This is a genomic window from Pseudoalteromonas sp. MMG033 (assembly GCF_057197785.1).
Genome location: NZ_CM170070.1, coordinates 4,800,902 through 4,858,572, shown reverse-complemented (window position 1 = coordinate 4,858,572; position 57,671 = coordinate 4,800,902). Strand labels below are relative to the sequence as shown.

Here is a 57,671-nt window from a genome sequence, read left to right as displayed (position 1 = left end):
AAAGATTCAAGGCATGCAAAAAACGCTTGCTGAGAAAGGTCGTCCTCTTGAGCAGGAAATCAAGCAGCGCCAGAATCAAGAATTAGCAAAAGTACAAAAAATGATCCTAGATGCAATTGAAAATGTTGCCAAAAAAGGAAAGTTTGACGAAGTTAGATTAAAAGAAACGACAATCTACTTCAACCCTGATAAAGTTAGCGATCTGTCGGATGATATTGTTGAAGCAGTTAGCAAAAAGTAATGACTAAACACTATACGTTGTCGCAATTGGCTGATCACTTAGGTGCAACCCTTGAAGGGAACCCAGAACAGCCAATTGTTAAAATTGCCACTTTATTAAATGCGAATGAACAAGAAGTCGCGTTTTTGGCAAATAAAAAATACCGCAGCCAGCTTGAGTCTACTCATGCTGGCGCTGTTATCTTATCTGCAGACGATGCGGATTATTTTTCTGGTAACAAATTAATTTGTGATAATCCATATGTGGCATATGCAAAACTTGCACAATATATGGATACAACACCCGCTGCAGCAAACTCAGTGCATAGCACTGCCGTTGTCGATGAAAACGCATCTTTAGGTCAAAACGTCAAAGTTGGAGCCAATGCGGTTATCGAAGCCGGTGCAGTGATTGGTGACAATGTTGAAATTGGCGCTGGGTGCTTTATTGGTAAACACGCACGTATTGGTGCAGGCACTAAGCTCTGGGCTAATGTGACAATTTATCACGAAGTTGAAATTGGTGAACATTGCTTGTTTCAGTCAGGCAGTGTAATTGGCAGTGATGGCTTTGGTTATGCTAACGAGTCGGGCGAGTGGGTTAAAATTCCGCAGATCGGCACTGTGATTATTGGAAATCGAGTTGAAGTAGGTGCATGTACGTCTATCGACCGAGGTGCAATAGATAACACCATAATCCATGATAATGTCATTTTAGATAACCAAATTCAAATTGCGCATAACGTTGAAATTGGTTACGGCACCGCTATTGCAGGGTGCAGTGTACTTGCGGGCAGTGTAAAAATTGGAAAGTACTGCCAAATCGGTGGCATGGTGGCGGTAAATGGCCACAATGAAGTGTGTGATGGCGTTGTCATTACTGGTATGAGCATGGTTACTAAGGGCATCTCTAAGCCTGGTATCTATTCATCAGGGATGCCTCACACAACAAATAAAGAGTGGCGTAAGAATATCGCTCACTTGCGCAATCTTTCTGATTTTAAAGCGCGCATTAAAGCGCTTGAAAATCTTACCGAGCAGTTACAACATACGGATAAATAAAAGGTACTATTTTGGCCAACGAATTAAACAGCTTTGATATTCAAGAGATCTTGAAGTTACTTCCTCATCGTTACCCTATGTTGCTTGTCGATAAAGTAATCGATCACAAGCCTGGAGAGTATTTGCATGCAGTGAAGAATGTGACGGCAAATGAGCCTATCTTTACAGGTCATTTCCCAGACCAGCCTATTTTTCCTGGTGTAATGATTTTAGAAGCAATGGCACAGGCGACAGGTCTGCTCGGCTTTAAAACTGTCGAGAATCGCAGTGACAATGAGCTATACTTGTTTGCAGCCATTGACAATGCAAGATTTAAGCAGCCAGTTGTCCCTGGCGATACGATGCATTTACACGTGCAGTTTGTTAAAGAGCGTCGCAATATCTGGAAGTTTTCAGCTGAAGCGAAAGTAGACGGCAATGTTGTGTGTAGTGCAGAAATAATGTGTGCTAGAAGAGAGTTTTAAGCGTGATCCATCCTACCGCAATTATTGAGCCAGGCGCTAAATTAGGAAATAACGTCTCAGTCGGACCATACAGTTATATCGGTAACGATGTGGTTATTGGGGACGATTGTAAAATTGAATCTCATGTTGTTATCAAAGGGCCAAGTGAAATAGGCTCTGGTAATCACATTTTTCAGTTCGCGTCTGTGGGCGAGGCCTGCCAAGATAAAAAGTACAAGGATGAACCAACGAAACTGATTATTGGTGACAATAATGTGATCAGAGAGTGTGCGACGATCCACCGTGGTACAATTCAAGATCAAGGCGTTACCATAATTGGTAGTAATAACTTATTTATGGCTTACACACACGTAGCGCACGATGCTGTGATTGGCAGCAATGTTATTTTTGCTAACAATGCGAGTGTTGCTGGGCATGTTCATATCGGCGATTGGGTTATCTTAGCGGGTAACTCAGGCGTACATCAGTTTTGTAAAGTCGGTTCACATGCGTTTGTAGGTATGTACTCTGGTGTGAATCAAGATGTACCGCCGTTTGTAACTACGACAGGTACGCCTGCTCGACCTGTTGCAATTAACACCGAAGGTCTGAAACGTCGCGGTTTTGAATCTGATGAAATTATGGCAACACGCAGAGCTTACAAAACGCTCTTCCGTAAAGGCCTAAAATTAGATGAAGCGATTGCAGCTTTACAAGAGGAAGCGCAACAGTTCCCAGCTGTTCAGCAGATGCTTGATTTTATCGCAACGTCGGAGCGTGGACTGGTACGCTAACTTAATCTGGCTCTTTGTCGCCTTATCGTAATTTATCGAATAACAAAGAGCGGGTTCTGATATAATAACGCCATACTTAGTATGGCGTTTTTTTATTTTCTAGAAGAACAAAAATGGCAAACGAAAAATCAATTACTGTCGGGATTGTTGCAGGTGAGCTATCTGGTGACATTCTTGGCGCAGGTCTTATTAAAGCACTGAAAAAGCGCTTTCCAAATGCACAGTTTGTTGGCATTGCAGGCCCTAAAATGCAAGCCCAAGGGTGTAAAAGCCTTTTTGATATGGAAGAGCTTGCTGTGATGGGCCTTGTGGAAGTGCTAGGTCGACTTCCTCGCTTACTTAAAATCCGAAAAGAATTAGTCAATTATTTTATTCAAAATCCACCTGATGTGTTTATTGGTGTTGATGCACCAGACTTCAATTTACGTGTTGAAAAACCGTTGAAAGCGGCTGGTATTAAGACAATTCAATATGTAAGCCCATCTGTTTGGGCGTGGCGACCAAAGCGTATTCATACCATCGCAGAGGCGACAAATTTGGTGTTATCTTTGCTGCCTTTCGAAAAAGCTTTTTACGATAAGTATGATGTACCCTGTACTTTTGTAGGTCATACGCTTGCAGACGAAATACCGTTAGAGTCAGATACCTTGGCTGCGCGACAAGAGATTGGTTTAAAAGAGTCAGATACGGTTTTGGCCTTGTTGCCAGGCAGCAGAGGATCTGAAGTTGGGTTGCTAAGTGAAACTTACTTGCAAACTGCTAGGCAATTAGTAGATAAAATGCCAGATCTCAAAATTGTTGTACCTTTGGTCAATGAAAAGCGTAAAAAGCAGTTCTCACAAATTTTAAACAAAGTGGCGCCAGATCTTCGTCCGATTATATTAGATGGCCAGTCTTCATTGGCAATGACAGCGTCAGATGCTGTATTGCTAGCCTCAGGTACGGCGACGTTAGAAGCGATGTTATATAAAAAACCAATGGTTGTGGGATATCGCTTAAAAACCTTGAGCTATAAAATATTTAGCACGTTTTTTACTTTCAACATCAAACACTTTTCATTGCCAAATTTACTTGCTGATGCGCCGCTTGTAGCTGAGTTTTTGCAAGAAGATTGTAATCCAGATGCGTTGACGGATGCATTGCTCCCCTTGCTAAGAGGAGATAACTCCGCACTCATAGAACGTTTTTACGAAATTCATAAAGGTATTCGCTTAAATGCCAGTGAACAGGCAGCAATTGCTGTTGCGGAGGTGATAGATGCAAATTGAACGCCCTAAAGTTAACTACATTGCAGGTGTAGATGAGGTTGGTCGTGGACCCTTGGTGGGTGACGTCGTAACGGCTGCAGTGATTTTAGATCCCAGCAAGCCAATAGCAGGTTTAACAGACTCAAAAAAACTGTCAGAGAAAAAGCGCAATGCGCTGGCGGAAGAAATTAAAGAAAAAGCCCTGTGTTACTGCATTGCTCGTGCCACGGTAGATGAAATCGATGAGCTGAATATTTTGCATGCCACTATGCTGGCTATGAAGCGTGCCGTTGAAGGTCTCTCAATTCCTGCTGAATTTGTATTTATTGATGGTAATCGTGTACCGGATATTAGTATTCCGGCACAGGCGGTTGTGAAAGGGGATAGCTTAGTGGAAGAGATCAGTGCGGCGTCGATTTTAGCTAAAGTTACCCGTGACAATGAAATGATTGAGTTAGATGCGCAGTATCCTCAGTTTGGCTTTGCAGGTCATAAAGGTTACCCAACCAAAGCGCATTTTGAGGCACTTGCTCAGCATGGTATCACGCCACATCATCGCAAGAGCTTTAAGCCCGTACAAAGAATTATTGCGGAGCAGTCGTAACCATGCCAACGCCTAATTTTGTACATTTACGCGTTCATAGTGACTTTTCTATGGTTGATGGCTTGGCCAAGACCAAACCTATTGTCGCCAGAGCACAAGAGCTTGAGATGCCTGCGTTTGCCATTACAGATCAAATGAATTTATGTGGTTTAGTGCGATTTTATGGCGGTGCTCATGGTGCCGGTATAAAGCCCATGGTGGGCGCTGATCTATGGCTAAAAAGTGATGAGTTTCCTGATGAGCCTTGTCGAATTGTCGTACTCGCTAAAAATAATGAAGGATATAAAAATCTTACATTATTGATCTCAGAAGCCTTTTTAAGAGGCCATGTATTTCATCGACCTGTGGTTGATAAAGCATGGTTAGCGCAATACAAAGAGGGATTAATTTTACTCTCTGGGGCAAAAGATGGCGATGTAGGCAAAGCACTATTAAAGGGCAATCATCAGCTCGCTTTAGAGACAGTGGCTTTTTATGAAGAGCACTTTGCTGATCACTATTACCTTGAATTACATCGCACAGAGCGTGAACAAGAAGAAGAGTATCTGCATGCGGCAGTGGCACTAGCTGGCGAACGTAATTTACCCGTCGTTGCGACCAATGAAGTTGTTTTCTTACATGAAGAAGACTTTGAAGCCCATGAGATCCGCGTTGCTATTCATGATGGTTACACGCTAGAAGATAAAAATAGGCCGAAACGCTTTTCCAAAGAGCAATACCTCAAAACGCCTGAGCAGATGGCTGAGCTATTTAGTGATATTCCGGAAGCGCTGGAAAACACCGTTGAAATCGCTAAGCGTTGTAACGTTACCGTACAGCTTGGTACTTACTTCTTGCCAGATTACCCAACGGGCGATTTAAAAATTGATGACTTCTTAGTTAAGGTATCTGAAGATGGTCTTGAAGAGCGTCTACAGTTTTTATTCCCTGATGAAGAAGACAGAAAAGTTAAGCGAGTTGAGTACGATGATCGCTTAAGAATTGAATTAGACGTTATCAACCAAATGGGATTCCCAGGTTACTTCTTGATCGTAATGGAGTTCATTCAGTGGAGTAAAGATAACAATATTCCAGTTGGTCCGGGTCGAGGCTCTGGTGCAGGTTCATTGGTGGCATATGCCCTGAAGATCACAGATCTTGATCCACTTGAATTTGACTTACTATTCGAGCGATTCTTGAACCCAGAACGTGTCTCGATGCCAGATTTTGACGTCGACTTCTGTATGGATAGACGAGACGAGGTGATAGATCATGTTGCTAAACTTTACGGGCGGCAAGCGGTATCCCAGATCATCACCTTTGGTACCATGGCGGCCAAAGCGGTAATTCGTGACGTAGGGCGTGTACTTGGTCACCCTTATGGCTTTGTTGATAGAATTTCGAAGCTAGTACCGGGCGATCCGGGTATGACACTGGCCAAAGCTTTTGACGTGGAGCCAAGATTACCTGAAGCTTACGACGGTGATGACGAAGTAAAAGAGCTCATCGATAAATGCCGTATTCTAGAAGGCTGTACCCGTAATGCCGGTAAACACGCCGGTGGTGTTGTTATCTCGCCAACCAGCATTACAGACTTTGCAGCCCTGTACTGTGACGAAGAGGGTAAATTCCCAGTTACTCAATTCGATAAAAACGACGTAGAAACGGCCGGTCTGGTTAAGTTTGACTTCCTAGGTCTGAGAACACTGACAATCTTGCAGTGGGCTCTGGATATGGCCAATGAGCGTTTAGCGCGTGAGCAAAAGCCATTTGTGGATATCAACGCCATTCCACTTGATGATCATGCCAGCTTTGAAGTGCTACTAAAAGCCGAGACTACTGCGGTATTCCAGCTAGAATCGCGTGGTATGAAAGACCTTATCCGCCGTCTTAAACCGGACTGCTTCGAAGATATGATCGCACTGGTTGCACTGTTTAGACCGGGGCCACTGCAATCGGGCATGGTAGATAACTTTATCGACCGTAAGCATGGTCGAGAAGAGATCTCTTTCCCAGATGCTCAGTATCAGCATGAGAGCTTAGCACCTATCCTTGAGCCGACTTACGGGATCATCCTGTATCAGGAGCAGGTCATGCAGATCGCGCAGGTCCTAGCAGGTTATAGCCTAGGCGGCGCTGACTTACTTCGTCGTGCGATGGGTAAGAAAAAACCGGAAGAGATGGCAAAGCAGCGTTCAACCTTTGAAGAAGGGTCGATAAATAACGGTGTCGATGGTGAACTTGCCATGAAGATCTTCGATCTTGTAGAAAAGTTCGCAGGTTATGGTTTTAACAAATCTCACTCGGCAGCATACGCACTGGTTTCTTACCAAACGCTTTGGATGAAGACGCATTTCCCGGCAGAATTTATGGCTGCGGTAATGTCTGCGGATATGGATAACACCGATAAGATTGTCACCTTGGTTGATGAGTGTGAGAACATGAAGTTGACCTTGCTACCACCGGATGTGAACGCGGGCGTTTATAAGTTTGCGGTCAACTTACAAGGTGAGATTGTCTACGGTATTGGTGCCATCAAGGGGGTAGGTGAAGGCCCAGTTGAAGCCATCCTAGAAGCACGTGAGCAAGGTGGAGAGTTTAAAGACTTATTCGATTTCTGTGCACGTGTTGATTTGAAGCGTCTTAATCGTCGTGTTATTGAAAAGCTGATTTATGCTGGCGCCTTAGACAAATTGGGCCCAGAGAAGAAACAAGGCGGACGTGCGACATTACTTGCAAGCTTAAAAGATGCGATGAAGTCGGCTGAACAGCATCATAAAGCAGAACAGTTAGGACAATCAGATTTATTTGGTTTACTTGCCGTTGAACCTGAAGAAGTGGCGCAAGCCTTTATTCAGGCTCCACCATTGAGTGACAATGAGTGGCTCAACGGAGAAAAGGAAACGTTGGGTTTATACCTGACCGGACATCCAATTAACCAGTACCGTAAAGAGCTGAAGCATTATACCTCGGGTAAATTAGTGGACTTACAGCCAACTAACCGAGATATGCAGTCGACCGCAGCTGGCCTTGTGATTAATGCCCGTACCTTGATAAATAAAAAAGGTAACCGTTGGGGACTCATCACGCTAGACGATAAGAGTGCGCGGATCGATGTACGTTTCTTCCCTGAACAATTTGAAATGTATGAAGAGCTCCTTCAGGTTAACCAGATCCTAGTGATCTCTGGGCAGGTAAGCTTTGATAACTTCTCAGGCGGTATCACTATGACTGCCAGAGACGTCAATACGATAGCGCAAGCGCGAGAGAAGCGGGTTAGCGCTCTTAAGATGTCACTAAATATGGCGCAAATAGATGCGAACTTTGGTGAGAACTTAAAGCGTGTCTTAGAGCCTTATAAGTTTGGTACTTGTGAGGTGATCATTGAATATCAGCGTCCTGATGCCACCGCGGAGTTAACACTCGGTACACAGTGGTGTGTGACACCAAGCGATGAGCTGATCAGATCTTTGAAAAAGTTAACTGGCCAAGATGTAGAGTTAATCTTTGACTAAGTCTACAAAAACAGTAGATACAAAAAAGGCCACCCAATGGGTGGCCTTTCTTTATAACTTAAATTAGTTACAGTAACCAAAAGACATTAGACGCTGGTATCTTTGCTCAAGCATTTCTTCTTGGCTAAGCTTAGAGACACTATCTAGATCTTTGATGATCTGTGCTTTTAGGTTTCTTGCTGCGGTATCGTAATCACGGTGTGCGCCACCTAGAGGCTCAGCAACAATTTCGTTGATTAGGTTGTTGTCTTTGATACGCTGTGCAGATACACCCATAGCTTCAGCAGCCAGTGGTGCTTTTTCAGCACTTTTCCAAAGGATTGAAGCACACCCTTCAGGAGTGATAACTGAGTAAGTACTGTAACGTAACATGTTTACGCGATCGCCTACACCAATTGCAAGTGCACCACCTGAACCACCCTCACCGATAACGCTACAAATTGTAGGTACTTTTAGAGATGCCATGACTTTTAAGTTCATCGCGATCGCTTCACTTTGACCGCGCTCTTCTGCGCCGATCCCAGGGTATGCACCTTGCGTATCGATTAATGTGATCACTGGCATTTTAAAACGCTCAGCCATTTCCATAAGACGCTTAGCTTTACGGTAACCTTCTGGACGTGGCATACCGAAGTTACGCTTAATTTTTTCTGCAGTATCACGGCCTTTTTCTTGGCCAATAACCATTACAGGCTTACCGTCTAATCTTGCAGTACCGCCGATAATTGCAGGGTCGTTTGCAAATGCGCGATCGCCCGCAAACTCATCGAATTCTGTAAACATGCGCTTGATGTAGTCACTTGCATGAGGGCGCATTGGGTGACGAGCTAGTTGAAGTAGCTGCCAAGGGTTAAGTTCTGAGTAAATTTTTTCAGTAAGCTGTACACTTTTCTCTTTTAACTTACTGATCTCTTCTTCCAGACTTAGGTCCAAAGAACCTGAGCGACTAACAGCTTGTAGCTCTTTAATTTTTTGCTCTAATTCAGCTACTGGAAGTTCAAATTCTAGATAATTTAAGCTCATTTTCTAACCTATCTGATAATTTTTTAAAGTTTGTCTCGGTTTTATGTAGAGAGTACAGATTTAAAATGCCGTGACTCAGTTATTTTTAGCATATTATTTAGCGTAGTCTATTTTGCTAAATGGAGCTTAAACTAAGTGTTAATATTGCTTATTTAAGTCAGTTTTTGCAGAAGATGACGCATTTTAGCGACATTTCTCTTCTTCATTTTTTAACTGTTTTTCCTTCGTGAAGGCGCGTTCTCTGTCATCACATACAATTTTACGCACATTATACTGCCCCGAACTGGATCTGGAAAACAGACCAGCAAGATAATGTGACTTTTTAAACATAAGTAGGGATTTACCTAGATTTTAGCACTAATGTCAATTAATTTCGGGTTTGTTTTATCAATGTAAAACTTGCAAATGACTTTTGTGATAATTCAATGGCAAGTCACGGTAAGTGATTAAAATTGTTTTATTTATTGGTTTTTGCTTATTTAATGCAAAATATAGGCACTTTTTAATCATTTTGAGTGACTAATTTGCGGAATAAATAATGTGATGATGACTGGCTGAATTTTTCAACTTGAGGTGATCTCGCTCACGATTAGTGTGCAATTGACTCAGCGCACATTGCATTTTAAGTAGGATCGGGTATAACGCCAGATAATTGCATGAGGAAACAATATGGAATCGACAGGCGTATTTAAACAATTTGCCAGTGCGCTTGAGAAGCAGTGTGGTGATCGTATCGGGCAGGGGCTGACCGTTGCTTTATCTGGTGGCGTTGATTCGGTGGTATTACTGCATCTGTGCCAGCAATTCTCCCAATTACATACAGGAATAAAGCTTGAAGCCATTTATGTAAATCATGGCTTATCTGATAATGCAGATATGTGGCAGCAGTTTTGTGCCGAGCTGTGTACAAAGTTAGCTATCCCTTTTCAAGCGGTTGGTGTGAGTATAGAAGCGAAGACCAGGACAAGCCTAGAAGCACAAGCAAGAGACGCACGTTATGCGGCGCTAGATCGACACGCGATGACAAGCTCCACGCTCGTACTTGGTCAGCATGCTGATGATCAAGTAGAAACATTTTTTATTCGCTTAAAACGAGGATCAGGCTTACAGGGGTTAGGTGCAATGCACTCATCAATGCGATTGGGCAGCGGACGACATTGCGCAAGACCTTTAATTGACGTAGAGCGAAAAGACATCGAAGCATTCGCGCAGATCTTTGGTTTGTCGCATATTGAAGATGAGTCCAATAAGAGTGATGAATTTGATCGTAACTTTTTGCGTAATCAAGTGATCCCGCTTTTAAAGTCCCGCTTTAAAGGGTTTGTACCCAGTGTTTTAAGGTCAATCTCTTTACTGCAAGCTCAACAAGCCTTGATTGACGAAATTGCACAGAGTGATTTAGCTGTGTGCTGTCGTGATAAAAATATCAATGTAATGGACTTGGCGGCGTTATCTGGGCTTAGGCAAAGTAATGTGGTTAGGCTATGGCTTAGTAATAAAGGCATTAATATGCCTTCACAAAAGCAGTTAGTTCAAATTTTAAATCAAGCGCTGAATTCCAAAGAAGATGCACAAGTCAATGTACAGCTCCAAGCGGGCTCGATAAAGTGCTACAACGGGCTTATGTACTGGGTGGCAAACACAACAGTCACTTTGGCTGAGATGCCATATGCTGAGTTAACAACAGATGTCGAACTGGCTGATGGCAGAGTTTTAACCCTAGTTGAAGGGAAGGGAGTGCGCCGCCCTTTTGCTGATGAACGAGTGACTATCCGATTTGGACAGCTAAATGAGAAAATAAAACCGATAGGCAAGCCCGGTCGAAATACAGTAAAGCATTGGCTTAAAGAGGCCAAAGTGCCGAGTTGGGAAAGGTTGTCAATTCCAATGATTTATTACAATGATGCCTTGGTGGCGGTGGTTGGTTTTTTTGTTAACGCCGACTATATGGCACCCTCAGGCGTATTATGGCAGGTTAAAGATGCAGAATAACAAGCAAATAGGTATGTCTTTGGCGAGTAAAGCGCCGATGGCTGTTCTGATCTGTGCCGTCATATTTTTGTTGCTATTTTTAGTCTCTGTCATCAACTTAGCGAATCTGTTGCTCGCTCTGAGTGTTGGCGTATTGTCAGCGGTATTATTGCTGGCATATTGGCATGGTAGGGGCGGAAGTTATTTTATATTAGGATTGGCTGCGCCCATGTTGTCCATATTGTTTAGTGAGCTTCCTGATTTTTGGGCGTTAGGCTGGGTGATCAATGGCTTCTTTTGTGGTTTTGCCATTTTACTTTGGCTATTTAAGCTAAAAAATAGTCAGGATTGAAAAGGGGTACTTATCATTAGGGGATGATAAGTACCTGTAAAACTAGACTGCGCGTGCGCAATTTCTACCCGCTTCTTTAGCTTGATATAAGCCTCTATCGGCTCTGGCAAAAATTTCATTGGCGCAATCTTGGCTTGATGCCAACGTAAAGCCAATGCTGGTTGTGACGGCATGCTTAAGTAGCAAGCTATTGTTATTAACACGTTCCATAATGCGCTCTGCGATAACTTTATTGGTCGTAAACGCAGGATCGTCAATCAGGATCGCAAATTCATCACCACCAAACCTAAACACCGCATCTGTCGCTCGTATGCTGGAGGTTAGGATGTTGGCAAAACCGATAAGTACTTCATCGCCTTGTTTGTGCCCAAACTCATCGTTGACTTGTTTGAAGTTGTCCAAATCTAATAACATCAAACTAAAGTTTCTGTGCTGCCTGCGGCTGCGCTCTAATTTGGTTTCAAGATATTCATTAAACTGACTACGATTATACAGTCCCGTGAGTGTATCCTTAGTGGCCAGCTGCAGCACTCGGTGATACATCAGCGCATTTCTAAGTGGATACAATAAGCAAGTGTGCAATTGCATTAAGCGCGCGCGGATCGTGCCGCTAAAGCTGTACTTGCTAAAATAGACCAATTGACCTAGGTGCTGGCCTTCTAAATCGAGGTCAAATGTATACGGCTTAAGTTGGTTATCACCTTGGTTGGTTTGAAACAGTCCTTGATTTGAATGAAACTGCAATCCTGCAAGATCAGTGATGCGTTTAACATACGACGCAAAGATATCTAAAATACCGTTGACGTCTAGTGTTGTTTGCAGTTTTTCAACGAGCACATTCGGTTGTTCAGGCGCCTGTGTTACGTATTGTTCAGTCGTGAACGGAACGTAATCACCGCGCGAAGGCGTTCGCTGTGACAAAATATGGACATTTTCCATCTGGTAATTCCCCTAATTACAACATTCCCGAACATATAAGCTAGTTTCGTGCCAAAAAATTAAACTGGCTGAAAAACAGTTGGTTGCTATAGTTAAATTGTGTGAAAAATAAACCAAAACATTTCTTTGACGCCTAGGGGGCCATTTGCAGCAAAATTTTGCCGGATTTATTTCCGATAGAATCGTCACCGTCTTTATGACCGCAATACATGGTCATTTTACAGATGTTGTTGCACTGCTGCTGTGTGCCGTGATCTTAGTTTGGTCTTTTAAAAGAGTAGGGCTGCCGCCCATTCTAGCTTATTTACTAACTGGCTTAGTCGCTGCCGGTTACGGTTTAATGGATAACAACCATGAGATCCATTTAATCGCGGAAGTTGGAATTGTATTTTTGTTGTTTAGTCTTGGTTTGGAATTTTCTATCCCCAAACTGATGGCAATGCGCAGTGTCGTATTTGGGCTTGGCAGCACTCAGGTTTTATTGTCTATTTTAATCGGGACCTTTTTAGTTTCTTTCTTTGGCTTTGGCTGGTCTGAATCTTTGATCATTGCCTGCATTGTATCGTTGTCATCCACCGCTGTGGTTGTGAAGATCATGAAAGAGTCTGGCATGCTGAATATGCGCAAAGGGCAGCTGTCTATCGGGGTGCTACTTTTTCAAGACATTGCCGTGGTGCCCATGCTGATAGTTTTTCCTTTAATGGCCAGCACAGATAACCAATTTTTAGTCGGTGCCTTGATATTGGCGTTGGCTAAAGGTGCTTTCGTGTGCTTATTGCTTTGGGCTATCGGTAAATGGGTTTTGCCAAAAGTCTTTAATGAAGTGGCTCTGGCCAGAACGGATGAGCTATTTGTATTGACTACGCTGGTCGTCGCTTTGTGTGCAGGGGCTTTAACGTATGCATTTGGACTGTCTATGGCTTTGGGCGCATTTTTAGCGGGTATGATGCTTGGAGAGAGTCAATACCGACACCAGCTAGAGGCAGAGATAAGGCCGTTTCGAGACATCCTCATGGGATTATTTTTTGTGACCGTGGGTATGCAGCTAGATGTCGCTTATGTAATTAGCACTTTTGGGTATATTGTCGCTGCAATGGCGGTCTTACTCGTCGTTAAAGTCACCATCATTTATGTGAGTGCACAAGTCATGGGAGAGCGAAAACGTGACGCGCTCTCTTCAGGCATTATGCTGTGGCAAATGGGGGAGTTTGGTTTTGTATTGGTTGCGCTTGCCGGGCAGCACCATTTATTAGCGCCAGATACCGCCTCATTTTTAATCGCGCTGGGTGTTTTATCTATGGCTCTCACACCTTACTTGATGAGTGAGACAGATAGAATATTAAAACTGTTTAAGCTTGATGTTGAGCACAAACCTGATTTTACATATGCAGGTATAAAAGATGATTCTGTGAAAGATCACGTGGTGATATTTGGTTATGCGCGGGTTGGACAAACCATTGCACGCTTCTTAAAACCAGAGGCTATTCCTTATGTTGCGATTGAGCGTAATCCTATCATTGTGCAAGAGGCACAAACCGCTGGAGAGCCTGTCATTTTTGGTCACGCAGGGCAAAAAGCCATTTTAAAATCTGCATGCGTCAATAAAGCAAGGTTGGTTATTGTGACTATGGATGATTTTGAACAAAGCCAAATTGTCATCGATGCACTTAAGCATTATGCGCCAGAGGTGAAAATATTGGTGAGAATGCAAGACGACACACACCTAGAGGATTTGAAACAGCTTGGTGTCACAGAAGTTGTGCCCGAATCGTTAGAGGCCAGTTTAATGTTGGTATCCCATGTACTGTATATGTCAGGGGTGCCAATGCGTCGGATCTTTAAACGGGTTAGTAAAGAGCGACAAAATCGCTATGAGTACTTGCACGGCTTTTTCACTGGCAGCAGTGATGAGATGAATGAATATGGTCACAGTCACTCTCACTCAAGTTTTGTGACAGATAGGCTTGAATACTTGCATGCAGTGGCGTTACCTGAGGACGCTTATGCGGTTGAAAAAACAATTTCTGAGCTTGAACTGGTGCGTCATAAAGTTGTCGTTAAGGCACTTAGGCGCGATGGCACGGAAATCCCAATGCCGGATGAAGACATTATTTTGCAAGCAAGCGACGTATTACTGCTCAAAGGCAAACCCAGGCGGGTAGAGCGAGCTGAGCAATTTATTTTAGATGGCTTACCCTAGTCTAACTCCAAAAATGCCTTTATCTCGTCTAATCGTGCAAGGCCATCTTCGTAGCCAATTTTGATCAATTCTTGGGTATAGCTTTTTTCAAACAACAAGTAACTGGTTAAACTTGATTGTGAGTGCTTCTTCACCCCTATGGTTCTGAGTAATAATTTAACCGCAATCGGTAAATCATCATAAAAGTCGAGGGCCAGCTCGTTGAAGTTTTGAGATGGATTAACAATCAAGGTATCAACACGCTTGAGCTCTTTATGCTTTTCTCTTGCTGGGAGTAAGCTGATGGTGCGGTTAACACGTTCTAGGCGCTCTAAATCTGATTGCAAGGTGTCACTAAAAATACTGTCTAACAAATGACCTGCCACCACCGACATGCCCGGAAAATGAGGTTCGTAACCAAGTGGCTGCTGCACCTTAGGTTGCTCAACACCAATGATGAATATTTTACTGGCACCTAAGTGAATTGAAGGGCTAAGGGGTGATAGCTGGTGGATAGATCCATCGCCATAGTAATTGTGTTTAACTCTCACACTGGGAAATACCATGGGAATGGCACTGGATGCCATCAGGTGATCAATATTCAACTGAGTTTGAATCCCCTCGCGCTTGGCTCTTTGCCAGGGCTTTGCATCTTTGGCTTGAAAAAAAGCCACTGACTTGCCACTGGAATAACTGGATACGGTTACAGATAAAGCATCAATAAAGCCACGATGAATATTACGGTCAATACGTGCTAGATCCATCACTTCTTCGAGCAATTGGCGAAGAGGTGTATTGTCGAGCAAACTCGCTGGTGGGTGATTTAAATAGTCAGCTTGAAAGCTGCGCATAACATTATTGGTCAGATGCCCAAAAGCACCAAACAAGCTACTTTTATACACCATGTTGGTGTGAAAATTTTTCCAGATCCACTCAATTTTTCGAATCGCCAAATGCATGTTGGATGAATAACAAGCAAGGCCTGTTGAGTTGATCGCGCCAGCTGAAGTGCCGTTGATGATTTTAAACGGTAGGGGCGCGCTGCGGGGCAAGCTAAGGGCGATGGCCTTAAGTACCCCAACTTGATAAGCCGCTCGAGCACCGCCACCGGTGAGTAACAGCGCAATATGCGGTTTGCCAATTTTACATTGTGCTTTTTTCATATCTGTTCCTTCGAAAATTAGCTGTTAGTCACAAAGATAAAAGCATTAGGCTTACTTATACTATACTCAATTAAGGGGGAATGTGTATTTTACATCTCTTATAAATATCAGCTTGTTACGTAATTTTGACAAATTTAATTTGGTAAGAATGTGTCATCAATATGTGGTTTTTTGTCGATATGACGCTTGTTTGTACTTACGTTCATGTAATTGTCAGCAAACAGATGCGAGTTTGAGATAAACTCTCGTTAATGCGCGTTGACGCAGATGAGATATCTTTTAGTTTGTGTTTTAATTACTAGGTGCTGCTAGGGCATTTCCCCTAGTTGCCAAGTTTTTTAAGCGAATTTTACGGAGCCTCCATGTCAGAGCACAGTTCAGCAGAACCAAGGACAAATAAAAAGCCTTCTAACAGCCAGTTACTTCTTGCGGCAATCGCAGCGGTGGCCTTGATCATTGTGGCTGTATTTGTATTAGCGAACAAAGAAAATAAGCCCGCAGAAAATACAAAATTTCGACAGGATGTCGTCGTGCCTGAAGAAACCCCTAAAACCGTAGTTAACACCGCACGTCAAGACGCTGAAGAAACCAAAAAAGCGCAAGTGAGTGTCACTGTGGAGCCAGAATCAACAGCAGATACTATTGCAGAGCCTGTTGTGAGCGTCACCGAACCAGAGTCTAGACCTGCTGAGCCAGTTGAACCGGTACTGCCGAGCCTTGATGACAGTGACACCAGTGTGCGCGATTCAGTGGCTAGCTACTTAAGCAAGCAAGCGATGGAGCTATTGGTTACAGAAGACATGGTCAGACGCAGTGTTGTATTTATCGATAACCTTGCGCAAGGTAAAGTCGCTAAAAAGCACTACCCAGTGAGTAAGCCTGCTGATAACTTCATGGTCATTGAAGATGATTTGATCATCACAGATCCAAATAGCTTTGAGCGCTATACGCCATACGTAAATATGCTTAACTCAATGAGTATAGCGCAGCTTGTTCGTTTATATGAGCAATACAAGCCACTTATCAGCGAAGCATATGAAGAAATCGGCTATAACGGCAACGAGTTTGACTACACATTGCAAGAAGCCTTAGGTGAACTACTTGAAACACCTATTCCTGAATCAAACTTACCGCTTATCCAAGAGTCAGTGACGTACAAGTACGCCTATGCAGAGTGGGAACAGCTTTCGGATGCGCAAAAACTGTTTTTACGTATGGGCCCTGAAAACATGAAAAAAGCGAAGAAGCGCTTACAAGCTTTTCAGCGTGCAATTGCCAACTAGTACAAATTTAATACGTAAATAATCAAAAGCTTGCTTACTTGCTTAAACAAACAGCAAACGAGCAAGCTTTTTTAGTTTTCGCTTGCATCCCAGTAAGAAAATCGCCATAATTCATCCCGCGCCAAACAAGGCCCTCAATGGTAGTCTTATTGGTCCTCTCGCAACAATAGTTCGTGAACCTGGTCAGGTCCGGAAGGAAGCAGCCACAGCGGATGACTTGTGTGCCGGGATGTGGCTGGTAAGACTACCACCCAAATTTCTTCATTTGTTGTTTGAAGTGTAAGTCTTATTAATAGTACTCAAAACTATACTAAAACATACCAATTCCCTTATAAATCCAATTAAAAACTAGATCTCAGTTCATTAGATCAATAGCACTTCTTATACTAATCTACTAAAACTCTTCAGCACTAATTGGTTTAGTTACCGTGTTAGTCAAAGTTCTTGCGCAAGTTAAAACAGATAATTCAGGTTTATTGATTGAAGTACCTGTGTTGCTTAGCGAGTATGGTGTATTCGATCCCTTACTTGATTACGTTATAAGCCAGTTGCACATTAAAAGTTTGCCATGGATGAACCGCATTACGTTTGCTTGCCAACTGTTGCTCGAGTACATGGAAGCCAACATGCTAGAGAATATGTGCCTGTCCTATTTGTTTACTTTTCTGATTTGGTGACATCTAATTAAGTTATTGTTATGGTTAATAGTAATAGAGTATGTGTATGAGTCGCCGTTGTTATGCGGCGGGGAATACGATATTGTTATTCGACATTTTTCGTTGATAAAAATGTTAGTTATTGAGGGAGTCAAATGAAATATAAAGTTGTACCTGTAAGATCGGATTTCTTAGATAAAGTTAGAAATGTAGGTATAGACGATCAAAACCAACCTGTAGAAGTATTGGAAGCTAAAGGTGGTGAACCATGTCGAGATGTACTTCGTGGCGCAAAGCCTGGTGAAGAGCTAATATTGGCCAGTTATTGTCCTTTCACGAAAGTAGGCCCGTATAAAGAGTATGGTCCCATTTTTGTATTGGCTAACTCGAATAGTCAGGAATTTGATGTTAACAAGTTGCCATTGCCAAGTGACTCAGCAACCGATTATTTAGGCCACACATTTGTATTAAGAGCATACTGTGAAAACGAGCGCATATTAGACGCAAAATTGACATCACCAGAACAAGCAGAGTCAGATCTTGAAGAGTTTTTAAGCAATGAAAAGGTAAGCTTTGTAATTGCAAGGTATGCTGCTTATGGTTGTTACAGTTTTAGAGTTGAACGTGCGGCATAGCTAACAAGTTGATAACTGGCTAAATTTACTGTGTCGCTTTGTGCATTGTGTTTCGCGTGTGACAATTGTTCCAGCAAACTATTCCAGTTATCAAAGAGTTACATGTGTTTATGGGGGTGAAATGTCATCCGTGATAAGTAAAAAAATTCAAGAAGCTTTAAAGGCTCAATTCAAATCTCTCGGGTTCAGAAAGAAAGGTGCATCATGGGCTTATGCAGGTGATGAGTTAGCAAAGTGGTTTAATATTCAATGCTCTCGCAATAGCGGGCGTATTTACTTTAATGTAGGAATTTATTTTCAAGAAACAAATAAAGTAGATTACCCCAAAGAACTAGATTGCCATTTACGTTTTCGACTTGAGCAGTTATTAAGCTCCGAGAAAGAAATTAGAGATTTTTACGAGCTTTCTGTCTTTGAGTCTTGCTCTAATGTAAATGAGAAAATAACTGAAATAGCAAACCTAGTTTCCACAAAGGTTATCCCATTTTTTAACAAACATAATAGCGTTTCTGATATTTTGAACTCTGACACAATTAAACCCCATATGTATTGGAATAATGGTAAAGAAATAGCAATTAAACTTTGTGGTTAATACATATAACAAACGCTTTAACCAAAGCAAGCTTGCGCTCCTTCGTCGCTAATTTTAGCCTGCTATTTTACGCCGGCTAGGCAAGCTTTAGGGATCAAGAGGCAGCATGGAAGTAATTGATCAATTTTCGAGTGAACATGTAAAACAAGTTCATATGCTGTACCAACAGGTATGGTGGGGGAAAACTCGCACATTAGCAGAAACAAAAGCATGTGTATCTGGTTCACAGGTTTGTGTTGGTATCGTAAATGACCAAGGTGAACTAGTTGGCTTTGCACGTGTATTGAGTGACTTTATCTATAAAGCTGTCATTTTTGATGTCATTGTAGCGCCAGATGAGCGCGGGAAGGGTCTTGGAATTAAGTTAATGGAGTTGATAAAACATCATCCTAAGCTGAACAAGGTTCGTCATTTTGAACTCTATTGCTTGCCTGATATGGAACCATTTTATGAGCAGTTTGGTTTTACCGCAGAGGTTGGCGGAATACGTCTATTGAGGTGTGAAAATACCTAATAAATTGTTTATGCGGACAGCCGACGACTTTGGTTTGATGTGAGCTCATTAAGTACGGTGCTCTGTTTAGGTTTAGTAGTAGTTAGCTGCTACTTAACAAGGCATTATATTCCTAAGGAAGCGTATGGAAACCTCGGCAATACATTTAATATGGTTAGCTATTCATTTATTAATTTCATTTGTTGTCTCAATGTCAATTGTGACTTGCCCTTTTAGGTTTGGCTCTGAAAAGCTTGGGTTGTTATTATTGACTTGGGCTGTTCCAATTATTGGCGCAACTTTAGCTCATAATCGCTTGGGGTATATTGGTTCTGCATCAAAAGGCGTTGATAATTCTATAGTCACTGTTGATGTTCCACCAAATAGGTGTGGTGGTGGCTCTAATAGTGGAGGGGGCTGTGATTAGTGCCAACCCTATATCACAAGCCAATTAAGTGCGGGACTGCTAAAGCTTGGCTTAGTTCCACTTCTCTAAACATTTTAGCTAATAATTACTCACCACTTTGGGCGGCGTTATACGTACACAAGAAAAGCAAAAGAACAGTGCCTGTCCTATTTGTTAATTTTTTATTTGAGGTTAAAGGGGGTTAGTGTGTTACGAGAAATATCAGTCGCTTGAGGAAGTTAAAGCGAGTATATTTGAGTACATAGAAATATAATGTAACCGCGTATGATTGCATTCAGCATTATAGTATTAAGTCCAACGGAATATGAAAGCAGGCATGCATAAATACGGTGTCTATTTTTGGTGAGTAATATCAGTATCAATGTAAGCCAGAGGAATTTATGAGTAAAGTTGATAGGGAGTTAATAGACCCCACCATTGAGCCCAGTTCAGAAAAGTTGCATAGGGTTATTGGAGCAACGGTCGCAAGCATACCTGCATTCGGTCCAGTCGCATTTGAATGCTTCAACACCCTTATTCAGCCACCTATGGAAAAAAGGCAGGAAAAATGGATGCTTCAAGTGACTGAAGCCATAAATGAACTATATAAAAAAGGTATTGTGACTGAAAAAGAGCTGCAAGAGAATGAAACGTTTTTTACCACACTGGTAAATGCAAGTAATACGGCTTTACGTACACACGAAAAAGAGAAATTAGATTCTTTAAAAAACGCTGTTTTGAACTCGCCCTTATCAACAGCCCCAAATGATACCAAACAGGGATTATTTCTTAACTTTATAGATTCATTTACTTCCTTGCATATAATATTGCTGAAATTTTTTAAAGATCCCAAAGTGCAAATGGCTAAAGAGGGAAAACAATTTGATACCGGAGGAAGATCTAGAGGGATTGCGTCAGTAATAGAATGCGCATATCCAGAGCTAAAGGATCAAAAAGAGCTATGTAATATAATTTTAGAAAACCTTTACAGCAATGGTTTGTTAAGCACACGATACCGGAAAACTCGAACAACTAGCGCAGAGAGCTTATCAAGTAAATTGACTACGGAGTTTGGTGATGAATTTCTAAGGTTTATTTCGCAGCCACAGATGTAGCCGACATAACAAACGCTTGAAACCGGATTCAAAATCTCTGTATTAACCAGTCCTTCAATTCATAGTAGGTACAGAGCATGAACGGTTGTGGCGATGACTCCTTAGAATTGCAGTCAAAAACTTTGAAGCTAAAATCATCTCTGGACAAATTTGCTGGTGGCCTAAAATAGCCTTTATTGTTATCAAGGTGATGCTCAAAGAAACCCGTGCTCAGGTTGGCCACATCCACAATCGCTTTGAAGTTATTATCTATTTGCTGTGTTGATTGCGGTTGCTGAATCATTTCCTTGAAGACGACAAAGTCGGTGAAAGACACGTGATTGAGGTCTTCAAAAATGGCAACATAGCCCTTGTTTTTTACGTTGACGAAAATTTCGCTGAAGTATTCCTCGTAGGCGTGCACATACATAAAGGGTTGCTTAATAGTCAGGCCTTTTCTATTGAAAACCGTGCCGTCGAGGTTAATGATGGCATCGACTTTGTCCGATTGTGCTGCGCTGTGAAAAGCTGCTGCACCACCATAAGAATGACCAATAATGCCCACTTTATCGGAGATTTTGTTGTAAAAAGCACTCTCTGATTTTTGGTTTTGTTGCTGTAAGTGTTCAATAACAAAGAGCTGATCGGCGCTCCACATCGCCAAGTCACTTCCTAGGTCATCATGGGGCAATTCTATGGTCAGCTTAGTCTCTGCATTAGGGGAAGTGTAGTGAGATGAGCCAAAAGTATGGTTGATAGAAGCGACGAGATAGCCTCTACTGGCAATATACGAAGCAGTGATGACAAACAGTTCCGGATTGAGATAATACCCGTGAGATAAAATTATCAGGGGTAAAGCGCCCGAAGAGTCATCTATTTTGGCTCCTTCAGCGATGTCCCAGCTCAACGACTTTAACTTTTCCACTGCTGATGGCTCTATGGCTTCATCGAAAATAAGTTGGTTAACCCGAGCAAACTTGTCTGGCAAAGTCGCCAGCTTAGTTTCCTTATGATCGTTATTATCGATTACTGCTGCGGGGTAAAAAACCTAACGCCTAGCTGTCTGGGGCGTAAATCAAGCGTTCTATGGCTGTTGCGACTGTGATCTTCTAGGTGAACAACAAAGGTTCCAACGGGTTGCTTTAAAGGTAATGATATTGTCTGCTGGTGGATACACAGGTTATTTTCTGCTTCAAACTCGCAGCTTTGCACCTTGCTGGTTGTTAGAAACAAAATAATTACCATTGAGAGTAATTTCGCTAGGTGTTCAGGGGTCATTATTTATTCCAGTATTTTGTTTGTGATTTATAGTGTGGCTTAGTAAACTTCCATTCTTGAGAATGAGAGTTTGGTCGAAAAGGCCGTATTTCCTGTTATCATGGCTGTTCACTATAATCAGCATCCCTCTTTCTGATTTTAAAGGTAATATTGTACTGACACAAATGTGTTAGATGCCTGCTGTGACTCTAATCAGAAAATATATTTCCAGTTAATCTGGACATGATAAATTAATCGATTATTTTATGAAATTAAGCGCTTAAACATTGTATTTTATGTTCAACCAACAGCTTTTACCTTTGTGCTTTTATTAACTTTTATTGAGTTATCTGGTTCAACGATTAATAACTTGGATTTCGATGCAAAGTGTATCGAATGACTAATTGGTTTAGATTTAACAGCGTATGTTATTGTTTAGACACAGACTAACTATAGTGTAACTTTAACATCCAATCAGTTGTAGTTAGCTAAATATAAAAAGCGCAGATAAAAATTTGTTAAATTTTCCTTTGCCTCACAAATTATAGCTAACTATTTTTAGTCATTTATTTACAACTTTAAGCACCTTATTTGAACCAGCCTTTAAACCTTTTAATCAATATTATCGTCTAAAGAATGATTTTAGTGATTTTAGTGATTTTAAAAGGAAAATAATGAGCCGATTAATAACTCAAACTATATCATCGGTATTGGCTATTTCATTAATAACAGTTCTTGCTTCTTGCAAAAGTCATGATGCAACTAATTTTGAATCTAATACGAAAAATGAACTCATTGAATTTATTGATGGAAATGTCGGGCAAGTTGTTTCAATTTCGGTTGTAGATTCAGAAAATACTTACCAATATCATTTAGGGACGTTAAGGAATGGCGCTACGTCTGACAACCAAACAATATACGAAATTGGCTCTTTAACCAAAACTTACACAGGGTTAGCGGTTGCTAAGGCTATTCACGATGGTAAAGTTGAGCTTGATAAAGATATCCGCCATTACCTTAAAAATAACGAATATAAAAACTTAGAACTGTCCAACCAGTATATAACTTTACGACACCTTTTGACGCATACCAGTGGCCTGCCAGGCAATTTTGCAGCCAGTCGAGAAGATATTGAGCAAGGCAGATATTTTGAAAAAATATCAAAATACTCTAGAGATGACTATTTTGATGATCTTAAAAATGTAAAGCTTAATTCCATCCCTGGCGAAGATTATCTATATTCTAGTGTTGGTACTAATTTAGCCGGATACATTCTGGAGTCAGTTTACCAAAAACCTTTTGAATTACTGGTTTCTGAGTTGATCACAAGCAAGTCTGGAGAGCGCGGCACAAAATTCAGACGTACAAACTTGGAGGTAAGCGAAGTGACAGTCGGCTCAGACGGGAATGGCAACCAGATGCCCTTGGCGAGTCCATATTGGTTTGCTGGTGGAGGGTTAACTTCAAACGTTGAGTCTGTTACGCGCTATATTCGACATCAATTTTCTTCAGAGCCTGAGGTAGCAATTTCTCATCAACTTTTAGACGAGAGTTGGACGGGTCATGGCAAAGCATTTTATTGGTATACAGCTAAAGATGACTCGAATGAGTTAATGCTCTATCAAAGTGGCGGCTCAATGGGCACATCTAGTTGGCTGGTCATTTATCCGAAGAAAAAAATTGGTATTTTCGTTGTAACCAATTTGGCAGAGGAAAATACTCAACCAAAGTTAGAAGCTATTTCAAATAAGGTTTTTGACTATTTAATTGAATATAAAAAGGCGTTAAAGTCAGAACCATAACCTTTGGCTCGATTACGCGTTGCTGCGTATGACAGTTAACCAGTATTCATCGCTTCAAGTTACCGCCAAAAATATATTTGGCGGTGGCCTAAAAGGGCATTTATCTTTAAATTATCTGAATAGCTTTAGGCTTCAAGCTCTTCGGCTCTTGGTGAAAACTCAAAAACATCTGAATAGCAATTTCGCTCTTCTAAGCCTATGGCGTTGAGCTGGTCAATCGTGCCATAAACCATTTTTGGTGAGCCACATAAATAAGCATGTGTCTCTTTAAGGTTGGTATGGTCTTGCTGTATGACTTCGTAGAGAAAGCCTGTTCTTCCTGTCCAATCAGACTGAGCCGACTCTAATACCGTATGGAAATTCACGTTTTTATGCGTAGTCGCCCAATTCTGAAACTGTTCTAAAAGAAAAAAGTCATCGCTATGACGATTAGACCAGTAAATATTGATATTCGCATCAGGGTTGCGGTGCAAAACCTCTTCCGTTATACACTTAATTTTGGATATGCCAGAGCCCGCGGCGACAAACAAATGAGGCTGGTCGAGGTTCGTTTGTAAAAATGCTTTGCCCATTGCAAGCATGATCTTGACTGGCTGGTTACTGGCTTTAGCAGCAAACAAGCAGTCAACCACTTTGCCTGAAAAGTCACTCGCAACTTGGATAATTAAGCACACTTTATTGGGTTTATCAGCATCTAAACTGCTAGAAATCGTATATGAAAGCCACAATGGTTGGCCATCATTATTAACATCCAGTTCGAGCTTCAAATATTGCCCAGACTTATAGTTCAGTACTGTTCCCTCTGGGGCAAACAGCTCAATTTCAAAGGTATGTTTATTGAGTGATTCGATCTTGGTTACACACACATCATAATGTGCCGTAGAGGACGTTTTAACTTCGTTTTTCATTTTATAAACTTACACTTAATCGTATGGATTATTTAATTGACACTAGTTTAGGTGAGTTTATCGATGAGAGAAAATGATATATTATAAACAATCTATTAATTTTACTCATAATTAAAAATGTTAGAACGCATCCACCTTCGTATCATTCATGCTGTCCATCAGCAAGGATCTCTCACTGCTGCGGCAAAAGAGCTCTGTGTAACACAATCGGCATTAAGCCATACAATGCGTAAACTGGAAGATAACCTAGGTACTGCCGTTTGGGTAAGGGACGGAAGAAGCTTAAGACTAACACAAGCAGGGCACTATCTACTTAATATTGCAAACCGTGCGCTTCCGCTATTAAGCGGTGCTGAAGAAAGACTTAAACAAATCGCTATGGGCGAGCGCGGGACATTGCGGATAGGTATGGAATGCCACCCTTGCTATCAATGGCTGTTAAAAGTGGTATCGCCTTTTTTAGAGACTTGGCCGGGTGTTGACGTCGATGTTAAACAAAAATTCCAATTTGGCGGAGTAGGGGCTTTGCTAGATTATGAAATAGATTTGCTGGTAACACCTGATCCCTATTTTAAAAGTGGCTTAGTCTTTGAGCCAGTATTTGATTATGAACAAGTGCTCGTTGTTCCTAAAGATCATAAATTAACGGCTAAAAAATTTGCCCAGGCTGAAGATCTCAGGGACCAAGTGTTGTTTACCTACCCAGTATCAAAAGATCGTCTTGATATTTACACGCAGTTCCTCAATCCAGATCAAGTGATCCCTAAGCAACACAAAACGGTCGAAACCACTGATATCATGTTGCAAATGGTTGCATGTGGTCGAGGCGTTGCAGCATTACCCCGCTGGCTGGCAGAAGAGTACAGCACAAAACTGCCATTGTCGGTTGTACGTTTAGGCAAAAATGGCATCGCGAAGCAGATTTATTTAGGGACTCGAGAAGGAGATAGTAATATTGATTACCTCAGCGCCTTTATTAAAATGGCGCAGTGTTATGAGCATCCGGTGGCAGTTAGCCCGGAGTAAATCAACGGCCATTAGTACTTCTTAATGGCTAAAGTTGCTTTTTAATTTGTCTACAAAAATAAAATGCACAAAAGGGTTAAAGGATTCATCTTAACTATATTAGAAAATGATAAATGGCCTAAACGCGCGATTTTCTGTGCGCTTAGGTCGCGGCCCATTACCCAGTAAAGCAGTTTTCAATGACAGCATGCTACGTCGAAATACTGCGATATAAATACATCAATTAATCAACGCTATTTGCTTATAAAACAGTATCTATAAACATGGAATTAATTACCATCTTAGTTTATTTCGCACAGTAATTAACAATTCTTGCGCATGCTTGTATTCGAATCGTTAACATAGCACTATGAGCAAAACTCATAGAATCATAAAATTAAATCAATATTAATCATGATTCATTCATCATAGAATTGCCTCAAGACATTCAGGTCAGATTTAATTTTAAGCTAAGGACCCACAATATTATGAGCAGCGATTTCACCTATTCAATTAAGACTATTCGATTTGATGAGCATTATTCACCTTCAAACGATACGCGCCTTACTACAAACTTTGCTAACTTGGCGCGTGGTGAAGTACGTCAGGAAAACCTTCGTAAAGCAATTAACATGATCAATAACTGCTTTAACAGTCTGGCAAATTGGGATAACCCAAACAAAGACCGTTACTCAGTTGAAATTGATATTGTGCATGTTGATATTGACGTTGAGGGCAATGGTGAAACCTTCCCTACAATCGAAGTGCTAAAGACGTACATTGTTGATCATCATACAAACAGACGCATCGAAGGTATTGTGGGTAATAACTTCTCATCGTATGTCCGTGACTACGACTTTAGCGTGCTACTGCGTAAACACAATGAAGGAAAAGATCATTTTTCTGTGCCAGAAAATTATGGTGAATTGCACGGTAAAATGTTCCAAGACTTCATTAGTTCAAGTGCTTACAAAGAGAACTTCAGTAAGCCGCCAGTGATTTGTTTAAGTGTATCAGACAACAAAACTTATCACCGCACAAGTAATACACATCCTATTTTAGGTGTTGAATACACGCCAAATGAATCATCATTGACAGAGCAGTATTTCAAAACAATGGGTATGGAAGTACGTTACTTTATGCCTGAAAACAGTGTTGCTCCGTATGCATTCTTTTTCTTCGGTGACTTGTTAAATGATTACAGCACACTGGAGCTGATCAGCACGCTGAGCACCATGGAAACGTTCCAAAAGATTTATCGCCCAGAAATTTATAACGCGAACTCTACGGCTGGTGAAACTTACAAGCCAAGCTTGAAAAACTTAGATTGCTCTCTAACGCAAGTGGTTTATGACCGAGAAGAGCGTGCCCGCCTTGCGATTGAACAAGGTAAGTGGTGTGAAGATAACTTCATTCAGCGACACCAGTCAACACTAGAAAAGTGGGCTGCTAACTTTGTTCAGCCGTCATTCTGATTTTAAGGTATAGATGTATTAATTATGAAAAAATTATTCCCAACTTCTACCGCTGGCAGTCTACCAAAACCGTCTTGGTTGGCACAACCTGAACAGCTATGGTCACCTTGGAAACTAGAAGGCGATGAACTGATTGCCGGTAAAAAAGACGCACTGAGAGTGACATTACAAGAACAAGACAATGCGGGTATTGAGATTGTGAGTGACGGCGAACAAACTCGCCAGCACTTTGTCACCACATTCATTGAAAACTTGAGCGGTGTTGATTTTGAAAATAAAAAGACAGTTAGAATTCGCGACCGATACGACGCCAGTGTACCGGGTATTATTGGCCCAGTAAGTCGTCAAAAACCAGTATTTGTTGATGATGCGAAGTTTTTGCGCTCACAAACAAATCAGCCAATAAAATGGGCATTACCTGGGCCGATGACCATGGTCGATACGCTTTATGATGACTATTATCAAGATCGTAAAACCTTGGCGTTTGAATTTGCTAAAGCATTGAATGAAGAGGCAAAAGAGTTAGAAGCTGCGGGCGTTAATATTATTCAGTTTGATGAGCCTGCGTTTAATGTGTTCCTTGATGAAGTGAATGAATGGGGTATTGAGGCACTTGAAATTGCAACCCAAGGACTTAAGTGCGAAACCGCTGTACACATTTGCTATGGCTACGGTATCAAAGCAAATACCGATTGGAAGAAAACGCTAGGCAATGAGTGGCGCCACTATGAAAGAACATTTCCAGCCATTCAGCAATCTAGTATCGATATTATTTCTTTAGAATGTCATAACGGTCGAGTGCCGCTTGAAGTACTGTCATTACTGAAAGGCAAAAAGGTGATGGTTGGCGCTATTGATGTCGCTACCAATGACATCGAAACGCCTGAAGAAGTCGCCGATACCATTCGCGAAGCGCTCAAATATGTTGATGCCGACAAACTTTACCCTTGTACTAACTGTGGTATGGCACCGCTATCACGAGAAGTGGCGAGAGGTAAACTACAGGCTTTAGCCGCTGGGGCTGAAATAGTAAGAAAAGAGCTCTCTGCCTAATTTCTTCGTTTGTCTGACACATAACCAACAAATGGGTTTTCCGTTTGTTGGTTTTATTTATTTTAATTAAACGTTGTTGATTTACACTATGATAGAGTTTTTAAGTAATAATATTTCAACACTCATCGCACTGGTTGCAACAGGTGCATTTGCAGGGGTTTTGGCAGGCTTGCTGGGTGTCGGCGGCGGTATTGTTATTGTGCCGGTGCTATTTTTTGTGTTCCAAGGCTTTGGCGTATCGCCTGAGTCAGCCATGGTCATTGCAACTGCAACCTCGTTAGCGACAATCATTCCAACTTCTATCAGCTCAATTCGCTCGCACAATCAAAAAGGCAATGTCGATTTTGATCTGTTAAAGCGTTGGGCTGTGTTTATCTTTATCGGTGTTTTGGTAGGAAGTTGGTTGGTAACACGCGTCAATGGTACTTGGTTGACTGGATTATTTGGTATTATCGCGACCTTGTCAGCTCTGAATATGCTGTTTCGAACGGGCAAGTCAGCTTTATTTCAATCCCTACCGGGTAAAGCTGGACAAGCGACAATGGGTACCTCAATTGGGTTATTCAGTTCAATGGTGGGTATTGGTGGGGGCACTATTTCTGTTCCATTGCTCACGCTTTATAACTATCCAGCTCATAAAGCGGTGGGGACAGCCGCTGCCATCGGGTTAATTATCTCTTTGCCAGGCGCTGCGACTATGCTCATTTTAGGCCAATCACCTGCTGATGCTCCTATCGGTACGTTTGGGCTTGTTAACCTCGTTGCGTTCCTATGCATTGTGCCTTTAACCGTGTTGTTTGCGCCAGTTGGTGCATCACTCGCAGCGAAGTTGGACGCAGTAAAACTCAAGAAAGTATTTTCTATTGTGTTGCTTATCACAGGCATACGCATGTTATTACAATTATTTCTGTAGAGCTTTACTGGCACGGAAATTAACCTTCAAAATTTGGAAAATCAAGCGACAAGATCTGACTCTTTTATCTGCTCGGTTTTCTCGATAGGTCAACGACTGTAAAGTCGCTGACCTATTTTTACCCCCCAATATTTATTCAGTTTTTAAATATCAAAACCGTCAACATTCGCTGTGCCTGTGCACTTTTTTGCAAGTGAGAAAGCGTTTAAAAAGCCGCAGACAATATCTTGTTCTTTTGTAGCAATCACCAGATTGATAAACACCTCTTTCAGTTTAGGCATCATTTGTGCAACTTGATTATAAGTGAAGATATCAACCTAGCATTAACTGAACTTTATTTATGAATCTAAATTTTTGAATTTAATAGATAAATTGACTTTAAATTGTGTTTTAAATGTAGCTAAAAACTGGAGAACTACTTTATGAAATTATCTCTTTTTGCAATATCTACGCTTTTTGCTTCGCAAATTGCAAATGCAGGCAATTTAGTAACAAACGGGTCGTTTGAGCAGGATGTCGTGAAGTCAAAATGGACATTACTCGATTCAGTGACAGGGTGGCAAAGTGAAGGGGCGAAATTTGAAATTCAAACATCTCGCCTTGGGATCATTACTGCTGCTAACGGTAAGCAATATATCGAGCTAGACTCAACGGCTAATCACAGTGTATTTCAATCGCTTGCGACTGAAGCTGGAAAAACATATGAAGTGTCATTTTACTACTCACCGCGAGTTAAAGGGAATAGCCAAACAAATAAGGTGGATGTTAAGTGGAATGGCACAACTGTATTAAGTTTAAACGCCACGCAAAGAGGGTGGCAATCTTTCACTTTGTCTGTAGAAGCGACTTCAACTAGTTCAGAGATCCGTTTCACGGGTACCGGAACTAACGATAGTTTAGGGGGCTTTATTGACGACGTCGCTGTAACTGAAAAGCAAGCTTGCCACACGGGTATTTTTGGCATTAATAATTATGGCTCAGCCCAAACGGGGTATGTCTATAAGTTTGACTTAGAGACAAGCACGTATAGTGTCGTCGCGGGTGCCCAAAATACGGCGTCAAATATTGCGAGCCATAATGGTAAGCTGTATTTTATGGAGCAGCTAGACTCAGGCACAAAAGCCTCAAAGCTTTGGTCACTGGACTTAGAAACCGGTGTGCAGGTTGCTGAGGCTGATGCCAAATCTTGGCCGATTTATCGTTCTACCGTCACAGCCAATGGGCAAACTTTGCGCGCCACAAGCAAAACCTACATGTATGACTACGACTTACAAACGGGTGAAAAAACCGTGTTGGGCAAGATGCGTTACTCAGGCGACTCTTTCTCTCATGGAGACATTGCATACTCTGCTGATAACAACACATTATACGTATTAACGGGTAAATCCCTGTATACAATCGATGATGCTTCTATGGCGTTAACTTGGATAGGCGATCACGGAATTAACTGGGCATCTGGTTTAGCTATTGCAGATGACGGTACATTGTATGTGTCGGGAAGAGTTTCAGGTGAAAACGCAAAAATTTATAGCGTTGATCCACAAACAGCAGTGGCTACCTATGTTATGGACGCACCAGAGCATATTAATGATTTAACGTTTGTAGATAATTATTGCCAATAATAGTTTGCGGCTAAAAATATAGATGAGGTTTTTATATAAAGAAGAAATTTAGAATAAATCGAAATAGATTCACGTTAGCATTCCCTGCCAATAAAACCTCATCAGGTTTAAAAGTTGGGCCTAGGCCCAACTTTTCATACTCTTTTTGGCGTATGAGAACTTATATCTTACCAGCAAGTGTATGAACAAACATTTAGGTCATGCGAATCGCAGTAACAGCTTAAATAGCTTAGGTGTGAGTTTGCAGCATCTCCAGCACCGCCACCTATATTTGGTGTCTGTGCATTTTGAAGGCGAGCATTGTTAGACAGAGATTTAATGGCTTTTTTCTTCATTTTAAGTTTCATAATAGTACCTTATATATTGGGTGTTTTAATTTTAGCTACGTTAATAAAGGTTTTTTGGTACCTTTAATTTGTAGGTGAAGTTAGCCAACTTTTTTATAAAAAGTGGCTTGTAACTTTTAGAAAACAAGGGTGAAATATAATTTTTCAATATTTTAAAATTCTACACACTGTCTGAAAAATTAACTCTTACAGAACGAGGCTGAACTTATTCCCCCTTGTTTGCATGGAATAAAGCTATCGAAGAAAAAGAAATTTAGTTATAAATTTTGAGACTGTGACTAGCAGATTCGAGACATTGATATTTCTTTACTTTAAAATCATCAACTTAGAGGGGTTGGATTTTTTGATTTATTTGATAGTTTAAGTTGTTGGGGGGCTACCCCAATATAATTAAATAACAAGAAGAATAATATGAAGAAAATAATCCATAGGTGGCTGTTATGCCTATCTGCCTTGCCCGCTGTTTCGGCGGCTTCTTTGATTAGTCATCAGGATTGGAAAAAAGAAAATCAGTCACTTACACGTTCAGTATTGCAAGATAGCGGCGATAAACTTTGGTATGGCACAGACCAAGGCGTGACTGTGCAAGGTACTCGACTGAATGAGCCGCGTTTTATATCACCTGATATCCTTGATTTACTCGATATATTAAAAACGCAAGGGTATATTGATAAAGGGGCAGAGACCATTGAGGTTGATGACCAGAAACATATTTATCTTACTGCACATAATGGCGTTCCTTATTTCAACCCGAGCAGACTAAAAACACATATTGAGTCTGGTGTTCAATCTCTACCAGTTTTAACTGAGCATAAAATTACGAATGCAGATCGTGACGTTCAAGAAAAGCTCCCTTTTAAAGAATCTAACGACTTAGAGCTCACGCATCAAGATGGTTTGTTTTCGATCCGATTAAGTAAACTGAATCATTATAAAACTGACACTCAGCGAGTTGAAGATAAACAAGAAAGCTCTGATGAACAAGTGCTGCCATCTCCTTTTAAAAACTGGCCAGAGTATGGCATTCATGCATTCAAGGTCACGCCAACAAATTCAGTGGAGGAGCACTCGTTAGATATAAAAGTGTTATCACCTCCTTGGAGAACTTGGCCAGCATATGCCATTTATTTTGGTATTGGCCTGAGCTTAATTTGGATAATTGTATTTTTAAAGCAAAGAGCGCTTAAGCTAAAAGCAAACGAGTTATCTCAAGCTGTAGATTTAAAAACGGTGCAGCTCAAAGAAGCCAATGAACAATTAGCACAAAAGCACCATGTGATAGCGTCTTTGCTCAAAGAAAAAAACAATATGTTTACGCAGATTTCTCATGAGCTGAGGACGCCATTAACTTTAATATTAAGTCCCATAGAGCAGTTGATGGGGCAAGTGCAAAAAGCTCAACACACAGCAATACTGTCCATTGCAAAGCAAAACGTTTTGATTTTACAAAATCTCGTAGATCAATTATTACAGCTGGTTAAATTAGAGTCTAAGCCACAACATACACTTCATGTATACGACGTCGATAAAAGCTTAGATGCGATTATTGACTCTTATACGTCGGCACTTAGTGATCGTGCTATGACAATATCCCGGTCGAGTATAAGTGGTGTCTACTTGCGCTTGGTGTCTGACAGTTTAGAAATTTGTGTGAGCAATTTGCTCTCCAATGCAGTTAAGTTTTCACCAAAGGGGAGTGAGGTGCGAGTGAGCTTTGAAAAAAACGACGCATTATTTGTGCTCACTGTTTCAGATGAAGGCGTTGGTATCGATGAGCATGATCAGGCAGTCATTTTCGAAAAATTTCACCGTTTACCATCGCTTGACAATAAAGAGTTCATTAGTGGCTCTGGCATAGGTTTATCAATAGTACAAGAGCTCATGCTTGCAAACCAAGGGCAAGTGAAAGTACGTAGCACCAAGGGTAAAGGCAGTCAGTTTTCATTGGAATTTCCTGTCGAATGTGAAGTATCCAGAGACTGTTTCATTGAAGAGGAAACTCAAAGAACCACAACACACCTAAATATGTCTTCACTAATGCATGACATGCCTAATGAAACGTATTCAGCGCCATATGAGTATCAGGAAGGCAAATCTAACGTATTAATTATTGAAGACAATTCAGAATTAAGCGGGTTTTTACAGCAGCTATTGGCGCCATCATATAATTGCTTAACCGCAAGTGATGGACTGGAAGGCGTTGAAAAAGCGACAGATTCAATCCCAGATCTGATCATTACCGACATCATGATGCCTAAGTTAAACGGTTATGAAGTTACCCATGCTTTGAGGGGGAACCAACTGACCTGCCATATTCCGATCATTATGTTGACAGCAAAAAGTGACAGCGAAAGCAGGTTGGAAGGCTGGAAACATCATGCAGATGACTATATTGGTAAGCCATTTGATAATCATGAACTGATTGTGCGGATTGAGAACTTAATTTCTATCCGAAAAATGCTGCGCCAAAGTTTAGGTAGGAGTTTGGGAACCACTAAACCCGTATTGGATGCTGAAAATGATCTGATGAAGCTTGATAATGAATTTATCTTAAAGTTTGAGAAAGTAATTGAGCAGCATTATCAAGATGAAGCATTTAGCCGGACTATGGCAGCTTCTGAGATGCATGTTAGTGAGCGACAGTTAAACAGAAAACTGGCACATCTTCTGGACCATAACTTCTCAGAATATTTAAGAAAATATCGACTAAGACAATCATTGAACCTCATACATTCTGGGTTACAGGTAGCACAGATTGCTGAAGATGTTGGATTTTCATCTCCCAGTTATTTTAGTCACTGTTTTAAAGCTGAATACGGAAAAACCATATCGCAGCTTAGAAAAGACACGGAAAAAGTGTGAGCTATCCATGGGCTAATAATTTAACTAACTGATAGGTAATGCTTATAGCCGCTTTATTAATAACTTATTTGTAAGCGGCTTTATTAATAACTTATTTGTAAGCGGCTTTAAAATAAATGATAACTATCAAGGTCATCCATTACTGACGGACAATTTGAAATTGCGGTTAATGGCTGCTTGCCAGAGAGGTTGAAATTTACATCGATAAAAATCATGTGATTGTTCACTGCGTTTCTTTATTGGGTAAGTCAGAACGAATTCAGCTCCCCACTTCAGAGACGATTTTTTGGAAAGTATGGGCAGGCTATTTGTGAACGATGCTCATGACAACTGTCATGTCATAAATACGATATCTAATGATGATAAAGATGCGCTCTATGCTGAATTGAAGGAAAAAATAGCGCGTCATGGTACTGCCATTTCTATAGGTTCAAGATGATATGCGTTGCAAGCGCATCGTCGTAGAGTAGCTACTTTACTAATATACCTCAGGTAGGTTCACTTTTTGCATTATTGTGCTTTTTCACCAATCAAATCAAAATCGTAATTTAATGTAATTGCGTGTAATACCTTTTTCACACCATCGGTGCAAACCTTATAAGTGCTACAAACCGTCAGATACACATCATTATGGAATGTTCATAGTTGGCCAAGCCACTATAAATTGGGATATTGAAATGAAAACACCGTCTAAAAAATTCATATTCACTAGCGTTATCGCGCTATCAATTGTGCAGCTTACAGCTTGTTATAATTCGGCAAACACGAGAGCAGACGCGACTGCTTCAGCTAATGCTTATGTTCAGGGGGGGCCTGCAAATACTTATGACTGCCAAGTAGATCCGACTTGGATCACGAGCCCCTCGTTTCCACAGGAAGTTAAAAAGAGTGGACCTGATGGTTCATCAAACTTTTGTGACTTTTATCAGTTTTCGACGCAAGCCTATTTGTACTTGATGTCGCCATCTTCTGAAAATCCAGCGCTGAGAAATTTTCAGGTTGATGCCAACTATCCGTTGCTTGAATTTAACGATGACAGCCTCAACACGCCAGCCAACTCTTGTGACAATATAAAAAGCCCGAAAAGCTTAAGAACGTCGTTACAAAAGTCATCGATTTCTACTGGCCAAGCGGGAGGCGGTGCTTCGATTTACGCACAAGATGGCAATGTTGTGTATTACGACGTGAGATTTAATAAATCACTGTGTGACTTGTCTGCCAGTGCTGTGGAGCTGGGCAAAAAGGGGATTATCAATTTTCCATCCGGTACTACAGAACTCAAGTTTGCTTGGAAAGTATTGAGTGAACGTGAAAAAAGCTCGAATAGCTTTGTTACCCAACAACAAATGATTGACGGTCAGTCACAAACATTGGGTTTGCTTGGGATGCATATTGCTGTCGCAACAGAGGACCATCCTGAATTCGTGTGGGCAACTTATGAGTACAAAGCGAATTCTCCGACATGTGATGCGCAAGGTGAGCAGGCTATGCCATGGCTATTCGCCGAAAAGACTTGTACAGCTGGTTTACCAGACAGTTTAAACAGGGATCCTGATACGTGTAAATTCAATCAACCAGAGTTAAAGAATGGGCCTGCAACAGGAGCACCTACGAATATTTGTGTGGTTTATCCATATGGAACGGCTTCAGGTGACCACAAAGCGGGAGAGAATTTAGCTAATATCGTGTCACAGAATGCGCATTTGTATGAGGCACTTTCAACGACAAACGCTTCTCCTGATATGCAGAGGTTAAACAATTACTTCAATGTGGGTGCTATCTGGGTGAGTGATACGGCGAAAAGTTCTGGTGGCATAGGTGTCCCGAATGAACGCGGGTCTTTACGATTGGCAAATAGTGTCGCTGAAACTGATTTTCAACATGTTAATTTGAACAATGAGTTTTCCAGTAACTGCTTTGGCTGTCATGAGTATTCAGGGACAGGGCAAAAGATGAGTAACAACATTACCAGCCAAAAGCTGAGCCATAGCTTTATCGACATTGTAACAGGTCAAGGAAAAGCGGCCGATGTGAATGCAATTAGCCAAATTACGTCAAATGATTTTGCGGCACTCATTTGTGGTGGCGACCCATTGCAAAAAGACAAAGCAAAACGTAAAGGCACATGTAAAAATGCCAGAAGCTACCTCAAGTGGAATGGGAACTGGACGAATATCAATACATCGGCTGGCTCTGTGTGTGGTTGTGAAGTGGAGTAAAGCGCGGGTTTATTAGTCTAATTTGTAAAGCGAGTAGAGGTGCGGTAAACATTCTCGTACTCGCTTTTTTTATACAAATATAAGCAGTTAAAGTTTTCTATTGGAGGTTATTGGCACGCACTGATAAATTGCCACACCTGCCAGCGGCCTGAATATTGTGCAGGGTGTTGATTACTTGAATACCACTTGGCCTCGTACAAACGATTGTCTATCTGTACTTGATCGCCTCTAAGATAGACATCTTCGGCGCGCCAATTTGCAACCCCTTTGCACACACCATCTCCTGGATTGGAGTTTCCTACCCATTTATTTCCGATACCGTAATTCATCGCGCTGAGAATATCGCCATTGTCTTGGGCGTACTCCCAAGCAAATATACCTCCTAAATTACTGGTTAATGCGTATTGGGCTTTTTTAATTACACTGGCAGGGTGGTCAAAGCCGACGAAGGCGGCATCGCTTTCTCTCCAAGCATAGTGACAATCACAGTCTGCATCGTAGCGGATATTAAAGCCATTGATCCCTTGACCATTTTGGCCGATGACTTCATTGACTATGCGGGTGTAAGTGCCTACACCTTCTTCATCCCATGGCTGAACCGCTTTAGGAAATAGCCCTGTTGCTTGCCCGCCGATATGCGTACCTGACGCACTTAAACTGACACCGTCAAACCCTCGTGCATATTTGGCCACGCCGACAACCAGTTTGTTGGCAGGGACACTTTTATTGAGCAGGTTTTGTACCCCTTGCATGACCCCATGAGCGGCGATGTTTGCACTGTGTGCATCTAAAGAGGTATGGTGGCCAATGTTACTTTTAGACCAGCCGCCAAAAAAGTCGTATGTCATCAAAAAGATGTAGTCAAGATAAGGTGCTGCACGTTCGTAATCTATGTTCCGGACATTATTTGCATGAGTACCTATAGCACTGGTGATCGAGTACTTTCTGCCAAGTTCTACTTCTAAGGCATCGAAGGCAGCTCTTAAGTCTTGCATTAAATCGGCATAGTGACCGCCTTCTGCTGGTGTATTTGGCCATTCCCAATCTATATCAATGCCATCAAAAGCACGATGTGCACGCAGATAATCGACGACAGACTGAACAAATATTTGTCTCGCTTGTGGATCTTTCGCCATAGGGGGGAAAGTATCCGAGCCGCCCCAGCCCCCGACCGAAGGTAGGATTTTGAGGTGAGGGTATTTTTGCTTTAACTGCAAAAACTTGGCTGCAAATTGCTTATCAACAGTAGTCTCGTCCTCTGCGAGGACATAGTCGGGTTTATTGGCACATACTGTGGCGTCATTTGGGAGCTGTCCTGGCCCACAAGCCCTTAAAAACGCATATAAAATATGGGTTAAATTATCTCCTGGCACGTTATCAATGGAGCTTGGATCTGACCAGTTAGCTATGTAGGTGCCAACCACCTTGTTGCTTGTTTGCTTAAACGGCTGGTGGGTGCCAGTAAATTCTTGATATTGATCTTGTGCATAAGAAAACTGAGTTACAGACATTAATATCAGGCCAAGTAGCCCCGCGCTATTAAATTTATATACTTTCATAAGTATCCCTTTACATGTTTGTCGAGCAAAAGCGTTGTTAAAGCGCTTATGCTGAATTGTTGCGTATTCAAAATGCTGACATTAAAGCTTTTGAATATCAGCTTTTTGAGGATATTTTATACTTTAACATTTGCCAAGTTGGACTATGGTCGAATAAATTATTCATGAAAGGGACGGTGGTATTCCAGTGGTTGGGCATCGAGCATGCATGATTTTTTCGATGTTAGGTCTAAGCTTAAGTAACATTTTCATCAGTTTTACTGAGATGTACTCTTTATAGGTTAACTATGTGATGTTTTCGCCAATAAAATTAATTCCATATGAGTATTTTAGAGTTAAATGCGAATACAACTTTAGAGACTTGAGCGATAGAATTGATAGTAAATTAGGTCTGGCTACGTTTTTTAAAGGCCTCGGCGAGCGCCTAATGTGTGGTAAGCGTTATGTTTTAAAAAGTACTAGGTTCAGTTATAAATCTAAAAGCCTATAACCCCAGTGTGGAAGGAAATATTGATTGGCTTTTGGGTAAGGTTATAGTTTTATATGCTTTAAATTAGACTGAAAGCAATTGCTATTAAACAGAGTCAAGTTGCTAAAGCTCACAATTGAGCCTTAGCTGTAATTAAGGAAACATGATAGATAAAACTAGGCTCTTAAAGCATAATAGCGACCTAATGTCGCAGCACATTTACATTCAATTACGATAAACTGTTTGGCTAAATATTCTTAGTTTCTAGTCATTATGTCTGCTTTGCTTGGTAAAATTACTATGGGTAAATGCGTTATATTATTCTTGGTGTTCAATTTTAAAGCTATACCCTTCTTCGGCATTACCGTTAAGTGAAACTGTTGCTCTACTCACACCTTCTAAATCTTGCTCAAAAAAGCTGTCAGTATTTAACACTGCAGAACTAAGTAATTGGCTTTCTTCGATTTCAGAAGCAACACCCCAATAGAGCTTAGGCTTAAGAACAAAGGTTGCTTTTTGGCCAAAGCCTACGATTTTCTTTTCCATCATCAGCTTGCCATCTTTATATAGTTGAGCACTGATACCGTTAGGTACATTGACATCGTTGTTTACGTCAATGGATTTAGTATCTGATGCACTGCCATTGGCTGCAAGCACGACACCTGTATCGTCCTTGCTTACTGTATATCGCTTACCAATAATAGACTCTAGCTTTTGCGTTTTGTTTTGACCACTTTGCCAAGTTGCACCTACGCTGGTGTCTACTGGGAATACAAATGTGCTAGATGACGCACGGCCAATATCAGGTATAACACGCCAAGCAACACCTTCTTTCAAAGCATCAAAAGTAGGAGTTTCATTTTTAGTGAAAACAAAAATTTTAGGTAGATCTTTGTTCATAGATTTATTGATATAAGTGATTTCAATATTTGAAGACATAATATTTCCTTGTTGTGTTGGGAGTGTTTAAATATTAGATTTTCGATTAGCCTGACTATTATTTTTATCGTCGGCTTTAACTCTGGTGAATTAAGTACGTTATTGAATTCTTGCCTTCGAGGAATATATTGAATACGGCAATTACGATATTACTTGAACAGACATTGCTGTAGTCTGGTGTTCTACAAGAAACGATAGGGAGTGAAATTAAGCTTTTTGATAGATTATCTTGTGATGCCAATGATGAGCTAAGTACGAGGTCAGTACACATATTTATTCCGTTTGATTATCTATGGTGTTTTGATAGCTTAAAAGAACGACAAAAGTAATTACATTACATAGACATTACGCGGGACTGAGTGCTTTAAGAATAACTTATAAATATTTATGGCTTTTTGGGTTGTCATGTTGGCTTAACGATAATTTAGACAACATGACATTCAATGGATGAAGGCTGGCAATATGCCTAAAAAGGCTTTTTAATATAAATGTTTAAGCTCTGTTGGTACTTTAGAGGTTATATTGGCGATACGCTCTGCTTTTGCATCTATACCAACAAAGGTAGTTGTATCATTCCCTGGTACGCAAAGTGTTGTTGTAATGGGGCCTGTTGTTTGATTTGCTTGCGTAAAGTTAACGCGAGCAATGCTAGATGAGGTTGTATTGAGTACCGCTAAATTCATACAGCCCGCCATCATAGGGAACTTAACACCGGTTTGATAGGTACTCGCTGGCACGCGCGCAATTTCAAACCCAGCATTATTCGCATTTTTGGTTGTTTGCATGCTTGCTCTGCCGTAATTGCTTACTTGCAAAGATGAACGACCATATACATTGAGTGTTGAAGATGGCTTCTCATTATTTATGTAGTAAAAGTGTACGTTACTCGATGGAATTAAAACGGTTGAACTTGTCTCTTGTGGATTAACATACATCCAGCTAGAGATCTGTTGAATAGATCCGTTAATTGACGCTCTGCCCCAGTGAATGTTTGAGAGCGTCACTGCGCCGTTCATGTTTTCGATTGTACAGGAGTCCTGATGATATAAGATAATGCATCGACCGCCGTTAGTTTGGTATTGATAGTCGAGTAGTATGTCGAATGTGAATCCATTTTGCCCCATGATTGGCATAGGCACTGAGTGGGTTACACCATCAGTTGTAGCGGCCAATTTGAATGTAATATCTTGTTTTGCATATGCGCTTAGGCTAAAAACTAAGCTGGCTAGCGTTAAACTCGTTAGCGTTTTTCTGATTTTCATTTTTTGTCCTTAAAGTGATTGAAACTTTAATCGTTAAGTTATGGAATGTTTTATAAATCGCGTAACGTTTCTTTATCTGGGAAGTGGGATGTTATGTTTCTCAGTTGTTTTTTTCAAGTTAAACTATTGTGTAATTCTCTGTGTGCTTAGTGCGTTTCAAATGCTATCCGTGAATGTACGATGAGCACAGTCTAAATGGTGTTCAGTAATCGAGCCTAAGTTATATCGGCATAAGTTGGTATGATCATTTCTCTATTCGCATTCATGCGTTTTTGGTTCTTGAATTATGAATGGCTACACAGCGACAAGAAATCTTCTTCTGTTATGATGTTTAAATACGGCACTTTATTTGTGTAAGTACATTAATTTTAATTAAAATCTCTGACAAATTTAACTGTTTTAAATTCGTACAAAATTTGTGAGGAACAAGTTAAACTTGCCATTTAAGATAGCTCAATAATTAAACTTCTTCTTCAGTCTTTATTTTATTTGTAACATTATGTTTTTCATTGTAGGTTTAATTTTATTTAGGAACAAAGAAGTAATAATTAAGTAACGTGAAGTGACTTTTAATCATTGGGATTTTGTAAAAAATGCTATAAAAGTTAAATAATTAGTTTTATGTCTAGTTTATAACTATATTTTTCAGTGTGTTATGTTTTTGATTGGAAATAAATATGTAATAAATTAATGTCAGATAGTGGGAACTATAGGTTTTATAAATTTTTAAATTATTTTTTTTAAGAAGGTGGTTGAGACGCTAATTTACATTTTTATCAATATAAAACAGTGCTTTAATTTGATTTTTTGACTTTTATTTATGTCGGCTTGATTTTTTAGGTGTTTATTGCAGTGTTGACTGAACGCCTGTTCATTTACTACCTTGTAAATACGCATTTGCGTTAAACAAAATAATAAATAGGTATATAAAAATGAAAACAACTCTAAAAGCTTTAACACTTCTTGCTGGTACTTTCTTTGCTGGTTCTGCTTTGTCTGCTGAGCTTGTGTGTGATGTATATCCAAAAGGTAATACTACTAATCATTCATGGGGAAATGGCACGTCACACTGTGATGGTTTTGATTTTTCTTTCGGTAATTCAACATCAGGACGTTTTTACTTAAAAAATGTAACTAAGCCTATCAAAGAAGTTCAGTGGAGTGGCTCTGCTCGCTGTAGTGGTGGCACTAGCTGTGGTGTGACAATTCGTGCATACGCTGGCGCTTCGGCATCTGCATTAATTCTATATAAAGATGGTACTTGGGAGAGAACAAATACCGCTTATGCATCTTATGAAACTGGCTTTTAATTTGAGTGCAGTTAGTCTAGCCAATAAGGTTTTATTGACTAAACCATAATGGTATGTGAGTATTATGCTTAGGGGCAGCTAATTATATGCATGCCCCTTAAATTTAATGGATTAGATTTAATTACAGATTATCTGTTAGATGATTTTCGGTGTTATTAAATACTATCCCTGTTTTTAAAATAGTTTATAATATTACCAATTTCACTGTAAGGTCTAAAATTAGTAGGCATTTTTCTCTTCCTCAGGTGATACAAATTCTATTATTTGCTCGTCTGATCTAGGAAAAATATATGCAGATCTTTGTTTCTGCCAGCCTTGTTTTTCGTAGAAGCCACTTTTTCCCGGTGCCGCAGTGAGCATGGTTGTAATATATGAGCTTAAGCATTTTTCTAGCTTACTTAGTATCGTTGTACCTAAGCCACTCCCTTGGTAGCTAGGGTGAACCGCGAGATCGACTACCCAGGCGTAAAAACTTCCGTCATCGACAGTGCGCCCCACGCCAACTAACTCACCCTTGTAATAAGCGAAGTACTTAAATGTGCTGTGATTAAATGCACTTTCTAGTTGAATGGGGCTACGGGCTGGCCAGCCAACAGCCTCAAACAGTGCACATACTTGTTGCCAATCAACATATTGAGTTGTAGTTGTAAATTGAATGTCCATATTTTTAATTCCCTAGTGCTTGTTGACTTTAAAGTGTATCAAGTCGCTTTCTTTTGATGATTAATAAGAGCATCTAAACATATTGGCATATTTACCTTTAGATTGTATGTTTAAGTGTGTTTTTAACCGTATTCATGAAGGAATGATAGCTTCTATAGTTACAAGGAAAGCAAAAAATAACAAGTTAATCGTTGTGCTTCGTTATGTGATTTTAAGTCATGTATAGACGTATCTATGTTTATTAGACATATGGTTTATGCATACTGAGAAATCAATTTAAAAGCGTTATTTTATATTTATTTGTAGTTAAGAAAATTCATGAAAGTCCAAAAAACTATGAACTGTCATCTAGCTATGTATGTTTTTTGAAATATTGTAAGTATTATATTACGTTCTAATCATCATATATTTTAAACAAGGCATGATCTTTGGCATATTCTAACCCCCGCTACTTAGCAACATGTTTGCTATCTATCACTTTACTTTTGTTAGCTGCTTGTGGAGGGAGCTCAAATTCACAAGAAAAGGTTGCTCAAGAGACGGTAAGTCAGTTCACTTCAGGGCAAAGGTTACAATTAGAGCCTATAGACTCTCACTATACAGGTGTGTCTTATCCCTTAAAACTCTATTTACCACACAATCATTCACCTAATAGAAAGTTTCCGGTAATTTATATTCTTGATGCCGAGTGGCGTTTTGAGGCAGTGGCGGATAGTGTAGATAAAAATCAATTAGAAGTGATCCTTGTAGGCATTGAAAATTATGTAGATGCTGATTATCAGCACAGAGAAATGTACTCGCAGTGGCCACTTGCCAAAGACTATTTTGACTTTTTAACAATCGAGTTATTACCCTCCATTGAGAAGGACTACTCAATTGACGAAACGAATCGCACTGTGATGGGACATTCTCTAACGGGATTATTTGTAGGAATTGCGCTGTTGATAGACAGCCCTCAGCAACCTTATTTTCATCGTCATGTATCTTTTGATGGTAGCTTTTGGGCGCATAGGGATGTAACACCGCAATTAGTTAACGATAGGCTTTTATTGGATCAAACTCTCAGCAGTAGGGTAATTTTGGTTGCGGCGACAGCATATCCTAATAATGCCAGATATGTGAGCTGGTTTGAGCAGTTATTAGCTGCTGCTGGATTCTCTCAGTTAGAGCTTGATAGATATGAATATGATAAAGCACATATACCCGTTGTAGCATATTCAATGGATGATGTAATAAACGCGCTATATTAAGGGTTAATAATCAGGTAATTCAGCTTGATATCTACATAAAAGGTGGTAGTAATATAGCTGCTTATTGATTTCACAGTTATTAAATGCTCAACAATTTAGTGTCATACACGGTGTTAACGCTGGATTCAGTCGTAAACTGAAAAAAGCCATTGTTATTGGGTTTATGGATTGTATTTATGTGAGATAGTTTTTGTTTATAATTACGCTGATTTAGAGCAAGTTGACACTGATTTAAGGTAGTGCTTTTTAATGTTTTTTAAATTTCCAGCTGTTTTATTCTTTATTCATTTTTGTTTTAGTAGTGTTTGCCATGCTGATATAAAGCCCAGAACACAGGAAGTTGAAGGCGGCTACCTAGAATATATTGATTTTGGCAGTGGCGAATTCACCATTGTAGTTGAATCAGGAATTGGTATGGGGACGCAATATTGGTTACCTGTATTGCCGGAGCTGAAAAAGCTGAATCAACGCGTAATTATATACTCACGTGCGGGTATTGGTGAGTCGACAACCAGATCGAACGTATCATTACGCAATTCCAATAAGCGTTTAAAGGCTTTACTGGGTACACTTAATATACAAGATAATATTATTTTGTTAGGTCACTCTTATGGCGGGTTACATGCAAGGCAATATGCGACTGCATATTCTGAGCAGGTCAAAGGTCTGGTATTGCTTGACCCAAGTCATGAAGCGTTTTTATCAGAATTAAATCGACTTAATTTCGATTGGTCACAAAGGGATAATCAAAACTTAAATAAAATGATGCGCCAAAGTGCCGAATGGCAGGTATTACAGCATCAATATACTAACAGCACCATGTTGGACAAAGGCAAGATATCAATGATCCCTACAGTCATTGTTTCATCTAGTATGAAAGGGGAAAGCGATTGGTGGATAGGGCACAGCACCGCAGGGAAAGCTGTGTGGCGGACTTTGCACGCATCTCTTATTGTTGAGAATCCAAATTCGATGCATCTTGTGTCGAGTTCGGTCAGTCATAATATACCACTGGATGATCCCAAGCTTGTTGTATCTGCCATTAGAATTTTAGTAGAAATGTTGTAGTGGTTTTTTGATATTCCTCCAGTGAGCTTCTATACCGTTTGCCTCGTTTGCTATCAATATTAGGTTGGCAGTCTGAAGAGATTTTCGTTCACAATAATTATTGATTAATACTGAATAAACATCAGTGTGAGAATTCCTCTTACACGAGCGATAAAGAATGCTCCACTTCCACTTGAATTTGGCTCCCATGAGGAAAAATAGCGCAAAGTTATAACGTTTAAACACGAGTTTTATATTTCTTATTTACATAATAAATCATTAGTTTTATCGTGGTAATTTTATCTTTACCTTTAATGAAAACCTAAAAACCAATACTTAAATATTGGTTTTTGGCCTTACTGGTGGCTGTTCTTGAAATAGGGCCTCAATTTCTTTTCCATACAAATCAGATGAGTACGATTTTTCATCAAAATCATTTTGGAACGATGCTGAAAATTACTTTTCTTGTATTGCGTTTTGTGTATGATTCGAACAAATATTCTACACAGAGCACAGGTAGATCTTCGTTAGATTTGAGGGCAGTACTTTTGAACATCAACCGACTACTAAGCAACATAAAGGTTGCGAATAAATTACGACTGGGCACCTTAGTGGCCATTACAATTATCATAGGTATTCAGTTTTCAGCGGCTAACAAGCTAAGAGAAAACATGATCTCTGAGCGTAAAGATCAAGCGATAAATCTTGTTGAAACACTTAGTTCACAGGTGAGTGCAATCGCAAGTCTTCCAAACGTGAGTGAACAAGAGCGCCAAGCTCAAGCTAAACAGCTGGTTAATAGCGCTCGCTATGCTGATTCTGGTTATTATTTTTTATTCGATACAAATGGGGACATGGTAGCCCACGCGATCAAGCCACAGCTAAATGGCTTGTCTATGACGAACCATAAAGAGGCGTTTATCTCTTTTGCATTTCGCGCATTCGTGGACAAGGTAGAAAAGCAGGGGGCGGGCTTTGTTGAATACGCTTGGCCTAAGCCTAATTCTCGAGAAGTCACCAGTAAAGTGTCTTATATCAAGCGCCAGTCTGACTGGGGTTGGGTTATCGGTACTGGTATTTACTTAACCGATATTGAAGACGCGTATAAAGATGAACTGATATTCATCGCTTTTGAACTGCTACTTTATATTATCTTGCTAATGATTGTTTCAGGGGTAGTCGCGAAAAATATTTCTAAGCCCTTAAACAAGCTGACACGCACCATGTCATTGGTTGCAAGCCAAAAAGACTTAACCATTGAGCTGAAACATCGCGGTGAGGATGAGTTGTCTGAAATGGCAGTTGCGTTCAACGCAAGCAATGCGCAGTTTAGGCAAGTAATCGACAACATCAATGTGAATACACTGTCTTTGGCTTCACATGCTGAAGAATTATCAGCAGTCACTCAACAAATTCAATTGGGTCTTGCTCAACAAAATAGAGAGACAGAATCAGTTCAAGACAAGGTGCTTGATTTGAAAGAGTCTGCAAACAGCGTGTTCGATCAGAGTCAAAATGCTTTGGTGTTAATTGATAATGCAAGCGGGCTCACTGAGCAAGGTAAACAGCACATCGCTGATAATGCCCATCAGATTGAGCAGGTCGCTCAGCGAGTTGAATCGACCTCTATGTCAGTAAAAAAGCTTGAGGAGAGTTCAGCACAAATAGGTGAAGTGTTGGATGTAATACAAAAAGTTGCTGAGCAAACTAATTTGTTAGCATTAAATGCGGCGATAGAGGCAGCACGTGCGGGAGAGCAGGGCAGAGGGTTTGCTGTTGTCGCTGATGAAGTCAGAACTTTAGCCATTCGTACTCATGAATCAACAGAGGATATTCAATCCATTATTGAGCAGCTACATGCTGGCGTGTCAGAAACGGTAGGCGAAATGGAAAAATGCAAGGAATCAACTGAAAAGGGTTTGATAACAAGCAAGCAATGTGATCAAACTTTAGTGGAAATAGACAGTGCAGTGAAGCAAATTCAAAGCTTTGGTCAGGGCGTTGCAAACTCTGCGAAAGTACAGTCTGATGCAATGAATAGCATTGTTGACAATATCAATGGCATTGTGGCGGTTTCTCAACAAACTGAAGCAGGCGCAAAACATACGAACTCATCTAGCCGTCAATTGAGTGAGATGTCTCAGCAATTAAGTGAGATGGTTGGAGAGTTTGAAGTTTAAGCTTTTTTGAAGTCAGAGGTAGAAGTAACAAAACGGGTTACTTCTACTTTAGTTCATATGAATAAGTCTTAACTTGATATGTAAGATCTGATCTTTAGAGATTGAATCTAATTTGCCAGTGAGTAGCTGCTTTGTGCCTGAAGCGGCTCTAAAGGTGTAACTTATTTCTGTTTCAAAAAGAGTTATGCCGATAGCTGAATCGGGGTAATTTCCGCACATTGAAGATTGGCGTCTCAATCGTTAAATTGTTCGATTGAAGCAACTACTCTGGCCCCCTTGGGTTTGGTCCGTTATTAGGCCACCGATTTAACTTGTTAATAAAAATTGCGACTGTTTTTGTATGCACAGGCAAAGCAACGCATTGCCTGTTGAACGTGTTACGGTAAAACTGGACAAGTGTGCGTAGTATTCGACAATTGGCAAGCTTCAGTTTGTGAACCCTCGAAAATGTCAGTTCTTTTCTGAAGTTCGTTTCCATACCAAGGGACGTCGTCAGCGGTATGGTTAGGTTCTAGCGATACATTGTAAATCGCGTATGCAAGTTCATCCATGCTGTGTTGAGTGAAGAAGTTTCCATCAAGATAGCCGACGCGGACTTCTTGAATATGGCGTCGAATAGGGTTTATTATTTTGAGTGGGAACCTAACTACCGCGAGTACTTCACCAGATTCATAAATACGATAGATGTTGGCTTCTTTTGGGTTTTCGCCACAACTACACCCATGTTTTTGTTGTTCCTTGTCCAAGTATGTAAACCCGGTAATCGGGCTAGGATCGAAGGCAAAAACTCGTTTAATGTCGGTACGTGCATAATATACATGTTGAGCAAGTCCCCCACCAAGTGAATGACCCGTAGTGTAGATATTTAAAGGTTTATTCGCTGGGTGGGTCGATTTATATTTAGTAATAAATTTCTCTACATTGTTACGTGCAAGCTCATATTGGTCTGTAAAAATGAATCGAGTAATCGGTGACAGGTTGCCAAAGAACCAATCGCTTAGAGATGTGAATTGGGTACCTCTGAAGCTAATTGCTAACGAAGTGCCAGTTTCATCTTCTAATTCCCATATGTGGTAAACCATACCTCTTAGGCTGCAATTATTGGACTGACTGTCAAATATTTTCTTCCAGGGTTTTCTCAGTTGAGTTTCATTGATTATTTCGGACTTTTCTTCACCACAACCCTCATTATCGTTATATGCCAAGCTAGCAATAATGGCAAAATCTGAGAAATACTTCGCAGCTTTTGGTGGGTCAGCTAATAGCATGCGGTGCTCTGAACTTCGTATCCTCGGCTCATCGGTTCCTAAGACTTTTTCATTATCTATTTCGGTAGGTTTAGATAGTAGAGCACATCCGGACACAAATGTGCTAATGAGTATAATAGTTATTGTTCTCATATTTTCTCCAGGTTCACGATAACGAAGATATTTCAACACCTTAGCAACCTTCGAAGCGAAGGTGTTGAAGTAAGATCTGCAGTTAGACCATATAGCAGAACTTGTCGTTCAATATTGGCTGATAATATGGATATTTAAAGTTGGATAACCAGATTACCTGACCTCCTTTTTTTTTGCTGGACAGGCACAAATTCTTTGCATAAATTACGTTGCTTAACTACTGTTTAAATATCCAGTTTTAAGTTAAGTTGAATAGGAATGACAAGAGCACGGAAAGCACTGATAGATCTATCGTCGACGTCTTATTATCACTTGATAGCACGGTGTGTACGCCGTGCTTTTTTGTGCGGAGAAGATAAGTACACAGGTAAAAACTTTGACCATAGACGAACTTGGTTAGTCGAAAGAGTAAAACTGCTAAGTCGAGTATTTGCCATTGATATAGCAGCTTATGCCATCATGAGTAATCACTATCATTTAGTGGTTAAAGTGAATAGACAGCAAGCACTTAGTTGGTCAGATAACGAGGTAATATCTAGATGGTATAAGTTGTACAAGGGGAGTCCTATCATTGATAGATACCTTCACGACGAAATTCTCAGTGAAGCAGAGCAATTGTTTGTATCGGAACTGATTGGAAAGTGGCGAGCTCGGTTATACGATATCAGCTGGTTTATGAAAAATCTCAATGAATACATAGCAAAAGAAGCAAACAAGGAAGATAACTGCACGGGTAAATACTGGGAAGGACGATACAAATCACAAGCCTTGTTAGATGAAACAGCATTGCTCAGCTGCATGGCCTATGTAGATTTAAACCCTGTCCGAGCGAACATGGCAAATAATCTAGAGGATAGTGACTTTACATCTATCCAAGAGCGCATAAGGTATTTTAAAAACGCCAAATCAAACGCAAAAAAATCTAGTCAAAATAATAAAGCTGTGCATCAAATCAAACAGCCAAAAACACTGAAATCGTTTGGTAAAAGAGAGGATGAAAACACATTGCCTTTTTCGTTTTTGGATTACCTCGAGTTAGTTGATTGGACGGGTCGACATGCCCATCCGAAAAAGAAAGGGTACATACCAAAGAGTGTGCCCGATATTCTAGTATCACTGAAAATTGAAGAAGCAACTTGGCTGGATAGGGTGCAAAATTATGGTACTCACTATGGCAACTTTGCTGGCTCGAAAACGGTATTAAGAGCGCATGCTGCTAAAAATGATGTAAATTGGTATAAGGGAGTTGGTTAGTAAAAAGTTGTTTTAGCCTTGCTTATAAATCTAGTTTGTTCATGTTTAATAAAATGAATATATTCCTAATTTATATTTATTTCTACTATAAGGCGGATTTTTGTCACGTTGCTCAGAAAACCCTTAGGCTTGGAATACATTTCTTAATTCGGTTCTAACCTTAAAACAGAAAGTGTCTGTCCTATTTGTTCTTCTATTTGTTCTTCTATTTGTTCTATAGATAAGCAGCGAAACGGTAATACTCTGAGTGAGGCAGAGCAACTGCTTGTATCGGAACTGATTGGAAAGTGGCGAGCTCGGTTATACGATATCAGCTGGTTTATGAAAAATCTCAATGAATACATAGCAAAAGAAGCAAATAAGGAAGATAACTGCACGGGTAAATACTGGGAAGGGCGGTACAAGTCTCAAGCCTTGCTAGATGAGACGGCATTACTCAGCTGTATGGCTTATGTAGATTTAAACCCAGTCCGAGCCAAGATGGCAAATAATCTAGAGGATACTGATTTTACCTCGATTCAAGAGCGTATAAGGGACTTTAAAAACACCAAAGCAAACGCAAAAAAATCTAATCTGAATGAAGCCAAGAGCCAAGTAGAACAACCTAAATCACTAAAACCGTTTGGTGCGAGGGAGCATGTAAACACAATACCTTTCTCTTTGTTAGATTATCTCGATCTAGTGGACTGGACGGGTCGACACGTTCATCCCAAAAAAAAGGGTTACATACCAAAGTGTACGCCCAATATTTTAGTATCACTGAGCATCGAAGAAGCGACGTGGCTGGATAGGATAAAAAATTTTGGAAATCACTATGGTAACTTTGCTGGTTCGCAAACTATGTTAAGAGCACATGCCGCTAAAAATGACGTGAATTGGTATAAAGGGGTTGGGTAGTAAAAAGTAGCTTTAGCCTTGCTTATAAATCTAGCTTGTTCATGTTTAATAAAATGAATATATTCCTAATTTATATTTATTGCTGCTATAAGGCGGATTTTAGTCTCGTTGCTCAGAAAACCCTTAGGCTTGGAATACACTTCTGAATTCGGTTCTAAATTTAAAACAGAATAGAAAAGGAATAGAAAAGTGCCTGTCCTATTTGTTCTCTCTGTAATAATCGTTAATAAATTAAATTTTTGGAATTTTATGCCTTCTAAAAAGTTAAGTGAAGAAGAGTTAGGGTTAATGTTACACCTTGTGAAAAGGTATGCAGAAACAGATTTAGATCAGTTTGAAATTCTAAAATTTGATACTGAATATGGAAAAGTTCATCTCAGTATTTCTTTGGGACAAAATAACCCTGATGATGGTTATACCGATGTAACTGACCTCATTGAAAAGTACAATTCTAATAACGAGTAATGTGCATATAACAAACGCCTAAACTAAAGGACTCAAAATGTTTGGCTTGAGCTCCTTCATCGTTAATTGTAGCCAAGCATTTTTTGCCGGTTAGGCGAAGCATTAGCAGTCGTGAGGGGTTATGCGTAAAGTTTTTATACTGGCATTATTTTTTAGTTCTTCTTGTTTTGCTAATGATATAATTAAAACTTGGACGAAACTTCAGGGTGATTATGTAATTGCTATTCAGCAGCAAGATTATAAGAAAGCATTAAGATATGCTCTAGAGTTAAACAAAATCGATCCTAATGATACACAGGTTCTATTGTATATAGTTTTTGCCTCAGTTAAATCTCAAACTGAATTGCCAAATTGGGTAATGGAAAAACCGTGGGCACAAAACAGCAGGCTTGTGCTCATTCGTCGCTAATTTTTAGCCTGCTTTTTTGTGCCGTTTACGGCAAGCGTTATGTTTTCAAAAGGGAGTCAGTTTGGAATCCAAATTATTAAGAATCAAACTCAATCCAGGTTCACGTCCACATCTTGAGAATTTGATTTCTTTCATGCGAGAAAACATTGAGTATCCGCGAAATGAGATGGAGCAAAAAGGCTACTTTTGGGACTCCACTTTCATCGAGCAAACAGAAGACGCTGATTTCTTATATATTGTCATCAAGTCAAAGGATTTTTCTAAAATTATGGTTGATGAAAGTGGACTCTCGCCAACACCATTTCGAGATGTATATGAGAAATTTCGCGATCAATGTTGGGCACCAGAACCGTACATAGATTTAGAACCAATATTTTGTTTTAATTCATCTTTTAATTTTTCAAGTTAAGGCGTATAAAAACATAACAAGCTGTTTAAACGCGGGCTGCTAACGTTTGGATCGGTTTCGCTTCGCTACACATTTTAGCCAAACATTATCAGCTCCCTATCAGGACGTTAAAAACGACTATTTCTGGCACACAGCTGTCATTCATCTCTTACGCGTCTCTGCCCATAAACGAGCTTGAACGGTCGTCCGACTTTAGCTCATGGTTGTTTACTAGATAAAATCCAAATCTATTCATCGAAACTGTAGGCTCAGATATGGGCCAGCACCGTTAATAGTCATTTTTCTAACTTCATTACTTGAAACATACAATCACGATTTAATTTATGACATCTCATAAATTGTATTTTCACATCCTTTTACTTCATATTTTTGATTGCTTATTGCCCATATATTAATTCTTGAACTCATATTATTTATATTTTAAAAATTACTCTGGTATTATTGTCCCGTTTTTTTAATTAAAGTTGATATGGAATTTTATTTTGCTGAAAAACTTTTTATATAGTTCGATTTCAGAAGGAAGTAGCAGGTTAAAAAATACAATGCAGCTTTTGGTCCCCATGGTTTTTGCGACATCTATTCTTGGATGTGGGGGATCAGAAAGCGCTTCTAAAGCTACCCAAATTAAAAATGAAACGGCAGGTATAACGCTTGAAACACAAAAGGGTGAAACTTCGGGCACAGACAGTAATGTGACGCTTGATACCCAGAAGGATGAAACTTCAGAAACCCAAAATAATGAATCGCTAGGAGCCCAAAACAATAAACCGACCGTTGCTATTGTTGGTGATTCAGAAGTATTAGAAAAGCAGGTGCTTATATTAACAGGGCAAGCAACTGATACGGATGGAAAGGTTCAGTCATATAATTGGAGCTTTGATAGTAATGCATTAGAAGTTGATGGCATTAATAGCGATCAAATCTCAATTAAAAGTGCCGAGTTAAATAAAGATGAGTCAGTAGCGTTTACCCTGACGGTCGTTGATGATGATGGTGCACAATCGATTGCAACACACACCGTGTTGTTCATAGACGAGCCACAACTTGTAGCGCCTCCTATACCTACCCATACCGTTCACATCAACGGGGACACTCAAGCTATAGAGCAAACTGAGTTTACATTAGAGTTTGTTACTACATTGCCATCAGCTGATATTGCACAGATATCATGGCAGCATGACTCCGAGTTAGAAATTGTTTTAACAGATGCCGATACTGCCAAGCTTAAAGTGAGTTTACCAGATATAAAAACAACGACTTTGGTGAACTTTTCTGTGCAGATAACGGATATAAATAATGACGTTGTTTCTGCGACATTCGAAGTTGAGTTACTCGCTGAGCCCAATGAAGCCCCAAGTGTTGTTGTTGAAGGCACGGATAAAGCACTTGAAAAAACAGCTTTTAGTTTAAACGCTAACGCAACTGATATTGATGGCGAAGTAACCAGCTATACGTGGCAACATAACTCTGAGCTAGAGTTAGCAATGTCAGGGGCTGATAGTGCGACCTTGTTAGTAACCAGTTCTGATATTCAATCTGAACATGAGATTGAGTTTACAGTCACGGTTTCTGATGATCAGGGCGCTCAGTCAAGCGCAACACAGATTGTGGTGTTGGCACCAATCAAAGAAAGTTTAGCAATTGTGGGTAAAGTGACTGACGCACCTATCCCTCATGCATTAGTTGAGCTTAAAGTTGGTGATGAAACTTTCAGAGCTACTGCAAATGAAGACGGAGATTATACATTACAATTTGAAGTGGATGAGTCGAAAACCCAAGAGCTTATAAAACTGAGAGCCCTTGGTACGGGTGCGCAAGCCCACGTCGAGTTGGTTTCACAACTTGGTACTGTCGAGCAACTCAAAAGCGCAGCTGGCGAAGATTTATCATTGAATGCAGATGAATACTTTGATGTTAATATAACCAACGTGACGACGGCTGAAGACGCACTTATAGCAAGAGATACAGAAGTTATTTCATCATATTCAGCGCTGTTAGAAGCTCGCCAAAGTATTGACCCTAATGAGTTATTAACATTGTCATCTCTAATCAAGTCGGTTATTGACTATGGTGTAGAACTGCCAGAAAACATTGACACAACGCTGCAACTGGCGCAAAACGATAGCGTTTCCCAAGCAATGATTGAGTCATTGCAAGCAACAACTCCCGAATTATTACCGCAAATAGAAGAAGAAATTAAAGCGGATAGCACCTTGGTCAATCATGACCAGTTTTCTCCTATTGGTAGCTATTATTTGGTCGAATCTGGCTACTTAAATGGTTTGGCTATTAAGCTCAACTTCAATGAAGACAACACAGGGACACTTGTATCATTAGATGAAATACCATTTAGATGGTGGCTAGATGGTACAGATGTTCAGATATCACTTAATTCTGAGTTTTTTGCATACAGTAGTGATTATCAACGTTTAGTTGACTTTAAAAGCAAGCATTTAAAGTTATCTCTGTTTGATAGTGGAGAACATTATCATTCAATAACTGCGTCCTTTTACAATTCAGAGGCTGCGCTGGGTGGGCCTACACGCATTGATATGGTCGCTAAACTGTTTGAAGAAAAGACCAAAAAATTACCTCAGTCCCATGAATTTCATGGCAGTTGGGTACTTAATTATCGTGATGAATATAAAAACCAGCATTATCTTACGATGACATTACGAGATGACAATAAAGCCACTTTAGACTTTATTGGTGCAGATGCGCAGTGGTCTATTGTTGATAACACATTACATATTGATAGCGATAGATATACTCTAAACATTGAATTAGTTCGCAATCTTGGACTTGGCCTGCAAGTGGTTGTTAATTCAGGTTCAGGAGATTCAATCGAAGTTACACAAGCGCTTATGATTAAGGCGCTAGATATCAGCTTTGCCGACATTAACTATCAACGCACTTGGCAACTGTTTCAGCATAAACATGCTAGCAGCCAATTTATCATTGACGAAAATGATGAATATCACTTTCGATGGGCGAAGCACAAAGAGGGGGAGCTCAAAAGTGGTATTTTGAATCGCTACAATTACAGCTTAGACTCTAGTTCGGTGTCATGGTGTGATATCACTTTGCCAAATTGCGAGATCAGCTCAACAAACAGTTATAAACTACTTGCGGTTCATGAAGATAAAATTGCTGTAGAGGTTCGCCAGCAAGTTGGAGATAGTGAAGGAAGCTTTACAAATAATAAGTTTGTACATGTTTTTGAGTTGTCTGAAAAGGATTGGGTACTCGGTCAATTTGATAGCTTGTTTTTTGAGCGAGATGAGTTGGTAGCTAGGCACAATGCTGAGACGCATTTATATGCGCAGACGCAAGAAGGCGTTAGTCATCTTCATACATTTACCTCATGCCCTAGTAATAGCGTTCACCGTTCAGAATGTAAAAATATTATTGTGCTTGACGGTCAGCAATTCTACGCGCAATTGCAAGGGGAGGTTATTAAGTTAATCGATGTGATATCGAGCGATGTGTCCTATCTCCAAATTATAAATGAAACGCTTGATGGGATAGCAATCTGCCACTATTCGGAGGGGCAGAAGTGTGATTCTACCAATCAATATGACTTTTCATATGCTAAGCCTTTTTTAAATATAGATTTTCAGACATCAGGAAAAGGCGTTGTTCAGGCTTCTACTGACCTATTTCAATACGAGGCGCGTTTCTTCATTGAATTAACTGCGGATGAGGGGCATTTCATTGGTAAAGTGAGTGGTTGTGGAGGGTATTTTGATACCTACCAAAGGACTTATGCAAAGTATGTTGTATATGAACCGACAGAAGATTGCACTATACATACTGAGTTTTACACTGATGAAGTAATGACTGGACGCTTTTTGTTTGTTGAGGATTTTGATCATGAGGTACCAATCAGTAGTTACTTTACAATTGATGATGAGCATCGCGGGACTTTGTACGGCTTAGATGAAATTAAGTCTTTCTCATTGACGCAAACCGGAGATAAATATTATCAGGCTCGCCTATCAGGCATTCATCCCGTAATCGTTAAATTGGATGAAATGACGCTGATTGAAGTCAATGGTTTTGACCTAAGTTTCGAAGAAGATGGTACCTACTTAAGTTGGCGGCAGGTTAAAAACTATCAATCTTCACTAATAGAAAAAAGAAAGGTCATAAACAGTGCGGATATAGACAGTCTTCAAGTGGAAGAGAGTTCACTTGTAGGGCGTTGGTATCTGACATACGGAAATTATGCAAGGAATAGTCTTGAACTTGAACTAAATACTGAAACAGGTTCAATGCAGTGGCCAGTCGTGTCTGAGGCCCAGCAAACCATGATATTGGAAATGGATGCTGATAACAACGGCAGGATGATCACAGGACTTGGCACTGATATAGAGGCGTCTCAAGCGCTTAACTGGAAGCTTAATTCACAAGGTGAATTAACTTTAACAACGGTGAGTCAAGCAGACTTTGCTGAGCTTACGCTTTTTGAGGAGCGTGCTGGTGGATTTGCGTTTACGATTGATACTATGAGTGAACTCAATGGTGGCGCGTATAAAGACGATTGGTTACGTCATGGGTCAGGAATTTTATTTAAAGCGCAATCTTCCCTATCGTTTACAGATGTAGTTGGTCAGTATCGAACATTAGGTGGGAGAGACGGATTTGATATTTTTGCTGATGGCCGAGTTGTAAATAACGATGGCGTGACTAAAAAAACGGCATCTGTTGCGAATAATATTTTATCAGTATCTCATCCATACGATATAGAGTCGAACAAAGCAGATCCTCATTGTGATCCTGAGTCACAAGGTTGTGAGCTGAGAGAGTCTAGTAAATTCGAGGTGCTTGGGATACATGAGGGTAAGATATACCTAGATGTTTTTGATCTTAATGGTCGTGGTAATGGAAAACACTTTGTTGCATATGATTTTAAACCAAACACTAGCCTAAATGGTTTTGAGCCACATCATTTAGACGGCTTAATTGTGAACGATAAGCATAATGGTAAGCCAAGGCAATGGTTATTCCATAAGCATATACAGACTAATGCGAGTATATTAACCATATCTAGTATAGATGGTGAAATCGTCTACCCTATAAACCTAATTGACGGTGTTATTATTGCTCAAGTTCAGTCGACTCAATATCGTTTGAAGTTGCTGTCAAATGACTCACAAGGCTTCTCTGCTTGTTGGCAAGAAATTGGTGAAGAATGCGGGCCTGAAGATACTCTCACATTTGGTTATACCCCCCCTAAGATAAATGTTGCGTTGAATATCATTGGTGAGGTTACACACTCAACTAATTTAGAGCTGGGCTATATATCGTTTGGTCAAAAGGCTGGCGTAAATCTTAATGTTAATAATACAAGAGGATCTGGGCCTAAGCTAAAGAGTTTTGAAGGCTGTGGTTTAAGAATCTTCAGAATTGAGTCTTACTCTACAACTTTTAATACCCCGATGTTATTTGAAGATTGTACGATTAATATAGAGGTTGAGTGAGCACAATTTAATTGAGCGATTGGTGTGGCTGATGCAGCACCAATACTATTGGGTTCTTATGGTATCTTTCTTTTGCTATGGATGAGCACCATGGAATTGAGTGCATTATCACCAATACAGCCGCGACTTTTCGCGGCTTTTTTATGGTATATGTAGCATCATAGTGGGATTTAGTACTAGTAGTTCTTTTAATGGGTAGCTATGATAAATCCTACTCTTTTGAAGTGGTTTAGTTTATGAATAAAATTGAGAATGAACGCCCAAGCTATGTTGGATTTTGGGCTCGCTTTGGTGCGAGCCTAATTGATACGGTTTTTCTTATGTTACTCACAGTGCCTTTAATTTACATGATTTATGGTAAGGCATATTGGCAATCCACGGATATCATGCATGGAACAGCGGACTTCTTAATAAGTTATATTCTCCCGCTGATTGTTATTATTTTGTTCTGGCTTTATAAATCAGCAACGCCTGGAAAGATGGTGATTAAAGCGAAAATTGTTGATGAAAAAACAGGAGAAAACTTGTCTAAAAAGCAGTCTATTATTAGGTATGTTGCCTAT

Annotated in this window: 49 protein-coding genes and 1 other RNA gene (2 of these 50 running past the window's edge); 37 read left to right on the top strand and 13 right to left on the bottom strand. The window is 40.2% G+C overall.

The window, feature by feature from the left end; genetic code table 11:
• The 7 genes from AC2CZC_RS21045 to dnaE all read left to right on the top strand — a co-directional run.
• Positions 1 to 241, top strand: partial view of an OmpH/Skp family outer membrane protein gene (locus tag AC2CZC_RS21045; RefSeq protein WP_063362929.1) — the 3' portion only. It extends 278 nt beyond the left edge of the window; the window shows 241 of its 519 coding nt (coding positions 279–519); its start codon lies beyond the left edge, outside the window; its stop codon occupies positions 239 to 241.
• On the top strand, positions 241 to 1,281 hold the full coding sequence (lpxD, locus tag AC2CZC_RS21040) for a UDP-3-O-(3-hydroxymyristoyl)glucosamine N-acyltransferase (RefSeq protein WP_484583296.1): 1,041 nt from the start codon (positions 241 to 243) through the stop codon (positions 1,279 to 1,281). The genes AC2CZC_RS21045 and lpxD overlap by 1 nt, the downstream gene beginning before the upstream one ends.
• A gap of 11 nt (positions 1,282 to 1,292) precedes the next feature.
• Complete coding sequence (fabZ, locus tag AC2CZC_RS21035; protein ID WP_063362931.1) at positions 1,293 to 1,745, top strand: 3-hydroxyacyl-ACP dehydratase FabZ; 453 nt, start codon at positions 1,293 to 1,295, stop codon at positions 1,743 to 1,745.
• 2 nt (positions 1,746 to 1,747) lie between these two features.
• Entirely contained in the window at positions 1,748 to 2,518 is a 771-nt protein-coding gene (gene lpxA / locus AC2CZC_RS21030) for an acyl-ACP--UDP-N-acetylglucosamine O-acyltransferase (protein WP_484583295.1), read from the top strand.
• 113 nt (positions 2,519 to 2,631) lie between these two features.
• Positions 2,632 to 3,786: a lipid-A-disaccharide synthase gene (lpxB, locus tag AC2CZC_RS21025; protein ID WP_484583294.1), complete on the top strand. Its 1,155-nt coding sequence runs from the start codon at positions 2,632 to 2,634 to the stop codon at positions 3,784 to 3,786.
• Positions 3,776 to 4,369 carry a ribonuclease HII gene (rnhB, locus tag AC2CZC_RS21020; RefSeq protein ID WP_484583293.1) on the top strand — a complete coding sequence of 198 codons (594 nt, stop codon included), beginning with the start codon at positions 3,776 to 3,778 and terminating at the stop codon, positions 4,367 to 4,369. The genes lpxB and rnhB overlap by 11 nt, the downstream gene beginning before the upstream one ends.
• A gap of 2 nt (positions 4,370 to 4,371) precedes the next feature.
• Complete coding sequence (dnaE, locus tag AC2CZC_RS21015) at positions 4,372 to 7,863, top strand: DNA polymerase III subunit alpha (protein ID WP_484583292.1); 3,492 nt, start codon at positions 4,372 to 4,374, stop codon at positions 7,861 to 7,863.
• Positions 7,864 to 7,926: 63 nt separating this feature from the next.
• On the opposite strand, the gene accA is transcribed toward dnaE, so the two are convergent.
• A complete protein-coding gene (accA, locus tag AC2CZC_RS21010; protein ID WP_484583291.1) occupies positions 7,927 to 8,886 on the bottom strand; it encodes an acetyl-CoA carboxylase carboxyl transferase subunit alpha in 960 nt (319 codons plus the stop codon).
• A gap of 669 nt (positions 8,887 to 9,555) precedes the next feature.
• Here accA and tilS point away from each other — a divergent pair.
• Together tilS and AC2CZC_RS21000 are read left to right on the top strand one after the other, a co-directional pair.
• Positions 9,556 to 10,878: a tRNA lysidine(34) synthetase TilS gene (tilS, locus tag AC2CZC_RS21005; protein WP_484583290.1), complete on the top strand. Its 1,323-nt coding sequence runs from the start codon at positions 9,556 to 9,558 to the stop codon at positions 10,876 to 10,878.
• Positions 10,868 to 11,209, top strand: a complete 342-nt coding sequence (locus AC2CZC_RS21000; protein ID WP_484583289.1) for a hypothetical protein — start codon at positions 10,868 to 10,870, stop codon at positions 11,207 to 11,209. The genes tilS and AC2CZC_RS21000 overlap by 11 nt, the downstream gene beginning before the upstream one ends.
• A gap of 42 nt (positions 11,210 to 11,251) precedes the next feature.
• Here AC2CZC_RS21000 and AC2CZC_RS20995 read toward each other — a convergent pair whose 3' ends face one another.
• Entirely contained in the window at positions 11,252 to 12,148 is an 897-nt protein-coding gene (locus tag AC2CZC_RS20995; protein WP_484583288.1) for a GGDEF domain-containing protein, read from the bottom strand.
• 196 nt (positions 12,149 to 12,344) lie between these two features.
• Here AC2CZC_RS20995 and AC2CZC_RS20990 point away from each other — a divergent pair, with 196 nt between their 5' ends.
• Positions 12,345 to 14,348: a monovalent cation:proton antiporter family protein gene (locus AC2CZC_RS20990; RefSeq protein ID WP_484584913.1), complete on the top strand. Its 2,004-nt coding sequence runs from the start codon at positions 12,345 to 12,347 to the stop codon at positions 14,346 to 14,348.
• Here the strand turns inward: AC2CZC_RS20990 and AC2CZC_RS20985 are convergent.
• Positions 14,345 to 15,490 carry a patatin-like phospholipase family protein gene (locus AC2CZC_RS20985; protein ID WP_484583287.1) on the bottom strand — a complete coding sequence of 382 codons (1,146 nt, stop codon included), beginning with the start codon at positions 15,488 to 15,490 and terminating at the stop codon, positions 14,345 to 14,347. The two genes, AC2CZC_RS20990 and AC2CZC_RS20985, sit on opposite strands and share 4 nt — an antisense overlap.
• A gap of 362 nt (positions 15,491 to 15,852) precedes the next feature.
• On the opposite strand from AC2CZC_RS20985, the gene AC2CZC_RS20980 reads away from it, so the two are divergent.
• From AC2CZC_RS20980 to AC2CZC_RS20945, 8 genes are all read left to right on the top strand, one after another.
• On the top strand, positions 15,853 to 16,773 hold the full coding sequence (locus AC2CZC_RS20980) for a DUF3014 domain-containing protein (protein ID WP_484583286.1): 921 nt from the start codon (positions 15,853 to 15,855) through the stop codon (positions 16,771 to 16,773).
• Between the two features lie 147 nt (positions 16,774 to 16,920).
• Positions 16,921 to 17,017, top strand: an RNA gene (ffs, locus tag AC2CZC_RS20975) — signal recognition particle sRNA small type.
• Positions 17,018 to 17,201: 184 nt separating this feature from the next.
• Positions 17,202 to 17,450, top strand: a complete 249-nt coding sequence (locus AC2CZC_RS20970; RefSeq protein ID WP_484583285.1) for a hypothetical protein — start codon at positions 17,202 to 17,204, stop codon at positions 17,448 to 17,450.
• A 134-nt stretch (positions 17,451 to 17,584) separates the two neighbouring features.
• On the top strand, positions 17,585 to 18,064 hold the full coding sequence (locus AC2CZC_RS20965) for a DUF1203 domain-containing protein (RefSeq protein WP_484583284.1): 480 nt from the start codon (positions 17,585 to 17,587) through the stop codon (positions 18,062 to 18,064).
• A gap of 121 nt (positions 18,065 to 18,185) precedes the next feature.
• Positions 18,186 to 18,656, top strand: a complete 471-nt coding sequence (locus tag AC2CZC_RS20960; protein ID WP_484583283.1) for a DUF4304 domain-containing protein — start codon at positions 18,186 to 18,188, stop codon at positions 18,654 to 18,656.
• Positions 18,657 to 18,762: 106 nt separating this feature from the next.
• On the top strand, positions 18,763 to 19,170 hold the full coding sequence (locus AC2CZC_RS20955; RefSeq protein WP_237137318.1) for a GNAT family N-acetyltransferase: 408 nt from the start codon (positions 18,763 to 18,765) through the stop codon (positions 19,168 to 19,170).
• A gap of 124 nt (positions 19,171 to 19,294) precedes the next feature.
• Positions 19,295 to 19,576, top strand: a complete 282-nt coding sequence (locus tag AC2CZC_RS20950; protein WP_484583282.1) for a hypothetical protein — start codon at positions 19,295 to 19,297, stop codon at positions 19,574 to 19,576.
• Positions 19,577 to 19,956: 380 nt separating this feature from the next.
• The gene (locus AC2CZC_RS20945) at positions 19,957 to 20,670 is read left to right on the top strand and encodes a hypothetical protein (RefSeq protein ID WP_484583281.1); all 714 of its coding nucleotides are present in this window, start codon (positions 19,957 to 19,959) and stop codon (positions 20,668 to 20,670) included.
• 28 nt (positions 20,671 to 20,698) lie between these two features.
• On the opposite strand, the gene AC2CZC_RS20940 is transcribed toward AC2CZC_RS20945, so the two are convergent.
• Positions 20,699 to 21,637, bottom strand: a complete 939-nt coding sequence (locus tag AC2CZC_RS20940; protein WP_484583280.1) for an alpha/beta hydrolase family protein — start codon at positions 21,635 to 21,637, stop codon at positions 20,699 to 20,701.
• A gap of 38 nt (positions 21,638 to 21,675) precedes the next feature.
• On the bottom strand, positions 21,676 to 21,927 hold the full coding sequence (locus tag AC2CZC_RS20935) for a hypothetical protein (RefSeq protein WP_484583279.1): 252 nt from the start codon (positions 21,925 to 21,927) through the stop codon (positions 21,676 to 21,678).
• A gap of 653 nt (positions 21,928 to 22,580) precedes the next feature.
• Between AC2CZC_RS20935 and AC2CZC_RS20930 the strand changes: the two genes are divergently transcribed.
• Positions 22,581 to 23,708 (top strand): serine hydrolase domain-containing protein, encoded by a 1,128-nt coding sequence (locus AC2CZC_RS20930; RefSeq protein WP_484583278.1) that lies wholly within the window; start codon positions 22,581 to 22,583, stop codon positions 23,706 to 23,708.
• Positions 23,709 to 23,833: 125 nt separating this feature from the next.
• On the opposite strand, the gene AC2CZC_RS20925 is transcribed toward AC2CZC_RS20930, so the two are convergent.
• Positions 23,834 to 24,616 carry a ferredoxin reductase domain-containing protein gene (locus AC2CZC_RS20925; protein ID WP_484583277.1) on the bottom strand — a complete coding sequence of 261 codons (783 nt, stop codon included), beginning with the start codon at positions 24,614 to 24,616 and terminating at the stop codon, positions 23,834 to 23,836.
• A gap of 117 nt (positions 24,617 to 24,733) precedes the next feature.
• On the opposite strand from AC2CZC_RS20925, the gene AC2CZC_RS20920 reads away from it, so the two are divergent.
• The 4 genes from AC2CZC_RS20920 to AC2CZC_RS20905 all read left to right on the top strand — a co-directional run bounded on the left by AC2CZC_RS20920 (position 24,734) and on the right by AC2CZC_RS20905 (position 29,062).
• Positions 24,734 to 25,642, top strand: a complete 909-nt coding sequence (locus AC2CZC_RS20920; RefSeq protein WP_484583276.1) for a LysR family transcriptional regulator — start codon at positions 24,734 to 24,736, stop codon at positions 25,640 to 25,642.
• 467 nt (positions 25,643 to 26,109) lie between these two features.
• Positions 26,110 to 27,096, top strand: coding sequence for a DUF1852 domain-containing protein (locus AC2CZC_RS20915; RefSeq protein ID WP_237137325.1), 987 nt, complete (start codon positions 26,110 to 26,112; stop codon positions 27,094 to 27,096).
• A gap of 24 nt (positions 27,097 to 27,120) precedes the next feature.
• On the top strand, positions 27,121 to 28,149 hold the full coding sequence (locus AC2CZC_RS20910; RefSeq protein ID WP_484583275.1) for a methionine synthase: 1,029 nt from the start codon (positions 27,121 to 27,123) through the stop codon (positions 28,147 to 28,149).
• A gap of 88 nt (positions 28,150 to 28,237) precedes the next feature.
• Positions 28,238 to 29,062 carry a sulfite exporter TauE/SafE family protein gene (locus tag AC2CZC_RS20905; protein ID WP_484583274.1) on the top strand — a complete coding sequence of 275 codons (825 nt, stop codon included), beginning with the start codon at positions 28,238 to 28,240 and terminating at the stop codon, positions 29,060 to 29,062.
• 143 nt (positions 29,063 to 29,205) lie between these two features.
• On the opposite strand, the gene AC2CZC_RS20900 is transcribed toward AC2CZC_RS20905, so the two are convergent.
• Entirely contained in the window at positions 29,206 to 29,346 is a 141-nt protein-coding gene (locus AC2CZC_RS20900) for a hypothetical protein (protein WP_484583273.1), read from the bottom strand.
• A gap of 138 nt (positions 29,347 to 29,484) precedes the next feature.
• Between AC2CZC_RS20900 and AC2CZC_RS20895 the strand changes: the two genes are divergently transcribed.
• Positions 29,485 to 30,684, top strand: a complete 1,200-nt coding sequence (locus AC2CZC_RS20895) for a DUF642 domain-containing protein (protein ID WP_484583272.1) — start codon at positions 29,485 to 29,487, stop codon at positions 30,682 to 30,684.
• Between the two features lie 167 nt (positions 30,685 to 30,851).
• On the opposite strand, the gene AC2CZC_RS20890 is transcribed toward AC2CZC_RS20895, so the two are convergent.
• The gene (locus AC2CZC_RS20890; RefSeq protein WP_484583271.1) at positions 30,852 to 31,031 is read right to left on the bottom strand and encodes a hypothetical protein; all 180 of its coding nucleotides are present in this window, start codon (positions 31,029 to 31,031) and stop codon (positions 30,852 to 30,854) included.
• A 411-nt stretch (positions 31,032 to 31,442) separates the two neighbouring features.
• Between AC2CZC_RS20890 and AC2CZC_RS20885 the strand changes: the two genes are divergently transcribed.
• Positions 31,443 to 33,893 (top strand): hybrid sensor histidine kinase/response regulator transcription factor, encoded by a 2,451-nt coding sequence (locus tag AC2CZC_RS20885; RefSeq protein WP_484583270.1) that lies wholly within the window; start codon positions 31,443 to 31,445, stop codon positions 33,891 to 33,893.
• A gap of 677 nt (positions 33,894 to 34,570) precedes the next feature.
• Positions 34,571 to 36,112 carry a mannan-binding protein gene (locus tag AC2CZC_RS20880; RefSeq protein WP_484583269.1) on the top strand — a complete coding sequence of 514 codons (1,542 nt, stop codon included), beginning with the start codon at positions 34,571 to 34,573 and terminating at the stop codon, positions 36,110 to 36,112.
• Between the two features lie 107 nt (positions 36,113 to 36,219).
• On the opposite strand, the gene AC2CZC_RS20875 is transcribed toward AC2CZC_RS20880, so the two are convergent.
• The 3 genes from AC2CZC_RS20875 to AC2CZC_RS20865 all read right to left on the bottom strand — a co-directional run bounded on the left by AC2CZC_RS20875 (position 36,220) and on the right by AC2CZC_RS20865 (position 40,341).
• Positions 36,220 to 37,671, bottom strand: a complete 1,452-nt coding sequence (locus AC2CZC_RS20875) for a glycosyl hydrolase family 18 protein (protein ID WP_484583268.1) — start codon at positions 37,669 to 37,671, stop codon at positions 36,220 to 36,222.
• 787 nt (positions 37,672 to 38,458) lie between these two features.
• A complete protein-coding gene (locus AC2CZC_RS20870; protein WP_063362976.1) occupies positions 38,459 to 39,079 on the bottom strand; it encodes a hypothetical protein in 621 nt (206 codons plus the stop codon).
• 479 nt (positions 39,080 to 39,558) lie between these two features.
• Entirely contained in the window at positions 39,559 to 40,341 is a 783-nt protein-coding gene (locus AC2CZC_RS20865) for a hypothetical protein (RefSeq protein WP_484583267.1), read from the bottom strand.
• A gap of 932 nt (positions 40,342 to 41,273) precedes the next feature.
• Between AC2CZC_RS20865 and AC2CZC_RS20860 the strand changes: the two genes are divergently transcribed.
• Positions 41,274 to 41,651, top strand: coding sequence for a hypothetical protein (locus AC2CZC_RS20860; protein WP_484583266.1), 378 nt, complete (start codon positions 41,274 to 41,276; stop codon positions 41,649 to 41,651).
• Positions 41,652 to 41,870: 219 nt separating this feature from the next.
• Here AC2CZC_RS20860 and AC2CZC_RS20855 read toward each other — a convergent pair whose 3' ends face one another.
• A complete protein-coding gene (locus AC2CZC_RS20855) occupies positions 41,871 to 42,314 on the bottom strand; it encodes a GNAT family N-acetyltransferase (RefSeq protein WP_484583265.1) in 444 nt (147 codons plus the stop codon).
• A gap of 428 nt (positions 42,315 to 42,742) precedes the next feature.
• Between AC2CZC_RS20855 and AC2CZC_RS20850 the strand changes: the two genes are divergently transcribed.
• From AC2CZC_RS20850 to AC2CZC_RS20840, 3 genes are all read left to right on the top strand, one after another.
• Positions 42,743 to 43,564 (top strand): alpha/beta hydrolase, encoded by an 822-nt coding sequence (locus tag AC2CZC_RS20850; protein WP_484583264.1) that lies wholly within the window; start codon positions 42,743 to 42,745, stop codon positions 43,562 to 43,564.
• 249 nt (positions 43,565 to 43,813) lie between these two features.
• Positions 43,814 to 44,632: an alpha/beta fold hydrolase gene (locus tag AC2CZC_RS20845; RefSeq protein ID WP_484583263.1), complete on the top strand. Its 819-nt coding sequence runs from the start codon at positions 43,814 to 43,816 to the stop codon at positions 44,630 to 44,632.
• A gap of 590 nt (positions 44,633 to 45,222) precedes the next feature.
• Entirely contained in the window at positions 45,223 to 46,791 is a 1,569-nt protein-coding gene (locus AC2CZC_RS20840) for a methyl-accepting chemotaxis protein (RefSeq protein WP_484583262.1), read from the top strand.
• Between the two features lie 377 nt (positions 46,792 to 47,168).
• On the opposite strand, the gene AC2CZC_RS20835 is transcribed toward AC2CZC_RS20840, so the two are convergent.
• Complete coding sequence (locus AC2CZC_RS20835; protein ID WP_484583261.1) at positions 47,169 to 48,191, bottom strand: Tle-like phospholipase domain-containing protein; 1,023 nt, start codon at positions 48,189 to 48,191, stop codon at positions 47,169 to 47,171.
• A gap of 258 nt (positions 48,192 to 48,449) precedes the next feature.
• Here AC2CZC_RS20835 and AC2CZC_RS20830 point away from each other — a divergent pair, with 258 nt between their 5' ends.
• The 7 genes from AC2CZC_RS20830 to AC2CZC_RS20800 form a co-directional block, all read left to right on the top strand.
• A complete protein-coding gene (locus tag AC2CZC_RS20830; RefSeq protein ID WP_484583260.1) occupies positions 48,450 to 49,445 on the top strand; it encodes a transposase in 996 nt (331 codons plus the stop codon).
• Between the two features lie 321 nt (positions 49,446 to 49,766).
• Entirely contained in the window at positions 49,767 to 50,342 is a 576-nt protein-coding gene (locus AC2CZC_RS20825; RefSeq protein WP_484583259.1) for a transposase, read from the top strand.
• Between the two features lie 189 nt (positions 50,343 to 50,531).
• A complete protein-coding gene (locus tag AC2CZC_RS20820) occupies positions 50,532 to 50,807 on the top strand; it encodes a hypothetical protein (RefSeq protein ID WP_484583258.1) in 276 nt (91 codons plus the stop codon).
• Positions 50,808 to 50,928: 121 nt separating this feature from the next.
• Complete coding sequence (locus tag AC2CZC_RS20815; RefSeq protein WP_484583257.1) at positions 50,929 to 51,216, top strand: hypothetical protein; 288 nt, start codon at positions 50,929 to 50,931, stop codon at positions 51,214 to 51,216.
• Positions 51,217 to 51,277: 61 nt separating this feature from the next.
• Positions 51,278 to 51,625 carry a DUF6176 family protein gene (locus AC2CZC_RS20810; RefSeq protein WP_484583256.1) on the top strand — a complete coding sequence of 116 codons (348 nt, stop codon included), beginning with the start codon at positions 51,278 to 51,280 and terminating at the stop codon, positions 51,623 to 51,625.
• 542 nt (positions 51,626 to 52,167) lie between these two features.
• Entirely contained in the window at positions 52,168 to 57,108 is a 4,941-nt protein-coding gene (locus AC2CZC_RS20805; protein ID WP_484583255.1) for a PKD domain-containing protein, read from the top strand.
• Between the two features lie 236 nt (positions 57,109 to 57,344).
• Positions 57,345 to 57,671: the 5' portion of an RDD family protein gene (locus AC2CZC_RS20800; protein WP_484583254.1), read on the top strand. Its footprint extends 123 nt past the window's final position; 327 of the gene's 450 nt are visible here — the first part of the coding sequence; the start codon lies at positions 57,345 to 57,347; its stop codon lies beyond the right edge, outside the window.

Coding starts and splice junctions, on each gene's coding strand:
- lpxD (WP_484583296.1), top strand. CDS start 241: ATGACTAAACACTATACGTTGTCGCAATTGGCTGATCACTTAGGTGCA.
- lpxB (WP_484583294.1), top strand. CDS start 2,632: ATGGCAAACGAAAAATCAATTACTGTCGGGATTGTTGCAGGTGAGCTA.
- rnhB (WP_484583293.1), top strand. CDS start 3,776: ATGCAAATTGAACGCCCTAAAGTTAACTACATTGCAGGTGTAGATGAG.
- dnaE (WP_484583292.1), top strand. CDS start 4,372: ATGCCAACGCCTAATTTTGTACATTTACGCGTTCATAGTGACTTTTCT.
- accA (WP_484583291.1), bottom strand. CDS start 8,886: ATGAGCTTAAATTATCTAGAATTTGAACTTCCAGTAGCTGAATTAGAG.
- tilS (WP_484583290.1), top strand. CDS start 9,556: ATGGAATCGACAGGCGTATTTAAACAATTTGCCAGTGCGCTTGAGAAG.
- AC2CZC_RS21000 (WP_484583289.1), top strand. CDS start 10,868: ATGCAGAATAACAAGCAAATAGGTATGTCTTTGGCGAGTAAAGCGCCG.
- AC2CZC_RS20995 (WP_484583288.1), bottom strand. CDS start 12,148: ATGGAAAATGTCCATATTTTGTCACAGCGAACGCCTTCGCGCGGTGAT.
- AC2CZC_RS20990 (WP_484584913.1), top strand. CDS start 12,345: ATGACCGCAATACATGGTCATTTTACAGATGTTGTTGCACTGCTGCTG.
- AC2CZC_RS20985 (WP_484583287.1), bottom strand. CDS start 15,490: ATGAAAAAAGCACAATGTAAAATTGGCAAACCGCATATTGCGCTGTTA.
- AC2CZC_RS20980 (WP_484583286.1), top strand. CDS start 15,853: ATGTCAGAGCACAGTTCAGCAGAACCAAGGACAAATAAAAAGCCTTCT.
- AC2CZC_RS20965 (WP_484583284.1), top strand. CDS start 17,585: ATGAAATATAAAGTTGTACCTGTAAGATCGGATTTCTTAGATAAAGTT.
- AC2CZC_RS20960 (WP_484583283.1), top strand. CDS start 18,186: ATGTCATCCGTGATAAGTAAAAAAATTCAAGAAGCTTTAAAGGCTCAA.
- AC2CZC_RS20955 (WP_237137318.1), top strand. CDS start 18,763: ATGGAAGTAATTGATCAATTTTCGAGTGAACATGTAAAACAAGTTCAT.
- AC2CZC_RS20950 (WP_484583282.1), top strand. CDS start 19,295: ATGGAAACCTCGGCAATACATTTAATATGGTTAGCTATTCATTTATTA.
- AC2CZC_RS20945 (WP_484583281.1), top strand. CDS start 19,957: ATGAGTAAAGTTGATAGGGAGTTAATAGACCCCACCATTGAGCCCAGT.
- AC2CZC_RS20935 (WP_484583279.1), bottom strand. CDS start 21,927: ATGACCCCTGAACACCTAGCGAAATTACTCTCAATGGTAATTATTTTG.
- AC2CZC_RS20930 (WP_484583278.1), top strand. CDS start 22,581: ATGAGCCGATTAATAACTCAAACTATATCATCGGTATTGGCTATTTCA.
- AC2CZC_RS20925 (WP_484583277.1), bottom strand. CDS start 24,616: ATGAAAAACGAAGTTAAAACGTCCTCTACGGCACATTATGATGTGTGT.
- AC2CZC_RS20920 (WP_484583276.1), top strand. CDS start 24,734: ATGTTAGAACGCATCCACCTTCGTATCATTCATGCTGTCCATCAGCAA.
- AC2CZC_RS20915 (WP_237137325.1), top strand. CDS start 26,110: ATGAGCAGCGATTTCACCTATTCAATTAAGACTATTCGATTTGATGAG.
- AC2CZC_RS20910 (WP_484583275.1), top strand. CDS start 27,121: ATGAAAAAATTATTCCCAACTTCTACCGCTGGCAGTCTACCAAAACCG.
- AC2CZC_RS20905 (WP_484583274.1), top strand. CDS start 28,238: ATGATAGAGTTTTTAAGTAATAATATTTCAACACTCATCGCACTGGTT.
- AC2CZC_RS20900 (WP_484583273.1), bottom strand. CDS start 29,346: ATGATGCCTAAACTGAAAGAGGTGTTTATCAATCTGGTGATTGCTACA.
- AC2CZC_RS20895 (WP_484583272.1), top strand. CDS start 29,485: ATGAAATTATCTCTTTTTGCAATATCTACGCTTTTTGCTTCGCAAATT.
- AC2CZC_RS20890 (WP_484583271.1), bottom strand. CDS start 31,031: ATGAAACTTAAAATGAAGAAAAAAGCCATTAAATCTCTGTCTAACAAT.
- AC2CZC_RS20885 (WP_484583270.1), top strand. CDS start 31,443: ATGAAGAAAATAATCCATAGGTGGCTGTTATGCCTATCTGCCTTGCCC.
- AC2CZC_RS20880 (WP_484583269.1), top strand. CDS start 34,571: ATGAAAACACCGTCTAAAAAATTCATATTCACTAGCGTTATCGCGCTA.
- AC2CZC_RS20875 (WP_484583268.1), bottom strand. CDS start 37,671: ATGAAAGTATATAAATTTAATAGCGCGGGGCTACTTGGCCTGATATTA.
- AC2CZC_RS20870 (WP_063362976.1), bottom strand. CDS start 39,079: ATGTCTTCAAATATTGAAATCACTTATATCAATAAATCTATGAACAAA.
- AC2CZC_RS20865 (WP_484583267.1), bottom strand. CDS start 40,341: ATGAAAATCAGAAAAACGCTAACGAGTTTAACGCTAGCCAGCTTAGTT.
- AC2CZC_RS20860 (WP_484583266.1), top strand. CDS start 41,274: ATGAAAACAACTCTAAAAGCTTTAACACTTCTTGCTGGTACTTTCTTT.
- AC2CZC_RS20855 (WP_484583265.1), bottom strand. CDS start 42,314: ATGGACATTCAATTTACAACTACAACTCAATATGTTGATTGGCAACAA.
- AC2CZC_RS20845 (WP_484583263.1), top strand. CDS start 43,814: ATGTTTTTTAAATTTCCAGCTGTTTTATTCTTTATTCATTTTTGTTTT.
- AC2CZC_RS20835 (WP_484583261.1), bottom strand. CDS start 48,191: ATGAGAACAATAACTATTATACTCATTAGCACATTTGTGTCCGGATGT.
- AC2CZC_RS20830 (WP_484583260.1), top strand. CDS start 48,450: ATGACAAGAGCACGGAAAGCACTGATAGATCTATCGTCGACGTCTTAT.
- AC2CZC_RS20825 (WP_484583259.1), top strand. CDS start 49,767: ATGAAAAATCTCAATGAATACATAGCAAAAGAAGCAAATAAGGAAGAT.
- AC2CZC_RS20815 (WP_484583257.1), top strand. CDS start 50,929: ATGCGTAAAGTTTTTATACTGGCATTATTTTTTAGTTCTTCTTGTTTT.
- AC2CZC_RS20805 (WP_484583255.1), top strand. CDS start 52,168: ATGCAGCTTTTGGTCCCCATGGTTTTTGCGACATCTATTCTTGGATGT.